Below are 57,671 nucleotides of genomic sequence, written 5' to 3'. Positions count from 1 at the left end.
CGGGCTCGTGCACGGTGCGGTCACCGCCGAGAACGTCATGGTGCACCCGGAACAACACGGGATCGTGCTGGCCGGCTGGTCGTTCGCCGTCGAGTCGGGCCAGCGGCTCCTCGCGACCAGCCGCACCATCACCTATCCGCCGGAAGTGCTCCAGGGCGAGCCGGTGACGGCCGCGACGGATGTCCACATGGCACACACGCTGATGCTCGATCTCTTGGCCCGAAACGAACATCGGCAGCAAGCCTTCGCCGACGGATGCCGGCAGGAACACCCGACGCGGCGGCCCGATGCCGCCGACCTGCTGGGCGAGTACGACGACCTGCTCGAAGAACTCTACGGCGCACGGGTTTTCCGCCCGTTCGCTCTGCCAAAAGGAGAATGACCATGGGACACGGCAAGTGGGACGACAACGCCTACGCGGCAGCGAAGACCTTCCGTGCTGCCAAGGGAATCGCGGACTTCGGCTACACCGCCTCGATCAAGTCGGCACCGGCGTCGAGCTGGAAGGCGGCGCCGAGCCTCGACCCGCTCAACGTCGAGTACCGCGAGTGCCGCGACTCGCCCGACCACGCCGACTCGACACCGATCGCGGTGCTGTTCGACGTGACCGGCTCGATGGGCAGCGTGCCGCGGATCATGCAGGGCAAGCTCGGCAAGCTGCACGGCCTGTTGCAGCGCAAGGGATATCTCGCCGACCCGCAGCTGATGTTCGGCGGGATCGGTGACGCGGACAGCGACCGCGTGCCGCTGCAGGTCGGCCAGTTCGAGTCGGACAACCGCATGGACGAGCAGCTGCGCGACATCTTCCTCGAAGGCAACGGCGGCGGGCAGAAGAGCGAGTCCTACGAGCTGGCCGCGTACTTCGTGGCACGGCACGTGGTCACCGACGCGTGGCAGAAGCGCGGCAGGAAGGGCTACCTGTTCATCATCGGAGACGAGCTGAACAAGCCGCGGCTGGAGGCCAAGCACATCCGCCGGATCATCGGCGACGACGTCAAGCAGGACATCGACCCGGTGTCGGTGTACCGCGAGCTCGCCCGCAAGTGGAACGTGTACTTCATCCTGCCCAACCAGTCGTCGTACTACAACGACGACGCCATCGGTGAGCACTGGCGGACGATCCTCGGGCAGAACTTCCTCAAGCTGGACGACCCCGGCGCGGTCTGCGAGCTGATCGCCGCGACGATCGGCATGGAGGAACGCGTCGTGGACCTCGACCAGGCCCTGGTGGACCTCGCCGAGATCGGCTCGGTCGCCGAGAGCAAGGCCGTCGGCAAGGCGCTGGTCGCGGTCGGCAGCGCAACGCGGTCGATCACCGCCGCCCCGCTGGGCATCGACGGCCCCGACGACGTGGCGCTGAGCTGATGAACGACCACGTGATCGTCGTCGGGCTCGGGTTCGGCGACGAGGGCAAGGGAGCGGTCGTCGACGCGCTGTGCGCCGACGGGTCGGTGTCGGCCGTCGTGCGGTTCAACGGGGGTGCGCAGGCCGCGCACAACGTGATCGCCGACGGACGGCACCACACCTTCAGCCAGTTCGGGTCCGGCACGCTCGCGGGCGTGCCGACCCGGCTTTCCCGGTTCGTGCTCGTCGAACCGATCGCCCTCGCGACCGAGTCGCGCGAGCTGGAGGCGCTCGGCGTCGTGAACCCGCTCTCGCTGATGTCGATCGACACGCGGGCGCTGCTCACCACGCCGTTCCACATCGCCGCGAACCGGGCGAGGGAGAACGCCAGGGGCCGGGACCGGCACGGCTCGTGCGGCAAGGGGATCGGCGAGACCGCCTGGTACGGGCTGCTCGGGGGTGCGGCCAGGGGAGAGGTCGTGGAGGGGCAGGAGGTCATCGGGGAGCCGGGTCCGGCTCCGACCGTCGGCGACTGCCTCGACCCCGCCACGTTGCGGCGCAGGCTGGACGCGCTCGCCCGCTTCTACGAGCCGCTGATCGGCGCCGGCATCAGCGTGGACGAGCTGGTCATGCTCTACCGCTCGTTCGCCGACGCCGTCCGGATCACGACCGGCGACAGGCCCGCAGGACGGCTCGTCTTCGAAGGCGCACAAGGCGTTCTTCTCGACGAGAACCACGGCTTCCACCCGCACACGACCTGGTCCACCACCACGCCACGCAACGCGCGTGAGCTGCTCGACGGACGCCCGGCCCGCGTCATCGGCGTGACCAGGACCTACCAGACGAGGCACGGCGCGGGCCCGCTGCCGACCGAGGACCAGACCGTCCTGGACCGGTTCCCCGAGGCGCACAACGGCACCGGGGAGTTCCAGGGCGCGTGGCGGGCCGGCCACCTGGACGCGGAACTGTTGCGCTACTCCGTCGATTGCTGTGGGGGTATCGACGGCCTGGCCGTGACACACCTGGACGCCCGTGGCCTGAAGGTGGCCACGGGGTCGAGCCTGGACGACCTGCCCGATCCCGTGGCCTACCTGGAGGAGCTGCTCGATGTCGACGTGCTCGTCACCGGCGCGGGGCCGGCCAGGGCGGACTACGTGGTGCGGGACAATCCACGACATGATCGAGTCGACGTTGGTGTCGGTGGACGTGATCGTGCTCCGGTTTGATCCGGACGCACGTGCGGTGCTCGTGGGGGTGGCGTCGCGCGCGCAGGAGCCGTTCGCGGGCGAGCTGGCACTGCCCGGCGTGCTGCTGGGCAGGGGTGAGCGGCTGCGTGACGCGACCACGAGGGCCGTCACCGGGAAGCTGGGCCTCGCCGGGGAGTCCGTGACGGCGACCGGTCAGCTCGCCACGTTCGACGAGCCGTCCCGTGACCCGCGCGGCCCGACGCTGTCGATCGCGTTGTGGGCCACGGTGACCAGGCCGACCGGGGACGTGGCGGTCTGGAGCCCGTTCGACGCCGTGCCCGCACTGGCATTCGACCACGACCGGATCGTCGCCGACTGCCGGCCGTTGCTGGCGGACAAGCTCTGGCGGGACGTGCCGTTCACCGCGGGCCTGCTCGGGCCCGAGTTCACCACGGCGCAGGCGCTCGACGTGACCGAGTCCCTGACCGGCGACCGGCCCTACCCCGCCAACCTGGGGCGCACGATGGACCGCGTGCCGGGCCTCGAACGCACCAGCCAGCACGCGTCGGCGCTGCCCAAGGGAGGCCGTCCGCCGCTGGTGTGGAGGTTCACCGCAGGGGGAGTTCCGGCTTGAACAGCCAGCGGTTGAGCAGGTCCCGGTGCCCTGCCAGCGCGAGGAAGTCCTCGGTCGTCACCGCGCCGTGCCGGTTGCGGGCACACCACTCGCGCAGCAACGCGAAGAACGAGTCGTCGCCCATCTCGCGCCGCAGTGCGTGCAGCGTCAACGCTCCGCGCTGGTAGACCCGGTCGTCGAACCAGTCGGCCCGCGGCGGTCGTCCGATCACGAGGTTCTGCGGCAACCGTCGCAGCAGATCCCGTGCGCTGGCGGCACAAGCGTCGGCGGAGCGGCCACCGGACGCCTCGGACCACAGCCATTCCGAGTAGCAGGCGAAGCCCTCGTTCAGCCAGATGTGCTCCCACGCGGCGATGCCGACCGAGTTGCCGAACCACTGGTGCGCCAGCTCGTGTGCCACCAGCCGTTCCGAACCCCGGCGCCCGTCCACGTGGTTGGACCCGAACGTCGAAAGCCCTTGGGCCTCAACGGGAACGTCCAGCGCGTCATCGGTCACCACGACCGAGTACCTGGCGAACGGGTACGGCCCGAACAGCGACGAGAACAGCTCGATCATGGCGTCCTGGCGGCCGAAGTCGTGCGCGACGAGCCTGCGCAGCCGGGCCGGCGCCCACACGTTCGGCAGGGCCTCGACGTACTGTCCGATCTGGACGGTCGCGAGGTAGGTCGCCATCGGCGCGGCCATCGAGTACGTCCAGCGCGTGGTGCTGCCGGAGATCTTGCCGTCCACCAGCATCCCGTTGCACACCACCGTGTACGGCGAGGGCGCGGTGACCTCCAGGTGGTAGGACGCCTTCGACCAGGGCTCGTCCAGGCACGGGAACCACGACGGCGCCCCGATCGGCTGCGAGGCCACGATCGAGCCGTCGGTGAGCTCGTCCCAGCCGAGGTCGCCCCACTCCGGCGTCGAGACAGGCACGGGCGTGCCCGAGTACCGGACCTCGACCGTGAAGGCACCGCGCACGGCCGCACGGATGTTCAGCACCCCGCCCGCGTGCCCGTAGCGCGCCGGCTTGCCGTTCACGAGCACCTTCGAGATCCGCAGTGGACCGAAGGACAGCGAGAACGACGACAGCGAGGTGCAGGAAGCCTGCAGCACCGCGCGCCCGGACAGGCGCGCGGAGTGCGGCTTGTAGTCAAGCTCTAGTGCGTAATGGTGTACGGAGAAGCTCATGTCCACGCGGAGATCGGGTTGCCCAGCCAACGGGTTCCCGACGGTACATCCTCTCCGCGCATGACCAGCGAGGCGGGTCCGATGGTCGTGTGAGCGCCCACGGACGCGCCGGGCAGCACGATGCCGTGCGGGCCCAAAGTGGACCCCGCGCCCAGTTCGACGCGGTCCATGCGCAGGATCCGGTCGTGGAACAGGTGCGTCTGCACGACACAGCCCCGGTTCACCGACGCGCCGGCGCCCAGCTTCACCAGGTCCGCCTCGGGCAGCCAGTACGACTCGCACCACACGCCACGGCCGACCGACGCGCCCAGCGAGCGCAGCCACAGGTTCATCAGCGGCGTACCGCCGGAGAACCCGATCAGCCACGGCACCGCGAGCACCTCGACGAACGTGTCCGCCAGCTCGTTGCGCCACACGAACGCCGACCACAGCGGGTACTCGCGCACCTTGAACCGGCCCACGAGCGTCCACTTGGCGACGACGGCGACCAGGCAGGCGGCGACGCCCGCGCCCAGCAGCACGGCGCCGGACCACCAGAGCCCGAACTCCTTCAGCGCGAACAGCACGAGCACGACGAGGGCGACGTTCAGCATGACCGGGACGAAGCGGCACAGCTCGACCAGCGCCCGCGCCCACATGAGGTGCTTCGGCGGGTTGAACGTGCGCGACTGGTCCGACACCTCGGCGGCACGCGGCAGCTTCATCGGCGGCATGCCCAGGTACGACGAGCCGGCCTTGGCCCGCTTCGGGGCCGCCGACAGCACGCCGACGAGTCCGCCCTTCGGCACGTTGCGGCCGGGCGCCGTCATGCCCGAGTTGCCCAGGAACGCCCGCTTGCCCACACGGGCCGTGGCGATGCGCAGCCAGCCGCCGCCGAGCTCGTACGTGGCGACCATCGTGTCGTCGGCCAGGAACGCACCGTCGCCCACCCTGGTCATCTTCGGCAGCGCGACCACGGTCGACGCCTCGACGTTGCGGCCGACCTTCATGCCGAGCAGCCGCAGCCACACCGGCGTGAACAGCGACGCGTACAGCGGGAACAGGGCCGTGCGCGCGTTGTTCATCAACCGCTCGGTCGTCCACGCCGCCCACGCGACGCGGCTGTGCACGGGGTAATAGCCCTCGCGCATGCCGATGCCCAGCAGGCGCACGGCGACCAGCACGATCAGCGCGTACGAGCCGAACCAGATCGCGGAGGCGACCGGCACGTCCCACAGCGCCGACGTCAGGGTCACCGGGCGGCGCAGCACGTAGAGCAGGGCCGGAGCGGCCGCCAGCAGCGGCAGCGCGGCCAGCAGGCCGGACGAGACGCCGTACATCAGGTTCCAGAAGCGCGACCGCGTCGGACGACGTGACGGGAACGAGCGCGACGCCTTGCCCTCACGGGTGGCGGGCACGCCTGACCAGCGCTGACCGGTCGGCACCGACCGGACGACCCCCGAACCGGGCGCCACCTCGGCCTTCTTGCCGATCCGCGCACCGGGGAACAGCGTGCTGCGGGCACCAACGGTCGCGCCGGCACCGATCCGGATGCGGCCGATGCGCAGCCTGTCGCCGTCCAGCCACCAGCCGGACAGGTCGACCTCGGGTTCGACGGCGGCGCCGCGCCCGACCTTCAGCATGCCCGTGACCGGCGGCAACGAGTGCAGATCGACCCCTGGGCCGATCTTCGCGCCCAACGCCCGCGCGTAGTGCGTGACCCAGGAGCCGGAGAGCTCGGTGGCGCGCGACATCTGCGCCAGCATCTCGGCGGCCCACAGTCGCAGGTGGACGGAACCGCCACGCGGGTACTCGCCGGGCTTCACGCCGCGCAGCAGCAACCGGGCGCCACCGGCGGAGATCGCGAGGCGGCCGGCGGGGCTCAGGAACACCGCGGCCCCTGCGGCGACCCACCACCACGACACCGACGTCCAGCCCAGCACGTTCGACAACGCCGTCAGCGCCACGACCCAGCGCGCACCGGCGATGGTGAGCAACGGGATCATCAGCAGCGTCTGCACGACACCGGTCCAGCGCGGCGTCGGCGCGACCTCGTGCACCTCGGCCGTCTGGCCGTACGACTCCAGGCGCCGGGCCAGCTTGTACAGCGTCGGGTTCTGGTAGATGTCCTGCACGGACGTGCTCGGGTACCGCGTGCGGACCAGCGAGACGAGCTGGGCGGCACCCAGCGAGCTACCGCCGGACGAGAAGAAGTTCGCGCCCTCGGAGGCGGGCCCGGAGCCGAGCACGGCGGCCCACTGCTCCGCGAGCCAGCCCTCGAGACCGGAGAACACCACACCCGCGGTGTCCATCGACTCCAGCGGCCACGGCAGCGCGGCGCGGTCGACCTTGCCGGACGTGCGCGTCGGCAGCGTCTCGACGACGGCGATCAACGGCACGAGAGCCGCGGGGAGTTCGCCTCGAAGCTGCTCGATGGCCGCTTCCTGGTCGAACTCGCCGTCGAGGACCACGTAGCCGACGAGGATCTGGTTGCCGCCACGGGTCGTGCGCACGGCGGCAGCGGCACCGGCGATACCCGGCAGTGCGGCCAGCGCCGCGTCCACCTCGCCGAGCTCGATCCGGCGGCCGCCGAGCTTGATCTGCTCGTCCGCGCGGCCGAGGAAGACGAGGCCCTCCGGCTCGGCGCGGACCATGTCACCGCTGCGGTACGCGCGGTCCCAGCCCATCGAGGGCAGCGGCGCGTACTTCTCCGCGTCCTTGGCCTCGTCGAGGTAGCGCGCCAGGCCGACGCCGCCGATCACCAGTTCGCCGGACTCGCCCATGGGCACGACCTCGCCCTGGGCGTCCACGACGACGAGCTCCCAGCCGTCGAGCGGCAGGCCGATGCGCACGGGACCCGTGCCGTCCATCCGCGCGGCGCAGGCGACGACCGTGGCCTCCGTCGGCCCGTAGGTGTTCCAGACCTCGCGGCCGTCCACGGCGAGCCGTTCGGCCAGCTCGGGCGGGCAGGCCTCGCCGCCGAAGATCAGCAGCCGCACGTCGTCCAGCGCCTCGACGGGCCACAGCGCGGCCAGCGTCGGAACGGTGGAGACGACCGTGATCTCCTGCTCCACCAGCCACGGACCCAGGTCCATGCCGGTGCGCACCAGCGACCGCGGCGCGGGCACCAGACAGGCGCCGTAGCGCCACGCGAGCCACATCTCCTCGCAGGAGGCGTCGAACGCGACGGAGAGCCCGGCCAGCACGCGGTCGTCCGGCCCGATCGGCTCGTCCTGCAGGAACAGGCGCGCCTCCGCGTCCACGAACGCGGCGGCGTTGCGATGTGTGACGGCGACGCCTTTGGGCTTGCCGGTCGAACCGGACGTGAAGATGATCCACGCGTCGTTGTCCAGACCGGGTTCGCCGGGCACGCCGAGCGTGGCGCCGTGCGGCACAAGGGATCGGCCCTCGCCGAGCACGGCACCCACTTGTGCCTCACCGAAAACGAGCTCGGCGCGTTCGTCGGGGTCCTCGAAGTCGACGGGCACGTAGGCCGCGCCGGCCGCGAGGGTCGCCAGGATCGAGACGTAGAGGTCGACGGTGCCGGACGGCACGCGAATGCCCACCCGGTCGCCGACCCCGACGCCCTCGGCGTTGAGCTTTTCGGACAGTTCCTGAACTTCGGTGATCAGTGCGCGGTAACTCAGCGCGGTGGTGCCGTCGTCGACGGCCAGCGCGTTCGGGTGCTTCTCGGCACTCGCGCGCAGGATGTCCAGGAGGGTGCGCGGTGTGGGCGCCTCGCCTGCGGTGAACATCGATGGGAGGACAACGGGTTCTGCCGCGATCGTCACTTCAGCGTCACTTCTCACCCTCTCGGCAACTGGTAGCTGAGCAACTTTACAGTGTTGTAACCAATCACCTCTCGCCCAAGTACCCGCCCTCACAGGTGACCTCAGTCACCGCAACACTTTCGAGTGACTTCTTTGCGTTGTGGCGCGCCAGGTTCCACTCCCGCCAGTCCTGCTCGACGGTGCGATTCTTCATCCACCGCAAGGCACACGAGCGTTCGTGCGCGGGCAACCGGACCAGTGCCGGCACCGCGTCCTCTGACAGCTGCGACAGGTAGTACGTGTCGATCTTCTGCGTGGCCTCGAACCGCGACACGTTGTAGTCGGCGACCACCCGTTCGGGGTTCATCGCCACCACCGCGAGGAAGAAGGCCGCGCCGGTACCCACGATCGCCTTCGGCAACCAGTTGGCGCGCAACGAGATCCCGCTCGCGATCACCATCAGGTACACCACCGCCAGCCACACCTCGCACGACGCGACGAGCAGCCGCAGCACCGTCCACCCGTACGCCTGCTGGTAGAACCACATGCGGCTCAAGGCACTCGCCACGATGACCAGCGTCAGAACAGCGAGCGAACCGAGCAACACCCGCAACCACAACTGTTCCCGCGCCGTCTTCTTCACGGCGAACCGCGCGACACCGGCAATTACGCCGAGCGTGAGAATGGTGACCCACAGCAGCTGCCAGAACCCGGACCGCGCGTACTCGGCGAACGTCACGCCCGCCGTCTTCATCACGTAGGCCTCGCCACCGAACAGAACCGCGAGCTGCGTCCCCACGAACCCGGTGAACAGCACCACGAGCACCCCGACGGGCAACCCGTAGTCCTTGAGCCGCAACGACCCCGGCTTGCCCTCGGCGTCCTCGTCCATCTGCGGAGGCGCCGCCACCAGGTAGCAGGCGCCAAGAGCACCAAGCGCCGCAACAACTCCGTAGAACGTCTTCTGCACGTAGACGCCGATGTCGAGATCCGGGATCAGACCTTCCAGGAAGTCGTTGAACGCCTTGTCCGCCCCGGCCAGCAACGACCCGAAGACCACCAGCAACACCAGCGCCACACCAACGGACACGAACGGCCGGATCCCGATCGGCCCCCGCCGGCGGAACCCCTTGGCCACCCAGGGAATGGACCGCAGTGCACCCAGCCCCACGCCCACGGCCCCGAACACGAGCCCCTTGACCGTCTTGCCCCCGGCCATGGCGATCGAACCGCACAACATCGACGCCATCAGGCTCAGCGGGAACACCCACTCCGCGGCCCGCAGGAAGCCCATCGCGAGGAACGCCAGCGCGCCGGCCAGCCACAGAGCCCGTTCGACGGTGGGCTTGCCCGCGTAGAACAGCACGCCGCCGACGCCTGCCAGGCCGGCCAGGAACCAGCCGATGCCGTTGTTCGGGACGGCCAGGAACGCTCCGGCCAGGCCCGCGATCAGGCCTGCGACCAGGGCTTTGTTGGAGGCGCCCGTGGTGGGTGGGCGCCACGGCGGGAGGCCCAGGAACGCTCCGGCCAGGCCCGCGATCAGGCCTGCGACCAGGGCTTTGTTGGAGGCGCCCGTGGTGGGTGGGCGCCACCAGGGGAGGAACGGGAGGCCCGGGGTGGTCATGGCGGCCGCTGCGGCGGGGTAGCGGGGCGGGCCCTGCCACGGGGACGGTGGGGGGAGGGTGGCGGTGGCCACCTGCGCTGACTGGGTGGGCGGCGTGGGCTGGGCAGCCTCATCGGGCTTCTCACCCACCGGCCGCGCCGCGTTGCCGGAACTCTTGCTCACCGGCTGCGGTGCTTCAGCTGGGCTCTCGCTCAACGGCCGCGGTGCCTCGGCAGGGCTCCCACCCAACGGCCGCGGTGCCTCAGCTGGGCTCTCGTTCGCCGGCTGATCTTGTCGGACCTCGTGAGTAGGTTGAGTTGTGGGGGTTCCCGAATCAGGGGTACCCCTGCGCGAGCCTGCGTTGGCGTCTTGAGCAGCCAAGTCGCCGACCTTCTCGGCACCCGCCGAGCCCTCGGTGCCCGCCGGAACTCCCGCGTCAGCCGCGCTCGCGGCATCGGCCGAGTCCTCAGCCCCAGCGGCCCCCTCACCCCCGGCGACAGGCCGATACCCCACCTTCCGGAACTGCCGGTACTTCCGCCGAGCGGCGGCCTTCTCCCCAGGCGTCTCAGACGAGTCAGCCGGTGGCGTCGAGTCAGTCATTTCTCTCTCCCAAGCCCGGAAACGGGCGTGCTTCACCGTCACACCGCCCGGCGGTGCGAACAAGAGTCAGGCAAAAGCCAAGGTCAACGAGGCAAGGTCACCCGGATGCACGACCCGGGGTCCACCACGGCGATCGTCCCGCCGTGCAGGTCCACCACCCACCGGGCGATGGCGAGCCCGAGCCCGGTCCCGCCACCGCCCGCCCTCTCCCCTCGGGTGAACCTCTCGAAGATCCGCGACCGTTCGGCCGGGGCGATCCCCGGCCCTTCGTCCCGAACCTCCAGCACCACGGCGGTAGCCGTACAACTGCCCGAAACGGACACCAACCCCCCGGTGGGTCCGTGCCGGGCGGCGTTGTCCACCAGGTTCACCAACACCTGGTGCAACCGCTCCCCATCAGCGAAAACAGTCAGATCCCCGGCGACGTCGATCGAGAACGAGGCGGCAGGAGCCGCCACCGCCGCCTCGGCCACCACGTCGGCCACCAGCGACGACACCGACAACGTCTCCCGCTTCAGCGACAGCACCCCGGCGTCGATCTTCGACAGGTCCAGCAGCTCGGTGACCAGCCGTCCCAGCCGCTCGGTCTGCGCCAACGCGGTGCGCATGGTCGCGGCGTCGGCGGAGGCCACCCCGTCGACCACGTTCTCCAGCACGGCCTGCAAGGCGGAGATCGGCGTCCGCAGTTCGTGCGACACGTTCGCGATCAACTCCCGCCGCTGCTGGTCGGCGGCGGCCAGATCGGCGGCCATCACCGTGAAAGCCTCCGCCAGCTGACCGACCTCGTCGGACGAAGTGGCCCGGACAGACCGCGAGTAGTCCCCGGAAGCCATGGAACGAGCCGCAGAAGTCATCTCCCGCAACGGCGAGGTCATGCCGTGAGCCAGGAGCTGCGAGGTCAACAGCCCCAGAACCAAAGCGATCAACGTGGTCCGCGGCGGCAACCACCCGGTCACGTAACGGAAGTAGGCGAACGACACGCACCCGGACACCACGATCACGATCCCGAGCTTGAGCTTGATCGACCGCACCGAGTCCAACGGACGCGGCAGCATGTCCAGCAGCTCCAGGGCCCGCTTCACGAAGACACCCGCCGGCTAGGCACCTCCAGCGCGTACCCCACCCCGTGCACGGTCCGGATCAGGTCGGCGCCGAGCTTGCGCCGCAACGCCTTCACGTGCGAGTCGACCGTGCGCGACGACGCCCCCTCGTGCCACCCGCAAGCCTCGGCCAGCAGCCGTTCGCGGGCCTGCACGGCGGACGGCCGCTCGGCCAGGAACACCAGCAGGTCGTACTCGGTGGGCGTCAGGTGGGCCTCGACGCCGGCACGGGACACCCGCCGCGAGGCCAGGTCGATCAGCAGATCCCCGAGCTCCAGCGACTGCGACGACACCGCCCGGGACACGCGGCGCAGCAGCACGTGCACACGCGCCGCCAGTTCGCGCATCGAGAACGGCTTCGTCAGGTAGTCGTCGGCCCCCACGGCGAGCCCGACCAGCAGATCGGTCTCGTCCCCTCGCGCGGTCAGCATCAGCACCGGCACCGACCGCGCCGCCTGGATCCGCCGGCACACCTCGAGCCCGTCGAACCCCGGCAGCATCACGTCCAGAACGACCAGGTCAGGCGTGAAAGCGGCAGCCTGAGCCACCCCGGAGGGCCCGTCGTGGGCCACCGCCACCACGAAGCCCTCCGCCCGCAGCCGCGCGGCCACGGACTCGGCGATCGTGATGTCGTCCTCCACGACGAGCACCCTTCGCTGACCTGTCATGCCGGCGACTTTATGGGTATGTCGTGGAGGACGCCGGGACAAGTTGTGAAGATCGTGTGCAGACCCGCGAGGTAGGTTCGCTCCATGAACGTCCTCGAAGCGGTCCTGGAGAGGATCACGTACGCCAACGAGGACAACGGCTACACCGTCGCCAAGGTCGACACCGGCCGAGGTGACCTGGTCACGGTCGTCGGAGCGCTGCTGGGCGCCCAGCCGGGCGAGTCGATCCGCATGCGCGGCACCTGGGGCTCGCACCCGCAGTACGGCAAGCAGTTCCTCGTCGACGACTACACGACGATCCTGCCCGCGACGATCCAGGGCATCCGCCGCTACCTCGGCTCCGGCCTGATCAAGGGCATCGGCCCCGTGCTCGCGGACAAGATCGTCACCCACTTCGGCGTCGACGCCCTGGACGTCATCGAGAACGAGCCGCACAGACTCATCGAGGTCCCGAAGCTCGGTCCGAAGCGCACCAAGCTCATCGCGGACGCGTGGGAGGAGCAGAAGGCCATCAAGGAGGTCATGGTCTTCCTGCAGGGCGTCGGCGTCTCCACGAGCCTCGCCGTCCGCGTCTACAAGCAGTACGGCGACAAGTCCATCGACGTCGTCAGGGACGAGCCATATCGGCTGGCCAGCGATGTCTGGGGCATCGGCTTCAAGACCGCCGACGTCATCGCGAAGGCCGTCGGCATCCCGCACGACAGCCCGCAGCGCGTCAAGGCCGGCCTGCAGTTCACGCTCTCCGAGGCCACCACCAACGGCAACTGCTACCTGCCGGAACAGGAGCTCATCGGCGACGCGATCAAGATCCTCCAGGTCGACACCGGCCTGGTCATCGACTGCCTCGCCGAACTGGTCGAGGAGGAGGGCGTCGTCAGGGAGGAGCTCCCGGACGACGAGATCGCCGTCTACCTGATCCCGTTCCACCGAGCGGAGATCTCGATGGCCGCGCAGCTCAAACGCCTGCTGCACGCGGACCACGACCGCATGCCGAGCTTCGCCGCGGTCAACTGGGACAAGGCCCTCGCCTGGCTGGGCACCGAACTCGAAGAACACCAGTCAGCCGCGGTGAAGCTCGCCCTCACGCAGAAGGTCGCCGTGCTGACCGGCGGTCCCGGCTGCGGCAAGAGCTTCACGGTCCGCTCGATCGTCCGGCTTGCCAAGGCGAAGGGCGCCAAGATCGTCCTCGCCGCCCCGACCGGACGTGCCGCGAAGCGCCTCACCGAGCTGACCGGCCACGAGGCTCGCACCGTCCACCGCCTGCTCGAGCTCAAGCCCGGCGGCGACGCGGCGTACGACCGCGACCACCCGCTCGACGCCGACCTCGTGGTCGTGGACGAGGCCTCGATGCTGGACCTGTTGCTGGCCAACAAACTCGTGAAGGCCGTCCCGCCCGGCGCGCATCTGCTGCTCGTGGGCGACGTCGACCAGCTGCCGTCCGTCGGCGCGGGCGAGGTGCTCAGGGACGTGCTGGCGCAGGGGAGCCCGATCCCGAACGTCCGCCTGACGCACATCTTCCGCCAGGCCCAGGAGTCCGGCGTCGTCACGAACGCCCACCGCATCAACAGCGGCGACTACCCGATCGTTCAGGGCATGCCGGACTTCTTCCTGTTCAGCACCGACGAGGCCGAGGAAGCCGCCGCGCTGACCGTCGACGTCGTGGCGAACCGCATCCCGCGCAAGTTCCGCCTCGACCCGCGCAAGGACATCCAGGTCCTCGCCCCGATGCACCGCGGCCCGGCCGGCGCCGGCGCGCTCAACACCGTGCTCCAGGAGGCTCTGACGCCGTCGAAGGACGGCCTGCCCGAGAAGCGCTTCGGCGGCAGGGTGTTCAAGCTCGGCGACAAGGTCACCCAGATCCGCAACAACTACGACAAGGGCAAGAACGGCGTCTTCAACGGCACGCTCGGCGTCGTCATCGCGCTGGACCCGGTCGAGCAGAAGCTGACCATCCGCACCGACGAGGACGAGGAAGTCGACTACGAGTTCTCCGAGCTGGACGAGCTCAGCCACGCCTACGCCATGACCATCCACCGCTCACAGGGCAGCGAGTACCCGTGCGTGGTCATCCCGATCACGACCAGCGCGTGGATGATGCTGCAGCGCAACCTGCTCTACACCGCCGTCACGCGCGCGAAGAAGCTGGTCGTCCTGGTCGGCTCCAAACGCGCCATCGGCCAAGCCGTCCGCACCGTCGGCGCAGGCCGCCGCCACACCGCCCTGGCCCACCGCCTCCGCACCGTCTGACCGCACGCGGGGACCTTTCGTACCGACATGCGGTACGAAAGGTCCCCGCGTGCGTCAAATCGACGTGAGGTAGTCGGTGATCAGCCGCGACCACGGCATCGCGGACTCCAGCGCGATCGCGTGCCCGCACGCGATGTCCGCGTACTTCGATCCGGGGATGAGGTCCGAGACCTCCTTGCCCAGCTCCCGCGACAGCAGCTGGTCCCCGGACGCGCCGATCACCAGCGTCGGCTGCGTGACCTGCGGCAACAGGTCGGTCAGGTCGATCTTCAGGATCAGGTCGACGTGCGCGGGGGAGCCCGTCGGCACGCTCGCGCCGATCAGTTCGGCGAAGCCCTCCGCCTGCGCTGGCGTGAGCCGGGCCAGATACTCCCTGCTGCACATCACCGAGAGGATGAACCTCGACAGCACCGAGCGGGACCCGTCGAGCAACGACTTCCACTCGTCGATCTTGGCCTTGGTCGCGGCGTCGATCTTCGTGAACGGCGTGCTCAGCACCAGCCCGCGCACCCGCTCCGGATGCCGGACGGCCGCCGTGACGGCGACCGCGCAGCCCATCGAGTAGCCGGACACGAAGAACGACTCGTGCCCGGCCTTGACCGCGACGTCCACCAGATCGTCGGCGAGCCTGTCCAGGTCGAGCGCCCCCGATGCCTTCGGTGAGCCGCCCGAGCCCGGCAGGTCCGGCGCGATGACGGTGAAGTACTGGGTCAGGGTTCCGAGGATCGGTCCGTAGTTGGCCTGGATGCTGCCGCCCGCGCCGTGCACGAGCAGGAGAGCCGGGCCGGTGCCCTTGACGACGGTGGACAGGCCGGTCATGGGGAACCCCCGAGTTTTGTCAGTCCATGCTGCGGACGATGGTCGGCTCGAGCCCCTCGTCGTCGTCCGCAGCGGAACCGCGCCAGGGGAAGTCGAGCAGCGAGATCTCAGCGACACCGTCGTTGTACAGATGATCCATGGCTTGAACTCCCTTTTCTTCCTGGTGGCTGGTTGTCCGCGAACCTCGCTGTCCGTCGAGTCGGTTTCGGCCTTGTCAGCACGATAACCGCTGCGATGCTGGGTGAAATCCTATTGATTTTCGTCACAAAGCGCCAAATGGGCGCTTTCCCCGTCCCAAGAACCGGACGGTAATCATCCGGTCGGTCGAACGGAGTGGCGGTGATCAGCGGAACGGTCGATCATCGTTGATCATGAGGACCGCCGTCGCCCTGTTCGCCTGCCTGGCCCTGCTGCTGAGTCCCGCGCCGGCGCCCGCGGAAGGTCCACAAGCGACATACGTGCTGCGTGTACCGGCGCCCAAGGGTGATTCTGCCCAACGGTTGTTGCGCCTCGGTTACGACGTGTTGGAGCAACGTGACGGCGACGACCTGTTCGTCGTCGGCGACCCGCTGACCGCCGGCAAGCTCCGCGCGGACGGTTTCCCGTCCACCGTCGAGACGGCGATGCCCCCGTCCGAGCGGGCGCCGCGTTCACTCGATGAGGCGACTTATTACGGCGGCTATCGCACCATCACCGCGCAGTTCGCCCACTTGAACGAAGTCGCTCAAACCCATCCCGATCTCGCGACGGTCGTCGACTACGGCGACTCCTGGCGCAAGACCCAGGGCAGCGGCGGACACGACCTGAAAGCCATCTGCATAACGCGGAAGAACCCCGGCGACTGCGCATTGTCGCCCACCGCGCCAAAGCCGCGCCTGTTCGTGATGGGCCAGCTCCACGCCCGCGAGATCACGACCGGCGACATGGCGTGGCGGTTCATCGACGACCTCGTCGGCTCCCCGGACCTGACCGCGATGCTCGCCGAACTGGAGGTCTGGGTCGTCCCGATCGCCAACCCGGACGGCGTCGAGATCGTCGAGTCCGGCGGCGACTCGCCCGTGCTGCAGCGCAAGAACGCCAACGGCACCTGCACCTCGGGCTCCCGCGGCGTCGACCTCAACCGCAACGCCGGCTCGCACTGGGGCGAGGTCGGCTCGTCCACGAACAAGTGCAGCGAGACCTACCGAGGCACGCGCGCCGACTCCGAGGTGGAGGTCCAGGCGCTGGAGTCGTTGTGGCGCAAGCTCTACCGCGACACCCGCGCGCCAGGCGACACCGCGGCCGCCTCCGCCGACACCACCGGCGCCGTGATCTCCATGCACAGCTACGGCAACTACGTGCTCTTCCCGTGGGGCTGGAGCACGCTGAAGACCGGCAACGACACCGCTCTGCGCAAGATGGCGAACGACATGGCCGCGCTGTCCGGCTTCACCGCGGGCCAGCCCGGCGAGGTGCTCTACAACGCGTCCGGCGCCACCGACGACTGGGTGTACGACGACCTGGGCGTGCCGAGCTTCGTCTGGGAGATCGGCGCGAGCTCCGGCCGCTGCGGTGGCTTCCTGCCGCCGTTCTCGTGCCAGCAGGACGCGCATTGGCCGAAAGTGCGTCCCATGCTCGTTTCGGCCATGAATGCGGCGAAACGCCCGTACTGAACGTGAACGGAGCAGGGGAGATCCCTTAGGTCGCTTCAACCCGCGCGTACTACTGAAGATGGATGCGGGCTGACACCACAGCCGGACATGGTGTGGGCATGGGGATTCGATTAGCAGCAACAGTCACAGCAGCGAGCCTGCTGGCCCTGACCACCGCGGGCGTCGCCTCGGCGGACGCGCAGAGCACGGACCGCGAGGTCATCCAGCAGGCCCTGGACCAGATCACGCAGAGCGGGGCGGCCCTGGGCGTGCAGGCCAGGGTCACGGACGGGCGGCAGCGGTTCACCGCCGCCTCCGGCACGGCCGAGCTGAACACCACCAGGCCGGTGCCGGAGAACGGCAGGTTCCGCGTCGGCAGCATCACCAAGACGTTCGTGTCGACGGTGACGCTGCAACTCGCCGGTGAGGGCAAGATCGACCTGGACGCGCCGGTCGTCCGCTACCTGCCCGGCCTGATCGACAGCCGCATCACCGTTCGCCAGGTCCTGCAGCACACCAGCGGACTCTTCAACTACACCAACGCGCTGCCGCTCAGCCCGGACGAGTTCGAGAAGATCCGCTACAAGAGCTGGACGCCGCAGGAACTGCTCGCGCTCTCCACGTCGAAGCCGCTGGACTTCGAGCCCGGCACCCGGTGGAGCTACTCCAACACCAACTACGTCGTCGTCGGCCTGCTGGTCGAGAAGATCACCGGCAAGCCGTACGAGAAGGCCGTCGAGCAGCGGATCCTGAAGCCGTTGCACCTCAAGGACACCGAGGTGCCCGGCGACAAGGCCGGCATCAGCGGCCCGCACGCGCGCGCCTACTGGACCGTCGCCGGCCGGCCGGCCGAGATCACCCGCCTGAACCCGTCGGTCGCCTGGGCAGCCGGCGAGATGATCTCCACGACCCGCGACCTCGACACGTTCGTCACGGCGTTGTCGAGCGGCAGGCTGCTCAAGCCCGCGCAGCAGCAGGAGATCGGCAAGACGACGGCCGTGAGCCCCGAGTACGGTCTCGGCCTGCAGGTCGAGACCCTGCCGTGCGGCACGAAGGTGTGGGGCCACAGCGGTGGCATCCCCGGTTACTCGTCGCAGATGCTGACGACGCCGGACACCAAGAAGCGCTTCGAGTTCAACGCCACCAGCGGTCCCACCGAGGGCAACCCCGGTGACGCGTTCAACAAGATCCTCACCGAGGTCTTCTGCTGATCATGAGACTGGTAGCCGCACTCACCGCGGCCACCCTGTTCGCCACGGCCGGTGTCGCCTCCGCGGCGCCGGTCCGGCAGGGGGCCGTGCAGCAGATCATCGACGAGCTCACGAGGTCCGGTGGCGCACTGGGCATCCAGGCGCGGATCAACGGGCACGACACCGTCCGGTCCGGCGTCGCCGAGCTGGGCTCTCGCAAACCCGTGCCGCACAACGGAACCTTCCGCATCGGCAGCGTCACGAAGCCGTTCGTGTCGACCGTGGTGCTGCAACTCGTGGGGGAGGGGAAACTCGACCTGGACGCGCCGGTGTCGCGTCACCTGCCCGGCCTGGTCGACGACCGCATCACCGTGCGGCAGCTGTTGCAGCACACCAGCGGCCTCTACAACTACACGGACGCCCTGCCGCTGGACCCCGCCGGGTTCCCGTCGATCCGCTTCAAGAGCTGGACGCCGCAGGAACTTCTTGCGTTCTCGACGTCCAAGCCGCTCGACTTCGAGCCCGGCACGAAGTGGAACTACTCCAACACCAACTACGTCGTCGCCGGACTGCTGGTCGAGAAGGTCACCGGCAGGCCGTTCCAGCAGGCGGTCGAGCAGCGGATCCTCAAGCCCTTGCGGCTCAAGGACACCGTGCTGCCCAGGAACTCGGTGGAGGTGCCCGGACCGCACGCGCACGGTTACTACCCCGATGCCTCCGGCAAGGCCGTGGACGTCACGCGGCTCAACCCGTCGTGGGGCTGGGCGGCGGGGGAGATGATCTCGACGACCCGCGACCTGGACACGTTCCTGACGGCCCTGCTGGCCGGAAAGCTGCTCAAACCCGTGCAGCAGAAGGAGCTGACGAAGACGTCGGCGGTGAGCCCCGACTACGGCCTGGGCCTCGCGGTCGCGTCGTTGCCCTGCGGCACGAAGGTCTACGGCCACGACGGCCAGATCCACGGCTACGGGACGATGATGGTCGGCACGCCGAACGGCAAACGCCTTGAGCTGTCGCTCACCGAGGCAGCCGATGGCGCGAGCCCTGGCGACGGTTACAGCAGGCTGCTGGACCAGGTGTTCTGCTGACTTTTCTGGCAAAACAAAAGGGGAGCTGGGTTGACCCAGCTCCCCTCCCGGCGTTAGAAGAACTAGTTGAGACCGCTCTTCATCGCTTTGACGAGCTCACCGTTCGAGGTGTCTCCGGACATCTCCCAGAAGAAGGCGCCACCGAGACCCTGGGTCTTCGCGTAACCCATCTTGCCGGTGATGGTGGACGGGGTGTCGTAGCTCCACCACTGGTCACCACACTTGGCGTAGGCCGTACCCGCGACCGTGCCCGTTGCGGGGCACTGCGTCTTGAGCACGTTGTAGTTCTGGTTGCCCGGCTCGATGCCCGGCGCGGGGCCGGTCGCCGTGCCACCAGGGGCGTCCTGCGTCACGCCGGACCAGCCGCGGCCGTAGAAGCCGATGCCGAGCAGGAGCTTGCTGGACGGAACGCCCTTGCCCTTCAGCTTCTGGATCGCCGCGTCCGAGTAGAAGCCCGGCGTCGGGATGCCGTTGTAGGACGTCAGCGGGGAGTGCGGAGCCGTGGGGCCCTGCGCCGCCCAGGAACCGAAGTAGTCGTACGTCATGACGTTGTACCAGTCGACGAACGCCGCAGCGCCCTTGTAGTCAGCGGCGTCGATCTTGCCGCCGTTGGTGCCGTCAGCGGTGATAGCCGAGGTGACCAGGTAGTTCGGGCCGAACTTCCTGCGCAGCTCCTCCATCAGGACGCGGTAGGAGTCGAAGCCGCTCGTGTCGCAGGTGAGACCACAGGCGTTCGGGTACTCCCAGTCGATGTCGATGCCGTCGAACAGGCTCGCCCAGCGCGGGTCCTCGAGCAGGCTGTAGCACGAGTTCGCGAAGTCGACGGGCTTCTTCGCCGCGTCGGCGAAGCCGCCGGACCAGGTCCAGCCACCGAAGGAGTACAGGATCTTGATGTGCGGGTACTTCTTCTTCAGCTTCATCAGCTGGTTGAAGGCACCGCGCACCGGCGCGTCCCACACGTCAGCCACACCGTCGACCGACTCGGCCGCCGTGTACGACTTCTCGATCGCCGGGAACGTCTCACCGATCACGCACTTGCCGCCAACGACGTTGCCGAACGAGTAGTTGATGTGCGTGATGTTGGCGGCCGTGCCGGAGATGTCGATGTTCTTCGGCAGGTAGTTGCGAGCGGGGTACGTGCCCCACTCGGTGAAGTAGCCGAGGTTGATCTTGCCACCGGGCTGAGGACCACCGGTCGTGGTCGTCGTGGTGGTGGTCGAGGTGGTGGTCGTCGTCGTGGTCGACGTCGTCGTGGTGGTCGTCGGGTTGGTCCCGCCGGCGTCACACGAGCCACCGTTGAGCTTGCAGTTGGTCGGCGCACCGAACGTGCCGGAGTAGGAGCCGTTGAAGCCGAAGCTCGCCGACCCGCCGACACCGATGCTGCCGTTCCAGGTGTTCTTGACCGTGACGGTCTGGCCGCTCGTCGTGTACGAGCCGTCCCACAGCGAGGTGACCTTGTGGTTGGCGGGGAGCGTGAACTCGACGGTCCACGACGTCAGGGCCGCCGCGCTGTTGTTCTTGATCGTGTACTTGCCCTCGAAGCCAGTTCCCCAGTCAGAACCCTTGGAGAACGTGGCGGAAACGCCACCGGCACCGCTAGCAGCGGGCACGACGACGATTCCGAGGACCATCGCGGCGACAGCCGCGAAGAGAGCAGCTAGATGCCATCGGAACTTGGACATCGGTCTCCTCAGTCGCAGGGGGTACCGGAACGATGTGGTTTAGACCACTCGAAGGTCAAGGTCTAGACCTCTGCCGTCACTCGAATGGAGCAGTCCGAAAACGGTTTAGGTGCCCTGGTTGTCCCGTCTCTGTCTAGTTGGTTAACTATTGGAGGGGTTCCGAGACGAACTCCCTTCGGGTCGAGTTTCGGCTGGGCGATCGCACAAAGTGGACGGTCGGCCCTAACTTCGTTCCATGCCAAAGCGTTTCTCCACGGCGCGGGGGCGGGAGTTCGGCGACGCGGTACGAACTGCCCTGTCTGCCACGCGCATGACCGCGCGCGAGATCTGCGAGAAGATCGACTGGGACCCGGGCAAGCTCTCGGATCTCTTGAACGGCAAGGGCGGCTGCTCAGAGGTCGATGTCGCGATCCTGCTCAGCTTCTGCCGAATCGTTCCAGAAGAACGTGACCACCTGATGTACCTCTTCCAGCAGACAGACCTCAGGGTCTGGTGGCAGCACTTCGCTGACCAGCAGCCCTTCCGGATGCGTACCTTCCTGGAACACCTGTGGAAGGCCAAGGAGTTCGTGGTCTGGCAGCCGCTGCTGATTCCCGGCCTGCTCCAGTTGCCCGACTACGTGAGGGCGATCTGCCGGGAAGCCGTCAACCTCCCGCAAGACGAGGTCGAAGATCGTGTCAGCGGACGCACTGCGATGCAGGAAGTCTTCCGGCAGAGGCTCAACTGCACGTTCTACCTCCACGAGCAGGTGCTGTGGTCCCAGGTGGGCGGCGCGGACGTGATGCGCGCGCAACTGCACCATCTCCTGCAGATGTCCGTGCGTCCGTACATCCACATCCGGATCGTGCCGTTCTCCGTCGGCGCTCATGCGGGGATGTCGGGGAGCTTCGACCTGCTGCGGTTCGACAGGATCGAGCCCGTGATCTTCCTGGAGGCTGAGAACTCGAACCTGGTCGTCGAGCGCAAGGACTCGATCAGAGACTACGAGGACATTCTCAAAGCACTCAACCGCGTCGCGCTGGACGAGGAAGACTCCCGCAAGCTGATCGCCAAGCTCGCGGCCTAGGAGTCGGTCCAGAAGAGGCTCGATGCAGCTCTCGTCAAGCTCACGCAGGGGTCCCCCTCCAGGGGTCCCCTGATTCAATTATCCCAGCCAGGTCTGACAATTTCCGGCCTCGTGCCCGCTTGCGGGCCTGCTCTCCACAATCGGTGCGAAGTTCGCACCTTCGGGTCAAACCAACTGGTCCGCCGAGCGTCACCCCCGCCCGTTCCCAACGATGAGGACGTGAACCTCACCGTTCCTGAACAGGCAAAACGCACACCGAGCCTGGACTCGGTCCAGGCTGCCGTCACCGACCTGCGCGCAGGCCGCCCCGTGATCGTCGTGGACGACGAGGACCGCGAGAACGAGGGCGACCTGATCATGGCCGCCGAACACGCCACCCAGCAGGCACTGGCGTTCTACGTGCGCCACACGAGCGGCCTGATCTGCGCGCCGGTGTCCCCCGAGGTCGCCGACCGGATGCGCCTGCCGTTGATGGTCCAGGACAACGAGGACCCCGAAGGCACCGCCTACACGGTCTCCATCGACGCCTCGAACGGCATCACGTCCGGCATCTCCGCCGCCGACCGCGCCCGCACCCTGCGCGTCCTCGCCGATCCCGCGAGCACCCCGCAGGACGTGCGCCGGCCCGGCCACGTGTTTCCGTTGCGCGCCAGGGCAGGTGGTCTCACCGAACGGCGCGGGCACACCGAGGCCGCCGTGGAACTGATGCGGTTCGCCGGGTTCGCGCCGGTCGCCGTGATCAGCGAGATCTGCGACGAGGACGGAGAGCCGGCGCGGTTGCCGCAGCTCAGGGCGTTCGCGGACCAGCATTCGCTGAAGCTGGTGTCCATCGAGCAGCTCGCCGCATTCGTGCAGGAGAGCGTGGTCGCGCTGTGACGCTCTACGCGACCGTTTTCGACCTCGACGACACCCTCGTCGACAGCTCCGCGACGTGGCAGCAGGTCATCGGCACCGTCGCGGCCCGCCACGACTACCGCTGGACCCACGCCGACTGGGCGGCGATCCAGGGCACCAGCACGTGGAGTGCCTACCTCGCCGAACGGTGTCAGGGCCTCACGCCGGAACGCGCTGCGTCGGAGTGCGTGGACGGCATGGTGGACGCGATCGCGCGCGGCACGTTCGGGCTGCTGCCCGGTGCGGCGGAGCTCGTTGCGCTGGCCGCGGAACTCGGGCCGGTCGGGCTGGTGTCGGCGTCGCCGCGCAGGTACGTCAGGGCCGCCGCGTCGGCGTCCGGGTTGCGCAGGCACGTCGAGGCCATCGTGACGGGCGACGACGTCACGAACGGCAAGCCCGCGCCCGACCCGTACCTGCTCGCCGCGCGCAAGCTCGGCCTCGATCCCGTGAACGTCCTCGCGGTCGAGGACTCGGGGTCGGGCATCCGCTCCGCGCACGCGGCGGGGATGACCGTGCTCGCGATTCCCAACGCCACCACGGCCCGCGATGCCGAGGTGTTGAAGCTGGCGGCGTGCACGGTGACCGATGCCCGTGTGGCGGCCAAGGAAATCTGTCAACTGTGGGTAAACGTTTACGCGCTCAGCCGATAGCGCGTTCCGCACCCCAGGCCGCGATGTCCTCGCGGCTCTGCAGCCCCAGCTTGTCCCGCAGGCGCTGCAGCCGCGAGGCCACCGTCCGCACCGACACGTTCAGCCGGTTCGCGATCTGCTGGTTCGTCAGTCCCATGGCGAGCAACGCGATCACGCGCCGTTCGTGGTCGTCGAGCGAACCGAACGCGGCCTCCGTGCGGTCCAGCCACACCTCGTCCTGGATGAACGCCTCGGTCTCCGCAGCGGTCAACGGCGTGGACGCGGTCTCCGCGCGCGCGACGGACAGCATCAGCCGTGCGGTGCGCATGGCTCCAGCGACCTTCTCCGCCCAGAACGGGTTCGGCACCACGCCGACAGACCTGCGCATCGCCCGTCCGGTCGCTTCCAGCCGTAGCGCGCGCTCGGCCTGGCCTCGCGTCAACGCGACCACGGCGAGGCCTTCGAGTGCGTCAGGGGCGGTCAGCGGGTTGATGCCGTCCATCCGCAACGCCTCCTGGAAGGCGTGCGTGGCCTCGTCCAGGTCGCCCTGCACCAACGCGACCGCACCCCGTGTGTTCAGCGCGGAGGCAATGCGCGCGGGCATGCCCGACGCGCGCGAGATCGGCAACGCCTTCATGACGTTCTTCTCGGCGCGTTCGTGCTTGCCCAGCGACAACGCCGTGCGCGCGAGGTCCACCAAGCACGCCGCACGGGCGAGGGGCTCGCCCAGCAGTTCCGCGACCCGCAGGCATTCGGTGCTGTTCTCGTTCGACGCCTCCCACTCGCCGGAGGACTGCTGCACCGCCGCCAGCGTGCTGCGGCAGCTCATCGCGAGTGCCGTCGAGTTGTGCGGTGCCAGCCGTGACGCCTCGCCGGAGAGTTCGGCGGCCTCGTCGTGATCACCCTGCTCGGCGGCGAACCTGGCGGCGTGGTTCAGGGCGACGCACCGGTAGTCGTCCCTTGTGGACGGTCGCCGCAGCGCGTCCCGCAGCAGCACGCGCGCCTGGCCGAGCCGTCCGCGCCGGGCTGCGCAGTCCGCCAGTGCCGAGGTGAGGAGCAGCAGCCGTTCGTCGGAGCGGTCAGCCGCCCACTCGACGGTGCCGAGCAGGCTGTCGACGTGGTTGTCGAGCTTGTGCTGCACGTCCGCCGGCATCGACAGCGGCGCGGTGATCAGCACGTCCGACAGGTCGGTGAACCACCTGGCCAGCGCCTCGTAGGCGACGTCCAGCTCGCCTGCCGCCAGCAGCTTCTCCCTGGCGTGCAGGCGAATCGTCTCCAGCTGCCGGAACCGCGTCGTGCCGGGCACCGCCGTCACCAGCGACTTGGCCTGCAGCCGGGACAGCACGTCCAGCACCGGTTCCGCGGAGCGTTCCGACGAGCAGACCTCCGTGGCCGCGGCCAGGTCGAAACCGCCGTCGAACACCGAGAGCCGCCGCAACGCGAACTGCTCGTCCGGCTGCAGCAGCTGGTAGCTCCAGTCGATGGCCTCGCGCAACGAGCTTTGGCGCGACGGCGACTTGCGGCAGCCCAGCGTCAGCAGTTCCAGCGGCTCGTCCATCCGGTCGCAGATGTCCGTGACCGGCAACAACTGCACCCAGCGCGCGGCCAGTTCGATCGCCAGCGGCATGCCTTCCAACCGCGCGCACAACAGCGCGACCGCAGCCGTGTTGTCGAGGGTCAGCCGGAAGTCGGGCTTGCGCTCGCGGGCCCTGTCCACGAACAGCTTCACGGCTTCCGATCGCGGCGCCGCCATCGTGACCAGGTCCCGATCCGTTGAGGGAACGGGCAATCCCTCGACGTGGAAGCTGACCTCACCGGTGATCCACAGGGCCTCGCGCGAGGTCGCGAGCACCCGCACGCCGGGGCAGCGGCTCAGCAGCACGTCGGTGAGCTCGGCGCACGTGTCGAGGAGGTGTTCGCAGTTGTCGAGGACCACGACCACCTTCATGTTGACCAGCGTCTCGACCACGGTGTCGCGCAACGGTTCGTCGGTCACCGCGGTCACTCCGAGCGCGTCAGCGAGGGCGGGCATGACGTCTCGGGAAGCGGTGATCTCGCCCAGCGCGACGAGGAGGACCCGGTCTGTCCGCCCGCGCCGCAGCCGTCCCGCGGCCTCCAGCGCGAGCCTCGTCTTGCCCGCACCCGCACTGCCGACGAGCGTAACGAGACGATGCCTGCGCAGGAGCTGGTCGAGCTTCGAAAGCTCTTGCTGGCGGCCGATGAACGTGTCGCGCGCGGCGGGCAGGTTCGAGAGCACGCGCACGTTCTGCCTGGTGGCAGGCGTTGTCGTGGAAACGGTGACACGGCGGCGATACGCCCTTTGGCGGCACGCGTTGGAGCAGTAGGACCTGCGTTGCTCGGAGGTGGCGGGAGGCATCGTGCCGTCGCATAGAGCGCAACGTCCGTTGCTGGTCATGAGTCCCTCTCCTCAAGCCGTAACGGCAGGGTGTTCCTGTCTCGGTCCGGCGTTCGCGCAGCTCGTGGGTGGTGGCGCGTTATGTGCAGGCCGTTACGCCTCTGCGTGCGCGAGACGGTTCGCAACCTGCTCGTTATGCCTGCCTTCCCGTGGTCCTCGTTCGGAAGCAAACTGGTGACTGGTCCGGTCTGACAGGGAGTGCGGATGACGTTGACGACGAGCACCTCGTGGGCGAGTGCAGGCCTGCAGTTGGTGGACAAGCCGCGCACGATCACCGTTGGCATCGCTGACGACGAGGTGCTGATCCGCACGGGAGTCCGCGGTGTGCTGGAACGTTCCGGCAACGTCGTGGTCGTCGGCGAGGCCGGTGACGGCGGTGCGGCTCTCGAGCTCGCACGGCGCCAACGCCCGCAGGTGCTGCTGATGGACGCCTCCATGCCCGGCATGGAAGGCCTCGCGGCCGTGCGGATGGTGCGCAGGCACGTGCCCGGCACGCAGGTGATCATGCTGTGCACCCCGCAGACCGAGGAGATGCTCTTCCCCGCGTTGCGCGCCGGTGCGGCGGGATTCCTGTTCAGGAACGGCGAACCCGACGCGCTGGTGAACGCCGTGCGTGCCGTCGCCGCGGGGGAGGCGATCCTCTCGCCGTCCGCGACGCGTGCGTTGATCGACCACTTCACCGGCGTCGACTCCGAACGCCGCGACGCCGCGCGCAGCCGCATCGGCCTGCTCACGCGACGCGAGCAGGAAGTGCTGGTGTACCTGGCGCAGGGCATGGCGAACGCACGCATCGCTCGGCTCATGTACCTCTCGGAAGGGGCTATCAAGGCCCACGTCAGCCGACTGCTGACGAAACTTCGGTGCGACAACCGCGTACAGGCCGCTCTCATCGCACGCGACGCCGCCCTTCCATGCTGAAACCGACCACTGCTGCCACGGCGCGACGATCAGCCTAGCCACGGATTTTCGCGCCGCGAAGCAGGTCACCCGGTTGGCCCCGTCCAGAATGATGTCGCTTTCCCGCCAGCGTCTCGCTTGGAATGGCGTCATGCTCGTGGACATGCGGCTGGACACGTTCTCGGAATGCTTGCCTTTTCAAGCACCTCTGTGCCCCGACAACCTGTTCGGCCACCTCATCGCCACCGCCGTGCCCGGCGTGGAGGAGTGGCGGGACGGTGTCTACCGCCGAACCTTGCGACTTCCTTGCGGTTTCGGCATTGCGGCTTTGCGGCCGTTCCCCGACCACGTGGCTTGCACGCTGGAACTGTCCGATTCTCGCGATTTGGCAAGTGCTCTAGACCTTTGCCGGTTTCTGCTGGACCTCGACGCCGACCCATTCGCGATCGACGCCGCGCTGTCCGCGGACCCCCTATTGGCCCCGCTGGTTTCGGCCGCGCCCGGCCGCCGTGTGCCGCGCACGGTGGACGGCGCGGAGTTCGCCATTCGCGCCGTGCTGGGCCAACAGGTGTCGACGAAGGCCGCGCGCACGCACGCCGCACGCCTCGTCGCGGCTCACGGAACGCCGGTGGGCGACCTGTTCCTGTTCCCGCTGTCGTTCGACGTCGGCGAGTTGGCCATGCCCGAGTCCCGCCGCCGCACGATGGCCGCGTTGCTGGACGCCCTGGAGTCCGGTTTGGACCTGTCTCCCGGCGCGGACCGAACCGTTGCGCGCGAACGGCTTTCGGCGCTGCCCGGCTTCGGCCCCTGGACCGTCGAGTCGATCCTGATGCGCTCTTTGGGGGATCCGGACGCGTTCCTGCCGACCGATCTGGGAATCCGTTCGGCCGCAGAGGCTCTGGGCCTGCCGTCGACGCCGGCGGCTCTGGTCAGGCGTGCGGAGGCGTGGCGACCGTGGCGGGCGTACGCGGTGCAGCACCTGTGGGCGACCGGTGATCACGAGGTGAACCGAATCCCGGCCTGACCTGCACACTCGAGTACATCGCGGTCGAGCCGTCCCGCACGAACCCGGGCAACGCCGGCGGATCCTGCGCAAACCCTTGCAGGTCCTCGAAAACCTCCAGCGCCGTCGCCGGCCGCCCGCCGGGGTCCTTGGCCAGCAACCGTTGCACCACCGGGTCGAGATCGCCGGGCAGCCGCGGCGGCGGTTCCTTGACGTGCTTGTCGAACACCGCGTACGCCGTCGGCCCGGTGAAGAGTTGTTCGCCCGTCAGCATCTCGTGCAGCACGCACCCCAGCGCGTACAAATCGCTGCGGGGCTCGGCGATCCCGCGCTGGATCTGCTCGGGCGCCATGTACGAGGGCGTGCCGAGGATCTGGCCGGCTCGGCTGAACGGCGCAACGTCGCTCTCCCGCAACAGCGCGAGCCCGAAGTCGAGCACCTTCACCGCGCCGTCCGGGCACAGCATCAGGTTGGTGGGCTTGAGATCGCGGTGGCAGATGCCGCGTTCGTGCGCGGCGGCCAGTACCGCGGCGGTCTGCGCGGCGATGTTCGCGGCCCACGCCTGGGGCAGCGGCCCGAACTCGCCGACCAGGTCGGCGACCGTGACGCCGTCGACGAACTGCATGACCTGGAACAGGCGCTGCTCGTGCGTCCCGAAGTCGTACAGGACGGGCACTCCGGGGTGCTCGAGCCTAGCGACGATCCTCGCTTCGCGCGCGAACCGTTGCGCCACCTCGTCATCGCTGCCGGGCAGGCGCAGCAGCTTGACCGCGACCCGTCGATCCAGGCGCAGGTCCCGCCCCTTGTGCACGGCACCCATGCCACCCCGCCCCAGCGGCAGGTCGTCGATCTCATAGCGGTCGGCGATCAGCACCCGGGAAGCCTAACTGCCGTCGCCTGTTCGCCCACCCCGCGCTTCCTCGTACGCGAGGGAACGGTAACAGCGTTTCAGGACATCTCGATCGGGTGAATCCGCCGGGATCACGCCGGTCCGACCTGTCCGCTCAGGAGTCCATTGTATCCCAAACGAACCAGTCCCGCGGCCTCCTCCAGACCTGCTTCCAGGGCCTTGAGCTGCGCGAACGCTTGCCCGTACCGCCGTTGCTCGGTCAGCGGCAGCGACGGCACCTGCGTCCTGCGCACGTCGAGCCGGGTCGAGCCGGTCGGGGTCCTGGCGAACGCGGCGCGAAGCACGCCCTCGAGGAAGTCGGGGTCGACCTTGCGCGGATCGATCTCGTACGTCGCGCCCGTCGGCGACGTGACGACGTGCTTGCCGGGCGCCGCGCGCACGAGTTCACCGATCGTCGTCATCGGGGGAGCGGCCTGTTCTCGCAGTTCGGGCAACGGCGCGAGGCCGAATGTCGGCTGCGCGGCGAGGTAGGCGGACACGTCGGTGCCGCTGCGGCGCGACGGACTGAGGTCGACGTCGTCGTCCAGTAGGTCGATGACCCGCGTGTTCGGGTCTAGCGGACCGGGCGCCTCCAGCAGCGCGATGTGCTCGGGCGCGCGGCCGATCGGGTTCCGCAGCAGCCACAGGTCGCGGCCCGGCTGCACGGTCATCACCGCGCGCAAAGCCCCGGCCCGCAGCAGGTTTCCGCGGATCCGCTTGCCCGGCCTGCGCGACGCGGCGGCTGACGGCAGCAGCACCGCGACCAGCCCGCCCGGCTTGGCCAGCGACAGGCAGTGCTGCAGCCATGCCAGCTCGGGCTCGCCGCGCGGTGGCAGGCCGTAGGTCCAGCGGGCGTCGCCCACCAGTTCCTCGTGCCCCCACGTCCGGTCGTGCCACGGCGGATCGCACACCACCGCGTCGGCCTTCTCCTGGACCCCGTTGTGCCGCAACGAGTCGCCGGTGAAGATCTGCGCGTGCGGCATCCGGCGCCGCGCGATGACCGCGGACACCGGATCGAGCTCCTGCCCGATCTTGTTCCGCGCCTTGGACGCCTTCAGCAGACTCCCCGTGCCGCACGCGGGATCGATCACCGTGTCGCCGTCGGTCGTGGCCAGCACGACCTCGATGACCTCGGGCGGAGTGGGGTTCAGCAGCCGCGAGTGGGCTTCGAGGTAGCGCTCGTGCAGGAACTCGAACGTCTGCGCGTCGGCCTCCACCGCGGCCAGCGCCTCACCGAGCTTCAGGTCGTCCGCGGTCCGCAGCTGCGTCCACAACCGCTCGGCCGGCGAGACCCGGAACTGCTTCCCGTTTCGCCGAAGCCATGACTCCACGTCGCGCAACAGGTACAACGGACTGGAGGCCGTCCCGCCGACCGGCGACGGGAAGTCCTCGAACCGCCGCCGCCAGTTCGACACCGCCGCCCGCCCCACATCAGCGAGGCGCGCGATGTCACCGGCGTTGACCGTCTCATCCATGTTCACAACCGTATTGCTTGTGAACTCACTTCACAACTGGTCTACTGGAGACATGACACACGAGCTGCGCATCGCCGTGGCGACCGATCCTGGGCTCGTTCGCGAGCACAACGAGGACTCGGTCTACGTCCGCGCGGACCTGCAGGCCGTGGCGGACGGCATGGGCGGCCACGAGCACGGCGAAGTGGCCAGCGCACTCGCGGTGAACGTCCTGGCGAGCTGGGAGGGCGACCTCGGCCCGGCGGTCGCCGAGATCGCGCGCAGACTCGACGCCGAGACACCCCAGGGCGCCGGCACCACCCTCACCGCCATGCGCTGGGAGGGCCTCGCCTTTGAGTTGGCGCACATCGGCGACTCCCGCGCATACCTGCTGAGGGAAGGCGAGCTCCGCCAGATCTCCCACGACCACACCATGGTGCAGGCCCTGGTGGACGCGGGCCGCATGACGCCGGAGGAGGCGCTCGTCCACCCGCGCCGCGCCTACGTGCTGCGCGCCCTGCAGTCCGGCAACTCGCACGACCCCGACCTGACCTGGCATCAGGCCAAGGTGGAGGATCGCTACCTGCTCTGCAGCGACGGCCTCACGGACTACACCGACCTCGACGACGTCCACGAGATCCTGCTGTCCACAGAGGACGGGACAGAGGCGGCCTGGCAGCTGATCGCGCTCGCGAACGGCAACGGCGGCCCGGACAACATCACCTGCGTGATCGTCGACGTGGTCCGCAAGAAGTGGTGGCAGCGCTAGCGAATCCCGCTACGGTCGCGCTGTGACGAGTGGTCGGGATCTGGGAACCGCGGCCGCGCGCCGCCTGGTCGAGCTCAACTGCTGTGAGATAGCGCCGGGACTGACCGATGCGGAGTTCGCGCGCATCGAGGCCGAGCACGGGTTCGAGTTCGCTGACGACCACCGCGCTTTCCTCGCCGCGGGGTTGCCGGTGAACACTCCCTACATCTCGGAAGCAGGTGTCTTCCACACGTGGGAGCAGCCGTGGCCCGAGTGGCGCGACGGCGATCCGGACGATCTCCACCAGCAACTCGGCTGGCCGGTCAGAGGCTTGTTGCGGGAGGTCGAGGCCGGACAGCACTGGAACCCGGCCTGGGGCGAGCGGCCGGACGACGGTGAGACGGCGATGGCGGTGGCGCGCTGGGAAGTGGACGAGGCGCCCAGGTTGGTCCCGGTCTACGGGCACCGGTTTCTTCCCGCGGGGCGAGGCACGTTCGGGAATCCGGTGCTGTCCGTCTATGGAACGGACATCATTCGCTACGGCGTCGACCTGACCGACTACGTCAACCAGGAGTTCGAGAAACCCCGGCCCGGGCACCCGAACGGCTTTCCCGCGAAGGCCACCGTGCCGTTCTGGCGCGACTACCTGTAGTCGCAATGGAAACGGCCCCCGGCGCATCGCGCCGGGGGCCGCAGCTCTGAAAGGGTGTTACAGGTTGGCCGGCATGCCCGACTCGTCGGCCGCCGCCGTCGAGGAACCGCTCAGCAGGTCCTTGACGATCTTGTTGGCTTCCTTCACCGCCGGCGTGATCATCTTGATCTTCACCTTGCCGTTGGTGAGCTTGCCGCCGACGTCGAACGTCTTGTCCTCGCCCGGCAGCGGGAGCGCCTGGCAGCCGGTGAACTGCTTGCGCGGGGTCGCACCGGTCTGGAAGTAGAACGTGATCGGGTCGTCGACGCAGTCCGTGTTGTACGGGAACAGGCCGTGCGAGCCCTCGTTGTCGACGCTGATCATCTTGGCGTTCGGCAGCGCCTTCGCCGTGGCGAGGCCACCCTCGTACGCGGTGGCGGCGTCGAGCTCGGACTGTGCGACCAGCAGACGCGGGAACGTCTTCTTGTCCGGCTTCGGCATCGCGTTCTTCGTCGGCCAGTAGGCGCACAGCGGCGTCGCCATGAACGGCGCGATGAACGGCGCGTTCACGGTCAGGTCGGCCAGCCAGTAGTTCCAGTAGTGCAGGTTCTGGTTCCACTGACCGTCCTGGCAGCGGATCGCCTCGAACGTCGCGTCCCAGGTCTCGACCTCGGCGGCGGCGGTCGTGGACTTCACCGCGACGCGGTCCTTCTTGGCGATCGCGGCGAGAGCGTTGGCCTTGGCCTTCGCGATGAACGCCTTGTTCTCGTCGGACAGGCCCGGCGTCGTCAGCATCTTCGCGACGAGCTGCTCGACCTTCTCCGCGTCGGTGCCGGTGGCCGGGGTGCCGATCACGGCGGACACCGCGGCGGCGGCGGTCGGGTACTGGGTGGTGTCGTACATGGCCGGGATCACGAACCACGCGACGAACAGCTGACCCAGGAACTCACGGGTGCCGCCGGCCTTCTCCCAGTTGCGGCGGATCTCCATCGGGTCGGTGCCCTGACCGTACTCGGCGTCGTTGCGCGCCATGTACGGCAGCAGCGCCTCCTGGAACTGGCGGTCGCGGGTGCGCGGCTGCAGGTCCCAGGTGTTCTCCAGCGTCGACTGCGAGGCGTCGACGGCCGAGTCGAGCAGGAAGCGGTGCGCCTTGCTCGGGAACGTGGCGGCGTACCAGGTGCCGAGCCACGTGCCGTAGGAGTAGCCGATGTAGCTCATCTTCTTCTCGCCGAGCACGACGCGGATGAAGTCCATGTCGTATGCGGTCTGCTCGGTGGTGATGAACTGCGTCAGCGGGTTCTCGAGGCAGCCGTCGACCTTCGCCTTGTTCAGCACGTTGACGTCGGTGCTGTTCGGGACGGTGTAGCTGCAGGTGAGCGGCGTGGAGAGGCCGACACCGCGCGGGTCGAAGCCGATGAAGTCGTACTGGCCGGCGAGGACCGGGGCGCGCAGCGCCATCGCCGCACCCCACGGCAGGCCGGAGCCGCCGGGGCCACCGGGGTTGACCAGCGCGATGCCCTGACGGCTGGTGCCCTTGAACGCGGTCTCGGTCTTGGAGACGCGGATGCCGATCGTGTTGCCGTCGGCCGGGTTGTGCCAGTCGCGCGGGACCTGGATGGTCGCGCAGGCGAGGCCCTTGACGGTCTTGAACTTCGCGACGGTCTCCGGTGCGACGCCGGGGAAGGTGCACTCCTCCCAGGTGACCTTCTGCGTCGCGAGCGCGCCCGAGAGCTTCTGCGTGTCCGGGTCCTGCTTGGCCGCTGCGCCCGCGGCCGGCGTGAGCACGATGCTCGTCGCGATCAGTGCCCCTGTCACCGCGGCGATGCCGCCTCTGAAGTACTTCCTCACGGTGGATCCCTTCCTGCCCCCGCACGGCCGGGTGAGGCCGCGCTTGCAACAGAGGAGAAGGGGAAACCCACGCGTTTAACACTCCTGGGTGATGGCAGAAAGTCGCCATGTCTGGAAACCGTCACCAATCGTGTTCGCTGAGTGATGAAGATCAGCGTCTCGATTACCTCGGGTGACTAAAGCCAACCCCGTCGTGACGCCTGCACGCCGAGCTGGAACCGGGTCTGCGCACCCAGCAACTGCTGCAACCGGCTCACCCTGCGGTGCACCGTGCGTTCGCTGACGCCGAGCTCGCGTGCGATCGACTCGTCCGTCAGGCCAGCGCTGAGCAGCGCCATCAACCTCCGGGTGGCGGTGGTCGGCTCTTCCTGGGTGTCCTCCTGTCCGCCTGGGGTGATGGACACCGACATCCGCCAGAACGCCTCGAACAACTCGATCAACGCGCTCAGTAGCACGGACGGGTGAATGAGAAGGGCTACGACGTTCCCGCCCTTGACCGTCGGCACCGCGATCAACGCCCGGTCCGAGTCGGCGATCACGAGCTTGAGCGGCACCCCGGGGAACGTCCGCGCCTGCTCGCCCACCGCGATGCTCTCCTGCACCGACGCGAACCCGCGTTCGGTCTGCAGCAACGCCGACTCGTACACGACCCGGTAGCCGATGCCGCGGGCCAGTGCCGGAGGCTGTGCGGGACTCGCCTCCGGCTGCGGGCTCAGGTACGAACCGGGATCGAGCGCCCTGATCTCCGACTTGGCCTGGCTCTGCATCTCCTCGAACGCGCTGATCACCTCGTCCGCCTCCGTGAGGACCTCGACGAAGTCGACCTCCTTGGCGCCGTGCTCGGCGTAGGCGGCGGCCAGGACCTCGGCGGTCTCCCTGGCCCTGACGGCCGCGGCCTCGTGACTCGACGCGATCGCGGCCAGCGCGGACCGCGGCGGGCGCACGTCGTTGTTCCTGATCAGCCCGAGTCGTTCGAGCTCCTCGCGCGCCGCATCGGGTGCCGCGTCGTCGTCTCCGCGCAGCATCGCCAGGTACAGCTTCTCGGCCTCCGGCGACAGCCCCTCGTGCACACGACTCCCCTCAGTGGTTCTGAACCGAAGGTACCTGGTCAGACAGGAGGAACACGGGTTAGGCGAACCGGCGCATCGCCCCGAGGAACATCGCGTCGAACGCCCGGTCGGACAGCACCCTGCGCGCGAACAGGATCGGCCGCGCCCCGAACCCCGCCGCGTACCTCGTGCGCGGCCTGCGGGCCTGCGCCGCCTTCACGATGACGTCCGCGATGACCTTCGGCTCACTGCCGCGGTCCATCTGGGAGAAGAACCCGGCCAGCTGCTTGACCTGCCCCGCGTAGGCGCCGCCGCCGGACGTCTTCTTGAGGTTCTCGACCGCGATCCCGCCCCACTCGGTCTTGATCCCGCCGGGCTGGATCACCACGACGTCGATCCCGAACGGCTTCAGCTCGAGCCGCAGCGAGTCGCTCAACCCCTCCACCGCGAACTTCGTCGAGTGGTACCAGGCACCGAGCGGCTCGTAGATCCGCCCGCCGATCGACGAGACGTTGACGATCCGCCCGCGCCCGGCCTCCCGCATGTGCGGCGACACCAGCTGCACCAGCCGCGCGAGCCCGAACACGTTGACCTCGAACTGGTACCGCGCCTCGTCCAGCGGCACGTCCTCGACCGCGCCGTACGACCCGTAGCCGGCGTTGTTCACCAGCACGTCGATCCGGCCGGCCTCGGCGATGATCTTCTTGACGCCGTCGATCATCGACCCGTCGTTGGTCACGTCCATCTCCAGCACTCGGATGCCCTGCGCGGCGAGCCCCTCCATCCGCTGCACCCTCCGTGCCGCCGCGTACACCGTGTAACCGGCTTTGTGCAGCTCAACAGCGGTGGACTCGCCGATGCCCGACGACGCTCCCGTGACCAGTGCGACCTTCATGACGCTCTCCTGACTAACCGGTTGGCTGGACTAACTAACTGTTTGGTTGCTAGAACTAGGCAACCACGTCCGGGGCGGTCTGTCAACTAACTGGTTAGTTGATATGACCAACCGGTTGGTTAGGATGGAGGAGTGGTGAGGGACAAGGAAGCGACCAAGGCCAAGTTGCTGGACGCGGCGCTGGAGGAGTTCTCGCAGTACGGGATCGCCGGGGCGCGGGTCGACCGCATCGCGGCGAAGGCCGGCTGCAACAAGGCGATGATCTACGCCTACTTCGGCAGCAAGGAGGGCCTGTTCGACGAGCTGCTGAAGATCCAGATCGACCGCATGATCCAGGAGGTCCCGATCACGCCGGAGGACCTGCCCGGTTACGCGGGCCGGCTGTTCGACTCCTACCGGGAACGGCCCCAGTTGCTCAGGCTCGCGGCGTACCACCGCCTGGAGAACGGCTTCAGCGACCTGCCGAAGGCCGAGGTCGAGTCCCACCGGCACAAGATCGAGGCCATCGCGCGGGCGCAGATGGAGGGCAGGATCACGGCGGCGTTCAACGCCACGGACCTGCTCGACCTGGTCGTGCACATGTCGATCCTGCCGTTCAGCACCCCGAACGCGACCCGTGAACTGGTCGAACGCTCCGTGCGGCGGCTGATCGCCGAGTAGTCCAGGACGGCAACGACGTCCCGATGCCGCCGGACCGCCGGTTGTGGTGTCCTTTGTAGACGAGCTGGACGAACACCTGTGACAGCAAGGAAACCTGGTCTGGATCGTCCAGCAGCCGTGCGACCCGCCGGAAGGCGTCACGGTCATCGCGCTGGGCGAGCCGGTCCCTGACGGTTCCGCGCGTGCTGGAGCCGGAGCTCTGCGACGAGCTCACGAGGTACTACGAGCGGACCGGCGGCACTGACAGCGGTTTCATGCGCACAGACCAGAGGTACACGGCACTGGTGTGCTTGCTGCACGAGGTCACCGAAGTCACCCGAGGCCGCCGGTTCTGCACGCTGCCGTTCCTGCTCGATGAGGATCAGGGCCGGCGCAGCAGGTAGGTGTCCATGATCCAGCCCTTGCGCTCGCGGGCCGCGGACCGCACCGAACGGATCTCCGCCGCCACGTCCCCGACCCGACCCGACACCAGGATCTCGTCCGGCATCCCGAGGTAGGCGCCCCAGTAGATCCACGTGTCCGGGTCCACGCCCTCGAACGAGTACGACGCGTCCAGCATCACGGCCACGTCGTCCACGTCGGCGGGCCATCCCGCGGCGAGCCGGCGGCCGGTCGTGATCTGCACCGGCTTGCCAACCTGGTTCAGCGACACCCGGTGGCCCGCCGTCAGCGCTGCCACCGACGTCACGCCGGGGATCACCTCGACCTCGAACGACTCGCCGCGGGCCAGCAGATCGTCGAGGATCGCCAGCGTCGAGTCGTACAGGGACGGGTCGCCCCACACCAGGAACGCCCCGACCTCGTCGTCGCCCAACTCGGAGAGCAGCCCCAGCACGACGTCGGCGCGGTCGCGGCGCCAGGCGTCGATCGTCGCGGCGTAGTCGGCGGGGTTCCGGTCGCGGTCGGGATCGCGGCCCTCGACCCAGCGGTACGGCCTGGTGACGTGCTCGGCCAGGATCGACGCGCGCAGGTCGACGAGCTCCTGCTTCACGGAACCCTTGTCCAGCACGAAGTACACGTCGACCGTCTGCAGCGCCTTCACGGCCTGCACCGTCAGGTGGTCGGGGTTGCCAGCGCCGATACCGATGACCAGGATCTTTCGCACCGCAACACCCTAGACGGGGCGTTCGTCGACGAGCCGCACGGTCTTGCCCGTGCGGGGGTTCGCCTCCAACGCCGGGACCCACTCCACCGCCAGCGGTGCGACCACACCACGCCCGACCTGCAGCTCGAACCGCGGGCTGATCACGTGCACCTCGTCACGCAGCGCGGAGATGTCCTGCGGCTCCCCGGCGATCCTCAGCACCAGCTGGTCCCGCGCGTCCACCCGCCGAATTACGACCTGCACGCCGTTGTGCACCACACCGGCACGGTCCACAGCAGCCCGCAGGTGGTCGAGGTGCAACGTCACGGGGCCGACCCGCGCGCCCTCGTCGGCACGGCCGAGCAGGCGGAAGATGCCGTCCTCGGCGTCCACCCACTCGGCGAGGTCGCCGACCGGGTAGCGGATCATCGGCTGGAGGCGCCGGGTGAGATCGGTCTGCAGCAACCGGCCGGGGCGGCCGGGATCGGTGATGAGCCTGCCGGTCTCGGCGTCGACGATCTCCAGCACCGAGCTGTCCACAAAGGAGCGGAACACGCGCGGGTCGTCCGAGCCGAGCACCGCCGTGCCGATGATCCCGCCGTCCACGCTGCCGTAGACGAACGACCGGAACTCGGCGCCAGGAAAGGCCTGTGACAGCAACGCGCGCTGGTCGTCGTACAGGGCCTCGCCGCTGAACAGGATCAGCCGCACCAAGGGCAGTGAACCGACCGAAGCCACGACGTGGGAGGCCAGCCGGCACAGGGTGGTCGGGAAGCCCGCCACGACGGTGGCGTCGAAGTCCTGCATCGTGGTCAGCGTGAACTCGACCGGTGCGCTGCCGGTGATCGGCAGCTGCACGAGGTCGATCGGCGACCGCTGCAGGGAGTTCAGCGCGAAGATGAAGCTGGAGTACAGCTCACCGGCCGCGAAGAGGTTCGCGATGCGGTCCCCGTGCCGCAATCCTGCCGCGGGAAGGGTATCCGCGTACGCGCGGCACATCGCGTCCCACTCGTCGTTGGTGTAGAAGGAGACGCGTGGTGCCTTAGTGGTGCCGCCGGTCTTGAAGATCAGGCCGTCGGTGTGCACGCGGGTCAGCACCTGGTTGTCGCGGATGGTGTTCGCGGCCCAGAACGCGGCCTGGTCGATCACCGGCAGCCCGGACAACGGCGTCGAGGAGTCGTAGCCGTCGTACAGTTCCTTGTAGAACGGGGAGTGCGTGCGGGCGTAGCAGATCAGATCCAACGCGGACATCGGTCACACACTCCTGCTGCTGCGCCGGTCGACGACCGCGATCAACTTGCCGCTGCTCTTCGTCCGCAGGAAGCCCGCCAGCGGGACGTTCTCCACCCGCACCCTCAGCAACGAGTCCTGCTCGACCGCCTCGGCGACCTCGGCGTACTTCGACAGCAACGCGATCTGGGTGGCGGCGGGCTCGGGCGCGCGATCGCGTTCCATCCGCACGACCAGTTCCTCGCCGCCGGCGTCCTCGTTCAGCTCGATCTGCAACGCGCCGGCGTAGCTGTACTCTTCCTCCAGGATCGTGAAGAACCGGCGGTAGTTCAACGTCTGCGCGGCGGCCCTGAACACGTCTCCGGTGCGCCCCAGCAGTTCGAACCGCGGCGTCTGGCGGCCGCACGGGCAGTCGCCGGGGACCCAGCGGCCCAGGTCGCCGATCTCGTAGCGCTCCAGCCGCTGGCCACGGCGGGTGTGCGTGGTGAAGACGAGCCTGCCGGGCTCGCCGGACGGGACGTGCCGGTCGGACTCGGGATCGAGGATCTCCAGCGTGTGCAGGCCGGTGAACAGGTGGTGCACCTTGCCGGTCGAGGCCTGGCACTGGTAGCCGACCGGGCCCGCGTCGACCGTCGCGTAGGCCGCCGAACGGATCACCTCGACGCCGAACTCGTCCCGCAGTCGCGCGATGGCCTGCGCGCCGAAGTGCTCGCCCGCGTAGAAGATCTTGCGGATCCCGCCGTACTCCTTGAGCTGCTCACCGTGCTCGGCGAAGAGCCGCTGCACGAACGACGGCGCGGTCAGCAGCGTGTCGACGCGGTTGTCCACAATGGCCTGCGCGATCGCGTCGAGCTGGCCCCACTCGCCGCCCATCGGGAACTGCACGGCGTTCATCCGCTCCAGCGCGGAGAAGAAGCTGACGAAGCTCGCGTACATGTGCCCGTTGAAGAACAGGTTCATGATCCGGTCCTGGCGCGGGTCGAGCCCGGTGGCGAGCAACGCCTCGGCGCCGACCCACATCTGCTCGTCCCAGTCCGCCCAGGTGTACGCGGACAGCTTGGGCGCGCCGGAGCTGCCGCCGCTGCGGAAGTACACGTCGGCCGGACGGTCCTGCAGCGTCTCGAAGTCCGACTTCAAGGTCACGGGGACCGCGGGAACCGGCAGCTGGCGGGACTCGGCCAGGTCGTCGAGCGAGGCGTCCGCGGCGAACCTCTCGTCGAGCTGCACGGACACCCGGTTGCTGTAGCGCTGCAACGCGTAGACGCCGTCGTGCGGCTCACCGCTGTAGCCGCCGAGCATCGAGCCCGGCGTCGTGATCCGCTGCACGCCGACCGACACGAACGAACGCGCCAGGGCAGCGGTGTCGGGCCGGTCCGCCGCGAGCCCGACGGTCTGCAGGTAGCGCCGCATCGGCCGCAGCACGGAGGTGATCTGCTTGCGCGGCAACGGCTTCACCCACACCGTCCGGTACAGGGGCGAGGTGCGCAGCGCGGAACGGACGTCCGCCAGCACGCGCCAGTGCTCGCCGGTGTGGACCTTCGTGAGCCGGAGGTGCTCTTCGAGCTGAGTGACGACGACGGTGTTCGTGATCTCCGCCCACTCGGCCTGCGACGGCTCACGGGTCGGCGGGCCGGTCAGCTCCAGCACGGACGCGAACCGCTCGGCGAACGCGAAGACCTGCGCGGGGTCCTCGGTGTCGAGGTAGATCACCTGCGGGCTGGAGCACGCCTGCTGCTCGAGCTGGCAGACGTCCGCCGCCAGCGCGTGCAGGGTGTCCACATCGGACCACGATTCGCGGGTCAGGTAGGCGAACGACAGCTTCGGACCCCAGTCGATCACCCGCGTGCCGGGCCGGACCAGCTCGGTGACGCCGTTGATCGCCTCTTCGCCGCCCCACACCGCGACGGCGTCGGCGGCGCCGAGCACGCGCGACATCCAGTCGGTGCGCGAGGAGGAGAAGTGCAGCACGACGAGCCGTGCGGCGATCTGGCCGGTCTGGTCGTGCGCGGCCAGCGAGGCGAGTACCTCGGCGGTGAACCCCGAGTCGTCCGAGGCGACCTTGATGACGTTGAGGTTGCCGGAGAGCAGGCCCTCGACGGCGCTCAGCACGCCCGCCACCGGCGCGTTGCCCGCCGTCACGTGGGCGAGCAGGCCGAGCGGCACCCAGGCCTCGTAGACGGGCGTGCGGAAGTCGAAGCGGACCATCCGCGCCGGGTCGAGGTTGCCGAGCTCGCGCTTGAGCTTGCGTTCCAGAGAAGGTCGGCTCAGCGCGTTCCGCAGCGCTTCCAGCGTCTCGTCGATCTCCACCTCGTCGAGGCCCCACGAGACCAGCGACGCGCGGTGCTGTTCCAGGTCCAGCTTCTCGGCGGCCGCGAGCACGACGAGCGGGTTCAGGCGTGGTCCGGTGATGACCTGCTGGGTGAGGTCGTCCAGCGTGTCGAGCCGCAACGCGACAGCGTCGTCGTCGACCCACACGCCCTGCCAGAGGTGCCTCATGCCTTGCCCTTCAAGAGTTCTGCTGCGGCGATCGCGCAGGATCGGTTGCGGGAGACGCCGGCGCGGCCGAGGATCTCGAACCACGGGGTCTCGTTGCCGCAACCGCACTCCTCAGGAGCGTGCAGTGCGGCCAGGTCACCCATCAGCACGCTCTGCGCGGGCGCCGAGGTGATGTACGGGGACACGAACTGGATGTAGCCGGACTCGCCGTACGGCAACGGTTCCAGCGTCCGGACGTCCCGGACGATCGCACGTGACCAGGTCGGCACGTGCAGGTTGTGGTGCGCGCACTCGACGTACGGCACCGAGTGCTCGACGGAGCCGTAGCTGTCGCGGATCCGCGCGTCCTGGATGCCGAGCATGTCCGTGACCTTCGCGCGCAGCTCGGACTTGGAGATCTGCTTGTCCGCGTTGCCCTTCCAGCCACCGCCGAACCAGACCATCGAGCGTTCGTCGAGCCGCAACGGTTCCACGCCCATGGCGCGCATGCGGTCGATGGTGAAGCTCAGGAACGCCGGGAACCCGAAGATCCGCACCGGCCGGCCGCTGTCCGCGAACCGTTGCAGCGCGCGGATGCTGCCGAACGCGTCGAACTCGTGCCCGGTGCCGGTGTGCGCGAGCCCGTAGTCGACGGACTCCACAGGTGCGAAGTCGGTCATGAACTGCCCGGTGAACGAGCTGCCCAGCTTCACGTTCGGCGTCGGCTGATTGAGGTTGATCAGGTAGTGCACCGGTTCGTCGTCGATGAACCCGTTGTGGTCGTAGATCCGCGCGACCATCCGCTGGCCCGCCCGGAGAGTCCAGGCGTCCCAGAACATCTGCGACTTCTGCCCGGTCGTGCCGGACGACGTGGCGTGCACGACGACCTCGTCGCGCGGCACCGAGAGCACCTCGTGCATCTTGAAGAAGTTGGCGTGCACGAACGGCTGCTCGGTGATGTCCTTGATCGGCTTGCCGTCCCACAGGCTGCGGAAGAACTCGTTGCGCTGCGCGTGCCAGCGGTTCGACTCGTTCATGGCTTCCAGGAACAGGTCCGTGTCGCTGTGGTCGTACGGCGCCGCGATGTCGCACAGCGCCTGGACGGCACCGAGCGAGGGATCCGGCACCGTTGCCGGTCCGAGGTGCGGGTTCATGCTCGAAAGACTCCGTTGGTGTTGAGGAACTTCTGCGTCCACAGCTCGATGTACTGCTCGGTGAAGGGCCGGAACGCCTCGTCGATCGCGAGCCCGCGGAAGTCCGGCGGCTGCGGTGTGTGCACCATGACCACGTAGTCGTGGTAGACGTCGCCGTCCTTGCGCATCGCGGGGTACAGCGCCACCGGCAGGAAACCGAAGGCCAGCAACGCACTCAGCTCGTCGAACTCGTGCAGCGGCACCAGCGTCTCGACGTGCGGCGCACCGAGGCCGGCCAGCGTGTCGATCACGCCACCGAGGTGCGGGAGCAGCGCTTGGGGGCTCGGCGTGGCGCCGAAGATCGTGCAGTAGCCGTCGTGACGGTTGAGGTGTCCGTAGATCTCGTACTCGCCGCGTTCGTCGGCCAGCAGCACGTTCGGTTTGTGCAACGGGTAGAACCGCCGTGCCGGGTCGTTGATCGTGCGCTCGAAGTGCCGCTGCACGAACTGCGGTGCCTCGACGACCTCCAGCCGTGACTGCTCGGCGGCGGTGACGCCGTTGTCCTCGACGAACTCCGGCAGCGTGGGCATCTGCGTGGCCCTGACGAGCTTTTCGAGGCTCTTGGGCACCTTGTGCACCTCGGCCCGCTGCTCCAGCACGCCGTCGCGGTGCCTGGCCAGCAACGTCATCGTCTCGCGCTTGGCGTGCTTGAAGAGGTTCGGCACGAGCCCGAGCGGACGGAACCCGTTGCGCAGACACACTCTCTGTGGCGCGAGGTGGATCGTGCGTGCGGTGCCGTAGACCGAGTCGACCTCACCGCTCGCGAGCATGCGGTCGGTGATCTGCCCGACGGCGTGGTGCGCGATGCCGCCGCCCTGTGCGGCAGGGTCCACGACCAGCCCGGCGATCTTGCCGAGACGGTCCGCGCTCTCGACGTGCCCGGTGATCGAGGCGACGACCTGGCCGTCGCGCCGCCACACGAGCCACGTGGTGTGCGCGGCCTCGATCTCGGCCGCCATGACGTCGGGGTCGGTGCCCATCGCGATGGGGTAGTTCGCGCCGTGAGCCCGCCGGTAGAGCCTGAGCAGATCGTCGACGTCGTCGAGTCGAGCCGGCTCGAACTCGGGTGCCACTCCTGGTGCCTCCTCTTAATAACCGGAATTCAGGCTACTGGCTGGTACAGCCGCCATTCAGGTGACGGAAGCGCGGGAGCTGCGGAATTGATTCCTGGGGGCGAGCGGGATCACAACGAGAATCAAATCCTCCTTAATTCACGTGGTTCTTATGGGCTAATATTCGCAGGTAGGCGATGTGATGGAGATCGCGTACCGGATTTTCGCCTGTTGGTCACATGTCAACACGACGTGCTCTCGTGGCGCTATTCCGGCGCCAAACGCAAAGTAGTCGCCGTTTCAACGAAACGGCGACTACTCGGAAAATGAGCAACTAGTGGGCGAGCACGTGCAGGATCCTCACCGGCTTCTTCGGCAGGCCGTCGAGCAGACCGTCCGGCTGCGGCACGATCCCGGCCTTCACGATCCGGTCGAGCGTGTCCATGCCATAGGTGACGTGGCCCATCACGGTGTAGTTCGGCGCGATGTTGGCGAACGAGTGCACGATGAAGAACTCGCTGCCGTTCGTGCCCGGCCCCTGGTTCCCGTACGCGATCGTGCCGCGCGGATAGGTCTCCTTGCCGGTCACCTCGTCGGCGAACCGGTAACCGGGCCCGCCCTCCTCGGCGCGGTAGATGTCGCCGCACTGCAGCACGCCCAGGCGCGAGGTGTCCGTCAGCCGCCAGCACTGCGACATCGTGTAGAACCAGCTCCGCGCCAGGTGGGCGAAGTTCTCCACGCCGCACGGGGCGTTGGCGCGGTCGAGGTCCGCGATGACCACGCCGTAGTTCGTCACGATGGTGACCTTGACTGTGCCGCGGGCGGGTACGACGGCCTTGGGCGGCTGGACCGGGCGGGCGGCGGGGTTCTCCGGCGTCGGGATGAACTCGCAGCGCGCCGTGGGCGTGGCCGGTGCGGCGGATGCGACCGGGGCGAGGACGACCATCATCAGGACAGCGAGCAGTAGCCTCATGCGGACTGACCGTAGTCGCCGTATAACCCCTTGTCAGCCCACCTATGTTGGGTCGCATGGGGGACGGACCTGAACACCACCGCGAGCATCGTGGCAAAGCCGTGAGCCCGCATTTCGAGGACTGGCGGCAGCGCAGCCAGGCCGGGTGGCAGCGAGTGCTGCCCGAACTGCGCAGGCAGGGGTGGGACGTGGACACGGGCTGCCTGGCCGCGCCCGTCGAACTGGAGGGGCACCTGCCCAGCGGCGAGAGCTTCTACCTGCGGTGCCGGTGGAGCACCTGCAGTCTCGAGATCGACGACGCGGAGGTCGGAGAGGTCGAGCTCGGCGGCGAGTTCACCGCGAGCTACATCCTCCCCGACGACGCGGTGGCGGTCCTGCACGACTTCCACCAGGAGTGGCTCACACGCTGACGGCCTCGCGCTCCTGCACCGGCGCCTTCCGCCGAGGCTTGCGCTCCAACCACCACTGCGACAGCAGCAGTGGCACAGTCCACCCGGCCCACGTCGATATCCCGGCGATCGTGTGCGGCAGCTCCGACTCCGGCACGCGGTCGGCGAACACGAGAAACGCGGCCACGCCCCAGATCCGGTTCGTGATGATCGAGACGGTCAGGGCGAAGCTGCGGATCATCCACTTGCGGTGGTCGCGGAACTGGCGCTGCCGGGCCGCGCGCCACGCCAGCCACGTGAACGTCAGCCACATCACCGCCAGCAGCACGTTGCTGACCTGAGCCACCGGACCGAACGGCGTCATGTAGCCGACGACCAGGCCGGACAGTCCGGCGGGCAGTACGCCGGCGAACACGTACACACGGCCGACTCGGCGGTGCCACGTGGGGAAACGGGCGCGGAACCACGGCCAGATCTGCACCACGCACGTGAGGATCGCGATCGACGCGCAGACGACGTGCATCACGAGCAGGGGGTAGTGCGGTCCCCAGTCCGACTGCACGCGTGCCTGCAGACGATCACCTGTGAGGTACGGCGGCAGCGAGAACGCCACGAACGCCACCACCACGAACGCCAACGGTCCCACCCAGGGCTTGCGCAACCACGTCATGGCGCCACGATGGCGACCGCCGCTGACCGATCGCGCACCGCTCGCTGACGTGCCCTTCTGACACCTCGCTGACATCTGACGGGGTGTAGCTGTCAGATCGCTGTGAGCGCCGATGAGCAGTGTCAGCGCCATGAAGTCGACAGCCCTGATCGCCGCCGCGGCGTTCACGCTCCTCATGGCGCCGGACGCGCAGGCGGCGTCCTGCAGCGGGCGCGGATGCAACGACAAGGACCCGGTCTCCGCCGGATGCAGCAGTGGTTCCACCACCGCTGACACCGCACCGATGTACACGGGCGGCACGGCTGAGTTGCGCTGGTCGCCCGGTTGCAGGACGAACTGGGTGCGGGTCTCGAACTACTCGGGCGGCGACTCGGCTCTGCGCATCACGGTGTGGTCCGGCAGCGACCACGTCGGCTTCGTCGCGGCGGGAACGCCCGGCAACCACTGGGGAAACATGGTCCACGCGCCCGGCTGCGCCCGCGGCGGGGTGCTCTACGCCGACTCGAACGGCGTGCACCGCACCGCCCGTCTCGCGTCGAGCGCTTGCTGAGGGGGCGCGCCGTGACCGGCTACATCACCGACTGACCTTCCACATGGGAAAGATCGAGGGAGAAGCATGTTCATCAGGATCGCCAGCACCGTGGGCACCGCGGCGCTCGTCATGGGTGCGTTGCTCGGGATCGCGTCGCCGGCGAACGCCGAGACGAACCCGAACTGCGGCCAGGTGACGCAGATCGGCAGCACCGCGTACATCAAGTCGGGCGGCACGACGATCGCGTCGGTGAAGCAGTTCAAGGGTTGCAACAAGAACTGGGCCTACACCTACGTGTGGGAGGGCTTCCGCAACTCGCACAGCGGCAACTGGTGGGCCTGCTCCGGTGTCTCCACGAGCTCCGGCCTCGCCGACTTCAAGTGCGGCGGAAACCACCAGAAGGAGGCCTGGTCCTCCGGTGCCAACACGCTGACCCAGTGCACCAAGGGCTACGGCGAGCTCAGCTGGTCCGGCGGTGAGGGTGCCGCGGCGACGGACCAGCGCTGCTGATCATGCGCAGAACCTTCTTAGGCCGATCTTAAGTGCCCTGTCACATCGTAATCCAAGGTCCATCGAATGTTCGGGTGAACGAGGGGAAGTCATGAACGTCAAGAGGATCATCTCAGGGGTCGCGGGCCTCGCGATCGGGTTGGGCGTGCTGGTGCTCGGTGGCCCGCAGGCCAGTGCGGCCACCAACTTCGAGCTGCCGTTCCCGTGTGGACAGACGTGGTCGGGACAGACCAGGACCAACCACAGCCCGCAGCTGGCGCTCGACCTGAACCGCAGCGCGGACGAGGGTGACGCGGTCGTGGCGTCCGCGTCCGGCACGGTCAGCAAGGTCCGCAACGAGGGCAGCACGAGCTACGGTCGCTGGATCGAGATCGACCACGGCAGCGGCTGGACCACGCGCTACGCCCACCTCTCCGCGCAGCGGGTGTCGGTCGGCCAGAACGTCTCGCAGGGCCAGACCATCGGCAACGTCGGCAACACCGGCGGCTCGACCGGTGCGCACCTGCACTTCGAGCAGCTGCTGAACGGCACGCCGCAGAAGATCAAGCTGTCCGGGACGACGATTCTCTACTACGGCACCAAGAACTACAAGTCGAACAACAAGTGCGGCGGCGGTGGCACCACCAACCCGTACACCCCCGAAGAGGCCTGCGGCGACGGCTACAAGGTCATCGACGGCGCGAACGTCACGGGCGCCCGCGTCTCCCTGCTGTACAACGCCTCCAACGGTTACAACTGCGTGGTCGCGATCAAGACCACCAAGATCGGCACCGCGTCGGACGTCGGCGCGTTCCTCGAGGTCCAGGGAGATGCCCGCACGACCGACCGCGACGAGTACGGCTACTACGCCGGTCCCGTCAAGAAGAAGGCTCCCGGCAAGTGCGTCAAGTGGGGCGGCATGGTCGGTTCTTCCACCTACACCAGCGGTTTCGAGCACTGCGGCTGATTCTCTCCGGGCTCCTCATGGCAGAAGGGCTCACGGTGTTGAGAAGATTGACCTTCGTGGCCGGCCCCGCGAGCCGTCGGCGTGGTCACTACGACCACGTGCACGTCTCGATGCAGAACCCCTACGGCGACTGACCGGCTAGCTGATCAGGCTGTCCAACAGGTTGTCCCGACGCAGACCGGGTGTGCCGAGCAGTTCGGCCGCCCGGTCCGCGTGCTTTTCCAGCCCTGCCTTGGCGAGCACCAGCCGCGCGACGCCCTCGCCGTAACGGTCCCCGCGAGCACTCGTGATCTCCAGGCAGCGCTCGGCGTCCTTTGTGGCCGGTCCGGGCCTCCCCGCGGCCAGCAGCACCTCCGCGCGGCACAGCAACGCCTGCCACTCGTCGTTGTGCTCGCCCGTCACCCTGCACAGCTCGATGCACTCGCTCAACGCGGCCTCGGCCTCGTCCAGCTGCCCGAGCTTGAACAACGCCTGACCCTGCGAGGCCAGCGCATAGGCCGTGCCGGCCTCGTCCGCATGCTCACGGGCGTGCGCGAGACTCTGAGACGCCGCCTCGAGCGCCTGCTCGTACCGTCCGGCCACCTGGTGCACCTGGGCCAGCGCCGACAGCGGAACCCGTTGCGCGCCAGCCGGTCCGTACTCCTCGGTGAGCTTGATCGCCTGGGCGAGGGTCGCCTCGGCCTGCTCCAGCTCGCCCAGCTCGCGCTGGATCGTGCCGATCCCGGTGAGCGCGCGGCCCTGCCCGAACGGGTCGTCGGCGCGTGCCTGCAACACCTCTTCCAGCTGCGCGCGGGCGGTCTCGAACGAGCCGATCCTGCGGTTCGCGGCCGAGCGCACCAGAAGCGCCGTCTGCAGCGCGGCCGACGTGCCGACCGTGCGGGCCGCCTGGTCCGCGATCTGCCCCAGCTCGATCAGCTCCGCGACCCTGTCCTGTTTGAACAGGTGCGGGTAGAGCATGTGCGCGATCGCCAGCCCGTGCTCGGCCAGCACCGCCGAGGTCACCGTGGAACGCGCTGCCGCCAGCAGGTTCTCGGCCTCGTCCGTCAGCCACCGCAACGGTTCGTCGACGCCCTCGGCGGCGGAGTACGTCAGCGCCCCGTACGCGTGCGGCCGCAGCTTCTGCAAGGCCGCGGCGAGCGTCGAGCGGTAGTACGTGAGCGCACGGGCGAGCGCGTCCTGCTTCTCGTCGTTCTCGTGCTCGGCGCCGAACAACCGCAGCAGGTCGTGCACCCGGTAGCGATCCGGCCCGCACGGCTCCACGAGCTTCGCGTCCACCAACGGGTCCAGCGCGCGGTCCACGTCGTCCTGGCCGAGCAACGCCCGCACGGCCGCCTCGCCGACGGCAGGCACGTTGAGACAGCACAACAGGACGAACGCCCTGGTGGAGACGGCGTTGAGGCCCTCGAAGCCCATCTGGAAGCTCGACCTGACACCGAGGTCGTCGAAGTGCAGCTCGTCCAGCCGGTGTCGCTGGTCCGCGAGCCGCCTCGCCAGCGCCTCCGTCGTCCAGTCCGGCCGTGACCGCAGGCGCGCGGCCGCGATCGTGAGCGCCAGCGGCAGGTAGTCGCAGGCACGGACGACCTGCTTCGCCGCGGGGCCGTCGTCGCCCAGCAACCGCAACGCGTCGGCCTCGGGCAACGGGTCGAGGCGCACGTGCCGGGCGCTCAGCGTGGCGAGCATCCGGCGGCTGGTGATCAGCACCGCGGAACCCGGTTCGCCGGGCAGCAGCGGGCCGACCTGGGCCGCGTCCACCGCGTTGTCGAGCAGCACCAGCACCTTCCGCCTGGCCAGCGTCGACCGGTACAGCGCCGCGGCCTCGGAGGTGTCCGTCGGGACGGCCAGCGGGGGTGTGCCCAGGGCGCGCAGGAACCGCCTGATCACCTCGGCGGGGGAGAGCGGCGCACGACCCGGCGTGGCGCCGTGCAGGTCCACGTACAGCTGTCCGTCCGGGAAACGTTCCGCCATCGCGTGCGCGGCAGCCGTGGCGAGCGCGCTCTTGCCCTGCCCGCCAGGCCCGTGCACGGCGATCACCGCGTCGGCGGCACCCGTGATCAGCTCGATCTCCGCCCGGCGGCCCACGAACGGGTCGGGTCTGGCGGGAAGTTCGCGCGGCACGGCGGGGATGTCGCCCTGCAGGATCGCGGCGTGCAGGTCCTTGAGCTCCTGGCCGGGATCGAGGCCGAGCTCCTCCGCCAGCCGCCGCCTGCCCTCGTCGTACGTCCTGAGCGCGTCCGCCTGCCGCCCGCTGCGGTGCAGGGCCACCATCAGGGCGCCGCGCAGCCGTTCCCTGGTCGGGTGCTCCGCGACGTACCCGGTCAGCTCGCCGATGATCTCGTGGTGCCGGCCGTCCTTGATCGCCTTGTCGGCCCTGCGCTCGGTCGCCCCGAGGCGTTCCTCCTCCAGCTGGTTCGCGAGCTGCGTGTTCGTGGTCAGCTCGGCCAGCGCGGGCCCGCGCCAGTGCGCCAGCGCCTCGTCCGGGTCCTGCGCGTCGCGGAAGAGCTGGAGGTCGAGCGAGCGGTCGGGGATGTCGAGCCGATAGCCCTGCCGCGACCACTCCAGCGACACGCCCGGAAGGTCTTTCAGTGCTCTTCTGAGCTGGGAGACGTGCACCTGAACGGCTTTGCGCGCGCTCGCGGGCGGGTCGCCGTCCCACAGGATCGACATCAGGTGATCCACGCTGACGGTCTGACCGGAGTGCAGGAGCAACAGCACCAGGACCTGTTGCGGCTGGCCTGCGGGAATGCGGACGTCCCGCCCCTCGTGCGTGACGAGCAGCGGCCCAAGCACCCCGAACCGAACGCCGTCCACGGCCTCACGATAGTCCGTTGATCGTCGCTCTCACCTCATCCGCGACGCCTGTACGAGCAACGGTCAACGACGAAGGTCTTGTCCGACCCGTTTACCGACCAACGGGTCGGAAATATCAGTGGTACAAGGTGTGCGAATCACCGTCGAGCAGGTAAAAGTCGTGCGAAAATCGATCGGGGAGCACCAGCGGGCGCGGATCCGCGACACCCGAGATCAACGCCGTCGCAGTGACGGAAAACAGAACGGGGATTTGCGGTAGCGTCCGTATTGGTGGGTCACCTCATTGGAGTAACGACGGTGCCGCGATCATCCCAAGTCGGGCATCATCACCTGGCTCGACCAAAGTCGTAGAACGAGGGGTCTCGTGTGACCATCTTCCGTACCGGCCACACCGGGGCGTGGTGGATGTACCTGGTGGCGGGTCACCTGCTGCTGGGCGTCTACTACCTGATTCCGGTGAGTCCCGCGGGGACAACGGGTCAAACGGTACGGGTGGTGCTCTACTGCACGATCAGCGCGTCGGCCGCGATCGCGACATTCGCGGGTGTCAAGCACAACCGCCCCCAATGGCGGCGGCCGTGGGTGTTCCTCGCACTCAGCCAGGTCGTTTACGCGATCGCCGACCTGACGTTCTACGCATCTCACTACATCTTCGAGTACACGGTTTACCCGTCCTACGCGGACATCTTCTACCTGGGTCATTACCCGTTGATGGTCGCCGGTGTGATCCTGCTGATCCGCCGCCGGACTCCCGGTCTCGACCTGCCGAGCCTGCTCGACGCCGCGGTGCTCGCGGTCGTCGCCGGCATGGCGTCCTGGCTCTACGTGATCGGCCCGCAGGCGCGCCTCACCTCACCGGTCCTGGTGAAGATGGCGTCGCTCGGCTACCCGATGATGGACCTGGCGCTGTTCGTGGTGGCGCTGCGGCTGATCTTCGGGGCAGGACCGAGGCCGCGCGCGTTCGTCCTGCTGACGTGCAACCTGCTGGGCATCCTGACGGCGGACACGATCTACGTGCTGCAGCGCCTCGACGGCAGCTACCACGCGGGCAACTTCCTCGACGCCATCTGGCTGTCGGCGAACCTGTGCATGGGCGCGGCGGCGCTGCACCCGACGATGGCGCGGCTCGTCGACCGCGCGCACGTCAAGGACGTCGGCCTGAGCCGCGGCCGGATCATCGCGCTGTGCTCCGCTGCCCTCGCCGCGCCGGTGCTGATGCTGGTGCACGACGTCGGCCAGTCGTCGCAGGACGTGCTGGTGATCGCCGCGGGCAGCGCGCTGCTGTCGCTGCTGATCATCGCCAGGCTCGCGGGCCTCGTCGCGGACCAGCGCAAGCTCGCGATCACCGACAGCCTCACCGGCCTGCACACACGCCGGTTCTTCGAAGCCCAGCTGCCGTTGGAGATCTCCCGCGCCCGGCGCAACGACGGGTCGGTCGCGGTGTTCATCATCGACGTCGACCGCTTCAAGTCCATCAACGACAACTACGGCCACCCTGCGGGCGACGACGTGCTGATGGAGGTCGCGGCACGGCTGCGCGCGGCGTCCCGATCCGGTGAAGTCCTCGCTCGTTACGGTGGCGAGGAGTTCGCCCTGCTCGTCCCGGAGGCCGGTCCCGGCCGGTTGTCGGTGATCGCGAACCGGCTGCGCGAACGCGTCGCGGAGAAGCCCATCCCGGTCAACGCGGGCAACGACGACATCCCGTTGTCCGTGACGGTGTCGGTCGGCTCGGCGAGCTTCCCGACCCATGGGGACGGTCCCGACGACATCGTGGTGATCGCGGACCGCGCGTTGTACGCGGCGAAAGCGGCGGGGCGCAACAGGATCGCGGTCGGCCCCGAGCCGTTGCCCGCGGTCGACCCGGACACCGACGGCGCGATGGCGGAGTTCCTCTGCCAGGTCGCGGACCGGGTGGACGGCTGGCTGCACCGCTACGACCACAGCCGTTCGGTGTCGCGCTGGGCCGGTGTGGCCGCGGGGGAGTTCGGACTGGACGCGCCGACGACCAGGGTCGCGCAGCTCGCCGGCCGCCTGCACGACATCGGCAAGGTCATCATCCCCGAGGTCGTGCTGACCAAACCAGGCGCACTGTCCGAAGAGGAATGGCGGCTGCTGCGCCAGCACCCCGACTTCGGCTACCGGCTCGCGCGGATGGTGCCGGGGTTCGCGGGCGTGGCGCACGTGATCCGGCAGCAGCACGAACGCTACGACGGCGCCGGGTACCCGGACGGGCTGCGCGGCGCGGACATCCGTGCGGAGGCGAGGATCCTGTCCGTGTGCGTGGCGTGGGCCGCGATGCGGTCGAACCGTCCACATCAGACCGCGCTGGACGAGAACCGTGCGAGGCGGGAACTCTGGGCAGGCCGGGGCGAACAGTTCGATCCGGACGTAGTGGACATGTTCCTGGACCTGCACACCCAGGGCAGCATCGGAATGTTGCGTCCGTCCGGATTGTCCGTTCAGGAGGCGGGTTTTCCGGCCGAGTTCAGGCCTTGATCATCTGACAATGGCATGCTTCGCGCCATGAGCACGGAGTTCGCCATCCCCGCCGAGGTCCCGAGCCCGGAGCGACAGGCCCCACCCGGCGGGCCACTGGGCAGGTGGTTGCTCGCGGACCGCGTGGCGCCGTCCGGTCCGGAGACCCACGAGTCGCACGCCAAGCCGCACCCGTGGTGGAAGGTCATGACGCTCACCGGCGTCGACTACTTCTCCACCCTGTCGTACCTGCCCGGCATCGCCGCTCTGGCCGCCGGTGCGTTGTCCCCGCTGGCGACGCTGCTCATCGTGGCGCTGACGCTGCTCGGCATGCTGCCGATGTACCGGCGGGTGGCGCGGGAGAGCCCGAACGGCCAGGGGTCCGTGGCGATGCTGGAGGACCTGCTGCCGTTCTGGCGCGGCAAGATCTTCGTGCTGGTGCTGCTGGGGTTCGTGGCGACGTCGTGGATCATCACGATCACGCTGTCCGCGGCCGACGCCTCGGTGCACGCGCTGGAGAACCCGTACGTGCCGGAGTCGCTGCACGGCGCCGAGCTCTGGCTGACGATCGTGCTGCTGCTGATCCTCGGCGGCGTGTTCCTGATGGGCTTCAGCGAGGCCGTGGGCGTCGCGATCCCGTTGGTGGCGGTGTTCCTCGCCCTGAACGCCGTGGTGGCCGTGGTGGGCCTCGTGGACGTCTTCGCGACGCCGGACGCTCTTGATCGCTGGATCTCCGCTCTGGGCGCGCACGGGGACGGGGTCTTCGGCGTGATCGGGCCGGCGATCCTGGCGTTCCCGCTGCTGGTGCTCGGCCTGTCCGGCTTCGAGACCGGCGTGAGCATGATGCCGCTGGTCGCCGCCGACGGGAAGACGCCGGAGGAACGCCTCGAGAGCCGGGTGCGCAACACCCGCAAGCTGCTGACGACCGCCGCGCTGATCATGTCGGTGTACCTGGTCGCGACGTCGTTCATCACCACCGTGCTGGTGCCGCAGGAGAAGTTCGCGGCCGGCGGGCCCGCGAACGGCCGTGCGCTGGCCTATCTCGCGCACGAGCTGCTCGGCGAGGCGTTCGGCACGGTCTACGACATCAGCAGCATCCTGATCCTGTGGTTCGCCGGTGCGTCGGCGATGGCCGGTCTGATCAACATCGTGCCGCGTTATCTGCCGTCCTACGGCATGGCACCGGAATGGGGCCGCGCCGTCCGTCCCGTCGTGATCGTCTACACGGTCATCTGCATCATCATCACGATCATCTTCAAGGCCGACGTGAACGCGCAGGCCGGCGCCTACGCGACCGGGATCCTGGCGATGATGGTGTCCGGCTCGTTCGCGGTGACGGTGTCCGCGTGGCGCAAGAGGCAGCGGGGCGCGGGCATCGGCTTCACCGTGCTGACGCTGGTGCTGCTGTACGCGCTGGTGGAGAACGTGATCGAGAAGCCGGACGGCATCACCATCTCGTTCGGCTTCATCATCGGCATCGTGGTGATCTCGCTGGTGTCGCGGATCTCCCGCACGACGGAGCTGCGCGTCGACAAGATCCAGTTCGACGAGGATGCGCGGAGGTTCGTCACCGACACCATCGAGAACGACGGGCGCATCACGCTGATCGCGAACCGCCGCCAGGCCGGTGACAAGGCGGAGTACGACGAGAAGGAGTCCGAGCAGCGCGGCATCAACCCGGTGCCGGGCAGCGCGGACGTCATCTTCCTGGAGATCGACATCGTCGACCCGTCGGCGTTCAGCAACGTGCTGTGCGTGACCGGCGTCGAGGTCGACGGTCACCGCGTCCTGCGGGCCTCCGCCCCCGCCGCGCCGAACGCGATCGCGGCGATCCTGCTGGCGTTGCGCGACTCGACCGGGGTGATCCCGCACGCGCACTTCGAGTGGTCGGAGGGGAACCCGCTGGGGCACCTCTTCCGCTACCTGATCCTCGGCCGCGGTGATACGCCTCCGGTCGTACGCGAGATCATCCGCTCGGCCGAGTCCGATCCGACTCAGCGGCCACGCGTGCACGTCGGATAGCTGGAAGACTCCCCCTGTACGTCCGACTACAGGGGGAAGGACGCTATATGCACCGCAAGTTGTTGGTATCTCTCACAGTTGTGGGGATGGTGGCGGCGGGGGTCGCTCCTGCTGCCGCCGATTCCGCTTTCCGGCCAGTGCGTTCGTGTGCGGATCTGGTGCGGTCGTTCAACGTGCCGGATGCCCGCACACGGGTCGCATCGGCTGAGGTTGTCAGTGGCGCCAAGGAGTTCTGCGACGTCCGCGGCACGATCGAACCGAACATCGGCTTCCAGCTGAAGCTGCCGACCCGCGGCTTCCAGGGCCGTTATCTCCAGTACGGCTGTGGCGGATTCTGTGGAATCATCGGCGATCCGGCCTTTCCGACCGGCTGCGGTCCCGCTTTCGGTGACGCCGCGGTGGCGGCCACCGACGACGGACACCAGGTCTCGCTGGAGAACCCGTTCGACACGACCTGGGCCGTCAACGACAAGAAGGCCCGCGACGACTACTTCTACCGCGCGCCCCACGCGTTGTCGAAGGTGTCCAAGCACCTCATCTCGGTGTTCTACGGCAAGGCACCGGTGAGGTCGTACTTCAGCGGCTGTTCCAACGGCGGCCGCGAGGGCCTGCTGCTGGCGCAGCGCTACCCGCGTGACTTCGACGGCATCATCGCGGCCGCGCCGGGTGCCTACTACACCGCGCTGATCGGCTACCAGGCGTGGATCGCGCGCAACACCATCCCGAACGACAAGCTCTTCGTGCTGCACGACGCGGTGATGGCGGCCTGCGACGGGCTGGACGGCCTGGTGGACGGGCAGATCGACGATCCGAGGCTCTGCGAGTTCGATCCGGGAACGCTGTCCGGTCAGCTGACCGACGACGAGATCGCCCGTGTCCGCCGCCTCTACGCCGGCCCGTCCGACCAGGGCGTGCGGCTCTACCCCGGCGGGCAGCCGTACGGCTCGGAGATCTCGTGGACGTTCTGGCTCAACCCGTCGCCCGGCCTGGGCAGGGGAGTCGCCGCCGAGCTCGCGGACAACGGCCTGAAGCACCTCGCCTACCCGATCGGCAAGCCGCACTCGTCGCTGGAGTCGTTCGAGTTCACCACCCGTGAGTTCCGGCGCCTGGTGCCGGAGACCGTGAAGGCGAACTCCCTGTCGCTGGACCTGCGCGCGTTCCAGCGCGCCGGCGGCAAGCTGATCATCTGGCACGGCGCGGGGGACCAGGGCATCCCGTTCGAGGGCACGCTCGACTACTGGCAGCGCCTGACCGGCGGCAAGAACCCCTCCTGGGCAAGGCTTTTCGTGGTGCCGTCGATGTGGCACTGCGACGGCGGCGACACCCTGACGACCTTCGACCCGTTCCGCGCGCTCGTGTCGTGGGTCGAGGGAGGCCAGGCGCCGTCGCGGATCATCGCCGAGGGCCGTGACCAGGACGGCAACGTCGTGCGCACCCGTCCGGTGTTCCCGTACCCGTTGCGCGCCAGGTACGACGGCTCGGGTTCGGTGGACGACGCGGCGAACTTCGTTGCGGCACCTGGTTTCGGCTTCCACGACCGGATCCGCTGGGCCGGTGAGGACCTCTACCGGTCCGGGCCCGTCGCGCCCTAGCGGAACTTCTGGATGGCGGCGGTGATGGCCTTGTCCATGCTGTTGCCCTCCATGATGACGTGCCCGGCGTCGTTCAGGATGACCAGTTCGGCGTCGGGCCACCTCTTCGCGACCTCCCACGCGGTGTACAGCGGTCCGCCGAAGTCGTTGCGGCCGTGGATGAGCACACCGGGGATGCCCTTGAGCCTGTCCAGGTTGTCGAAGATGTGGTTCGGCTCCAGGAACGCCTCGTTGCCCCAGTAGTGGGTCACGGTCCGCGCGAGGCGGTAGCGCGTGACGGGGTCGGCGTACCTCGTGCCCTCGAAGTCGTTGTCGCCGCCCGTGATCGTGGACAGGTCCCACTTGCTCCAGTCCCAGGCCGCCTTCTCCCTGACCGCCGGGTCCGGCGAGTTGAGGAGCCTGTTGTAGGCCAGGGCCAGGTTGCCGTCGCGGTCCTCCTCGGGCACGCCGTCGCGGAACGCGTCGAAGTGGTCCGGGTAGAACAGACCGAGACCGCGGGTGATCCACGCGTGCTCTTCGGGACGTGAGGTGGTCACCGCCGGGATGATGATCTCGCTCACCCGGCCGGGATGCTGGATGGCGTAGGCGAGGATGAGGGTCGACCCCCAGGAACCACCGGCCAGCAGCCACCTGTCGATACCGAGGTGGTCGCGGAGCTTCTCGGCGTCGTCGATCAGGTGCTGGGTGGTGTTGTGCTCCATGCCGGTCGCCGGGTCCGCGACGGACGGGGTGCTCCTGCCGCAGCCGCGCTGGTCCCAGAGGACCAGGTTCCAGTGGTCCGGGTCGAAGTCCTCGCGCCAGCGGGGATGGGAACCGGATCCGGGGCCGCCGTGGAAGACGCACGCGGGTTTGCCGTCGGGGTTTCCACTGGCCTCCCAGTGGATCAGCTGGCCGTCACCGACGTCGAGCATGCCCTGGGCGTAGGGCTCAACCTGTGGGTACACGGTGGGCGAGGGTAGTGCGGACACGCCGACACGCCCACTGCCTTTTTAGGGCTGCGGACGTGGGTTGGCGTACTGGTCCTGGTGGGGCGTCAGGACTTCTGCTTGGCGGCGATCTGGTCCAGCACCTCGGTCTGCGACACGATGATCTTCCCGGCCAGTGCCTTCGAGCCGATGTGCTCGCCCTTGGCCTGGGCGTTCTTCGCCATGTCCACGCCACTGCGGAGGTGGCGGGAGAGCGTGGCGAGGAAGAGGTCGTCGTACTGCTTGCCGGTGGCGGCCTTCAGCGCGTCGACGTCCTTGGCGGTCATCATGCCCGCCATCTTGTGCGTGGCGTTGGCGTCGTTACCGGGCACCGCGATGTTCCAGCTGCGCAGGTAGGTGGCCATCTGCTCGATCTCGCCGGCCTCGGCGTTGGCGATCTTGTCCGCCACGTTGATCACGAACTCGTCCTTGGACTTCGTGATCGCGACCTTGGCGATCTCGATCGTCTGGTGGTGGTGCGGGATCATCTGCAACGAGAACGTCGCGTCCGCCTCGTTGGCCGCCGGTTCACTCGGGCTGTTGCCGCCGACCGACGAACAGCCCGTCAGCGCAACCAGCCCTAGCACGATGATGAGCAGACGCGCTCGCATGAAGCCTCCCGTCTCGCGGTTCCCTGACGAGGGATACGGGTGGCCGAAGTGTCCGGTTCAGAGAAAGTTTCGCAACCTAAGTGGTTCGGTGCAGTTCGAGTGCCGTCAGCACGCCCTGGACCACATCGGGATGGCCCAGCGGGAGCGGTGCCGGTGTGTCGTTCGTGTGGTGGATGACGTGCGCGAACGGCACGTCCACCGCGACCTCCGGATCGACCAGCAGGACCGAGCGGACGAGGTCCGAGTGGGCCGCGACGAGCTCGATGACGTCCGCCGCGATCGGTCCGCTGGAGACCACGTCGAGCACGGTCGTGGTGTCGTCCCTGTGCCTGGTCAGCACGGTGTCCAC

At 68.6% G+C, this 57,671-nt stretch carries 48 protein-coding genes (2 of these 48 running past the window's edge); 24 read left to right on the top strand and 24 right to left on the bottom strand.

Features of this window, described 5'->3' with window-relative positions; translation table 11 throughout:
- The 4 genes in view from ACSHWB_RS08275 to ACSHWB_RS08260 are tightly spaced (at most 2 nt apart) and all read left to right on the top strand, a layout consistent with a single transcriptional unit that may run on beyond the window.
- Positions 1-382 carry the 3' end of an adenylate cyclase gene (locus ACSHWB_RS08275; RefSeq protein WP_439661493.1) on the top strand. It extends 623 nt beyond the left edge of the window, so only the last 382 of its 1,005 coding nucleotides appear in the window; its start codon lies beyond the left edge, outside the window; it ends in the stop codon at positions 380-382.
- A 2-nt stretch (positions 383-384) separates the two neighbouring features.
- Positions 385-1,365 carry a hypothetical protein gene (locus ACSHWB_RS08270; RefSeq protein WP_439661492.1) on the top strand — a complete coding sequence of 327 codons (981 nt, stop codon included), beginning with the start codon at positions 385-387 and terminating at the stop codon, positions 1,363-1,365.
- On the top strand, positions 1,365-2,570 hold the full coding sequence (locus ACSHWB_RS08265; protein ID WP_439661491.1) for an adenylosuccinate synthetase: 1,206 nt from the start codon (positions 1,365-1,367) through the stop codon (positions 2,568-2,570). The genes ACSHWB_RS08270 and ACSHWB_RS08265 overlap by 1 nt, the downstream gene beginning before the upstream one ends.
- A complete protein-coding gene (locus ACSHWB_RS08260) occupies positions 2,521-3,165 on the top strand; it encodes an NUDIX hydrolase (RefSeq protein ID WP_439661490.1) in 645 nt (214 codons plus the stop codon). The genes ACSHWB_RS08265 and ACSHWB_RS08260 overlap by 50 nt, the downstream gene beginning before the upstream one ends.
- Here the strand turns inward: ACSHWB_RS08260 and ACSHWB_RS08255 are convergent.
- The 5 genes from ACSHWB_RS08255 to ACSHWB_RS08235 all read right to left on the bottom strand — a co-directional run bounded on the left by ACSHWB_RS08255 (position 3,140) and on the right by ACSHWB_RS08235 (position 12,059).
- Entirely contained in the window at positions 3,140-4,339 is a 1,200-nt protein-coding gene (locus ACSHWB_RS08255; RefSeq protein ID WP_439661489.1) for a M1 family metallopeptidase, read from the bottom strand. The two genes, ACSHWB_RS08260 and ACSHWB_RS08255, sit on opposite strands and share 26 nt — an antisense overlap.
- Positions 4,336-8,073, bottom strand: a complete 3,738-nt coding sequence (locus tag ACSHWB_RS08250) for a Pls/PosA family non-ribosomal peptide synthetase (RefSeq protein WP_439661488.1) — start codon at positions 8,071-8,073, stop codon at positions 4,336-4,338. Before ACSHWB_RS08250 ends, ACSHWB_RS08255 begins: the two co-directional genes overlap by 4 nt.
- Before the next feature lie 100 nt (positions 8,074-8,173).
- Positions 8,174-9,874 (bottom strand): DUF4153 domain-containing protein, encoded by a 1,701-nt coding sequence (locus ACSHWB_RS08245; RefSeq protein ID WP_439661487.1) that lies wholly within the window; start codon positions 9,872-9,874, stop codon positions 8,174-8,176.
- A 500-nt stretch (positions 9,875-10,374) separates the two neighbouring features.
- On the bottom strand, positions 10,375-11,346 hold the full coding sequence (locus ACSHWB_RS08240) for a HAMP domain-containing sensor histidine kinase (RefSeq protein WP_439664545.1): 972 nt from the start codon (positions 11,344-11,346) through the stop codon (positions 10,375-10,377).
- A gap of 23 nt (positions 11,347-11,369) precedes the next feature.
- On the bottom strand, positions 11,370-12,059 hold the full coding sequence (locus tag ACSHWB_RS08235; RefSeq protein WP_439661486.1) for a response regulator transcription factor: 690 nt from the start codon (positions 12,057-12,059) through the stop codon (positions 11,370-11,372).
- A gap of 84 nt (positions 12,060-12,143) precedes the next feature.
- On the opposite strand from ACSHWB_RS08235, the gene recD2 reads away from it, so the two are divergent.
- A complete protein-coding gene (recD2, locus tag ACSHWB_RS08230) occupies positions 12,144-14,306 on the top strand; it encodes an SF1B family DNA helicase RecD2 (protein WP_439661485.1) in 2,163 nt (720 codons plus the stop codon).
- Between the two features lie 54 nt (positions 14,307-14,360).
- Here the strand turns inward: recD2 and ACSHWB_RS08225 are convergent, their stop codons facing one another.
- A complete protein-coding gene (locus ACSHWB_RS08225; protein ID WP_439661484.1) occupies positions 14,361-15,125 on the bottom strand; it encodes an alpha/beta fold hydrolase in 765 nt (254 codons plus the stop codon).
- Between the two features lie 371 nt (positions 15,126-15,496).
- Here ACSHWB_RS08225 and ACSHWB_RS08220 point away from each other — a divergent pair, with 371 nt between their 5' ends.
- The 3 genes from ACSHWB_RS08220 to ACSHWB_RS08210 all read left to right on the top strand — a co-directional run bounded on the left by ACSHWB_RS08220 (position 15,497) and on the right by ACSHWB_RS08210 (position 19,034).
- Complete coding sequence (locus tag ACSHWB_RS08220; RefSeq protein WP_439661483.1) at positions 15,497-16,777, top strand: M14 family zinc carboxypeptidase; 1,281 nt, start codon at positions 15,497-15,499, stop codon at positions 16,775-16,777.
- Positions 16,778-16,875: 98 nt separating this feature from the next.
- Positions 16,876-17,967 (top strand): serine hydrolase domain-containing protein, encoded by a 1,092-nt coding sequence (locus tag ACSHWB_RS08215; protein ID WP_439661482.1) that lies wholly within the window; start codon positions 16,876-16,878, stop codon positions 17,965-17,967.
- Positions 17,968-17,969: 2 nt separating this feature from the next.
- A complete protein-coding gene (locus ACSHWB_RS08210) occupies positions 17,970-19,034 on the top strand; it encodes a serine hydrolase domain-containing protein (protein ID WP_439661481.1) in 1,065 nt (354 codons plus the stop codon).
- A gap of 62 nt (positions 19,035-19,096) precedes the next feature.
- On the opposite strand, the gene ACSHWB_RS08205 is transcribed toward ACSHWB_RS08210, so the two are convergent.
- Complete coding sequence (locus ACSHWB_RS08205; RefSeq protein WP_439661480.1) at positions 19,097-20,716, bottom strand: glycosyl hydrolase family 18 protein; 1,620 nt, start codon at positions 20,714-20,716, stop codon at positions 19,097-19,099.
- A gap of 235 nt (positions 20,717-20,951) precedes the next feature.
- Between ACSHWB_RS08205 and ACSHWB_RS08200 the strand changes: the two genes are divergently transcribed.
- The 3 genes from ACSHWB_RS08200 (at position 20,952) to ACSHWB_RS08190 (ending at position 23,326) form a co-directional block, all read left to right on the top strand.
- The gene (locus tag ACSHWB_RS08200; protein ID WP_439661479.1) at positions 20,952-21,782 is read left to right on the top strand and encodes a helix-turn-helix domain-containing protein; all 831 of its coding nucleotides are present in this window, start codon (positions 20,952-20,954) and stop codon (positions 21,780-21,782) included.
- A 219-nt stretch (positions 21,783-22,001) separates the two neighbouring features.
- Positions 22,002-22,658 (top strand): 3,4-dihydroxy-2-butanone-4-phosphate synthase, encoded by a 657-nt coding sequence (gene ribB, locus ACSHWB_RS08195; protein WP_439661478.1) that lies wholly within the window; start codon positions 22,002-22,004, stop codon positions 22,656-22,658.
- Entirely contained in the window at positions 22,655-23,326 is a 672-nt protein-coding gene (locus ACSHWB_RS08190; RefSeq protein WP_439661477.1) for an HAD family hydrolase, read from the top strand. The genes ribB and ACSHWB_RS08190 overlap by 4 nt, the downstream gene beginning before the upstream one ends.
- Here ACSHWB_RS08190 and ACSHWB_RS08185 read toward each other — a convergent pair.
- Positions 23,316-25,721 (bottom strand): ATP-binding protein, encoded by a 2,406-nt coding sequence (locus ACSHWB_RS08185; RefSeq protein WP_439661476.1) that lies wholly within the window; start codon positions 25,719-25,721, stop codon positions 23,316-23,318. The two genes, ACSHWB_RS08190 and ACSHWB_RS08185, sit on opposite strands and share 11 nt — an antisense overlap.
- 204 nt (positions 25,722-25,925) lie before the next feature.
- Here ACSHWB_RS08185 and ACSHWB_RS08180 point away from each other — a divergent pair, with 204 nt between their 5' ends.
- Positions 25,926-26,639 (top strand): response regulator, encoded by a 714-nt coding sequence (locus ACSHWB_RS08180; RefSeq protein WP_439661475.1) that lies wholly within the window; start codon positions 25,926-25,928, stop codon positions 26,637-26,639.
- Positions 26,640-26,769: 130 nt separating this feature from the next.
- Positions 26,770-27,642 (top strand): DNA-3-methyladenine glycosylase family protein, encoded by an 873-nt coding sequence (locus ACSHWB_RS08175; protein ID WP_439661474.1) that lies wholly within the window; start codon positions 26,770-26,772, stop codon positions 27,640-27,642.
- Here the strand turns inward: ACSHWB_RS08175 and ACSHWB_RS08170 are convergent.
- Both ACSHWB_RS08170 and ACSHWB_RS08165 read right to left on the bottom strand, forming a co-directional pair.
- A complete protein-coding gene (locus ACSHWB_RS08170; protein WP_439661473.1) occupies positions 27,548-28,495 on the bottom strand; it encodes a serine/threonine-protein kinase in 948 nt (315 codons plus the stop codon). The two genes, ACSHWB_RS08175 and ACSHWB_RS08170, sit on opposite strands and share 95 nt — an antisense overlap.
- A 107-nt stretch (positions 28,496-28,602) precedes the next feature.
- Entirely contained in the window at positions 28,603-29,985 is a 1,383-nt protein-coding gene (locus tag ACSHWB_RS08165) for an N-6 DNA methylase (RefSeq protein WP_439661472.1), read from the bottom strand.
- A 52-nt stretch (positions 29,986-30,037) separates the two neighbouring features.
- On the opposite strand from ACSHWB_RS08165, the gene ACSHWB_RS08160 reads away from it, so the two are divergent.
- Positions 30,038-30,733: a PP2C family protein-serine/threonine phosphatase gene (locus ACSHWB_RS08160; RefSeq protein WP_439661471.1), complete on the top strand. Its 696-nt coding sequence runs from the start codon at positions 30,038-30,040 to the stop codon at positions 30,731-30,733.
- Between the two features lie 22 nt (positions 30,734-30,755).
- The gene (locus ACSHWB_RS08155; protein WP_439661470.1) at positions 30,756-31,364 is read left to right on the top strand and encodes a hypothetical protein; all 609 of its coding nucleotides are present in this window, start codon (positions 30,756-30,758) and stop codon (positions 31,362-31,364) included.
- 57 nt (positions 31,365-31,421) lie between these two features.
- Here the strand turns inward: ACSHWB_RS08155 and ACSHWB_RS08150 are convergent, their stop codons facing one another.
- From ACSHWB_RS08150 to ACSHWB_RS08140, 3 genes are all read right to left on the bottom strand, one after another.
- Entirely contained in the window at positions 31,422-33,191 is a 1,770-nt protein-coding gene (locus ACSHWB_RS08150; protein ID WP_439661469.1) for an alpha/beta hydrolase, read from the bottom strand.
- Positions 33,192-33,367: 176 nt separating this feature from the next.
- Positions 33,368-34,261 (bottom strand): helix-turn-helix transcriptional regulator, encoded by an 894-nt coding sequence (locus ACSHWB_RS08145; RefSeq protein ID WP_439661468.1) that lies wholly within the window; start codon positions 34,259-34,261, stop codon positions 33,368-33,370.
- A 58-nt stretch (positions 34,262-34,319) separates the two neighbouring features.
- Positions 34,320-35,135, bottom strand: coding sequence for an oxidoreductase (locus ACSHWB_RS08140; protein ID WP_439661467.1), 816 nt, complete (start codon positions 35,133-35,135; stop codon positions 34,320-34,322).
- A 135-nt stretch (positions 35,136-35,270) separates the two neighbouring features.
- On the opposite strand from ACSHWB_RS08140, the gene ACSHWB_RS08135 reads away from it, so the two are divergent.
- Positions 35,271-35,795, top strand: a complete 525-nt coding sequence (locus ACSHWB_RS08135; RefSeq protein ID WP_439661466.1) for a TetR family transcriptional regulator — start codon at positions 35,271-35,273, stop codon at positions 35,793-35,795.
- Between the two features lie 182 nt (positions 35,796-35,977).
- Positions 35,978-36,178, top strand: coding sequence for a hypothetical protein (locus ACSHWB_RS08130; protein ID WP_439661465.1), 201 nt, complete (start codon positions 35,978-35,980; stop codon positions 36,176-36,178).
- On the opposite strand, the gene cobF is transcribed toward ACSHWB_RS08130, so the two are convergent.
- The 6 genes from cobF to ACSHWB_RS08100 all read right to left on the bottom strand — a co-directional run bounded on the left by cobF (position 36,157) and on the right by ACSHWB_RS08100 (position 43,802).
- A complete protein-coding gene (gene cobF, locus ACSHWB_RS08125) occupies positions 36,157-36,900 on the bottom strand; it encodes a precorrin-6A synthase (deacetylating) (RefSeq protein ID WP_439661464.1) in 744 nt (247 codons plus the stop codon). The genes ACSHWB_RS08130 and cobF overlap by 22 nt on opposite strands.
- A 9-nt stretch (positions 36,901-36,909) precedes the next feature.
- Entirely contained in the window at positions 36,910-38,130 is a 1,221-nt protein-coding gene (locus ACSHWB_RS08120) for a phenylacetate--CoA ligase family protein (protein WP_439661463.1), read from the bottom strand.
- Between the two features lie 3 nt (positions 38,131-38,133).
- Positions 38,134-40,605, bottom strand: coding sequence for an acyl-CoA reductase (locus ACSHWB_RS08115; protein WP_439661462.1), 2,472 nt, complete (start codon positions 40,603-40,605; stop codon positions 38,134-38,136).
- Entirely contained in the window at positions 40,602-41,738 is a 1,137-nt protein-coding gene (locus ACSHWB_RS08110; protein ID WP_439661461.1) for a LuxE/PaaK family acyltransferase, read from the bottom strand. The genes ACSHWB_RS08115 and ACSHWB_RS08110 overlap by 4 nt, the downstream gene beginning before the upstream one ends.
- Positions 41,735-42,850: a GNAT family N-acetyltransferase gene (locus tag ACSHWB_RS08105; RefSeq protein WP_439661460.1), complete on the bottom strand. Its 1,116-nt coding sequence runs from the start codon at positions 42,848-42,850 to the stop codon at positions 41,735-41,737. The genes ACSHWB_RS08110 and ACSHWB_RS08105 overlap by 4 nt, the downstream gene beginning before the upstream one ends.
- A 313-nt stretch (positions 42,851-43,163) precedes the next feature.
- Entirely contained in the window at positions 43,164-43,802 is a 639-nt protein-coding gene (locus ACSHWB_RS08100) for a peptidylprolyl isomerase (RefSeq protein WP_439661459.1), read from the bottom strand.
- 56 nt (positions 43,803-43,858) lie between these two features.
- On the opposite strand from ACSHWB_RS08100, the gene ACSHWB_RS08095 reads away from it, so the two are divergent.
- The gene (locus ACSHWB_RS08095) at positions 43,859-44,212 is read left to right on the top strand and encodes a hypothetical protein (protein ID WP_439661458.1); all 354 of its coding nucleotides are present in this window, start codon (positions 43,859-43,861) and stop codon (positions 44,210-44,212) included.
- On the opposite strand, the gene ACSHWB_RS08090 is transcribed toward ACSHWB_RS08095, so the two are convergent.
- Positions 44,202-44,861 (bottom strand): DUF2306 domain-containing protein, encoded by a 660-nt coding sequence (locus ACSHWB_RS08090; protein WP_439661457.1) that lies wholly within the window; start codon positions 44,859-44,861, stop codon positions 44,202-44,204. The genes ACSHWB_RS08095 and ACSHWB_RS08090 overlap by 11 nt on opposite strands.
- A gap of 130 nt (positions 44,862-44,991) precedes the next feature.
- Here ACSHWB_RS08090 and ACSHWB_RS08085 point away from each other — a divergent pair, with 130 nt between their 5' ends.
- The 3 genes from ACSHWB_RS08085 to ACSHWB_RS08075 all read left to right on the top strand — a co-directional run bounded on the left by ACSHWB_RS08085 (position 44,992) and on the right by ACSHWB_RS08075 (position 46,849).
- On the top strand, positions 44,992-45,411 hold the full coding sequence (locus ACSHWB_RS08085) for a DUF2690 domain-containing protein (protein ID WP_439661456.1): 420 nt from the start codon (positions 44,992-44,994) through the stop codon (positions 45,409-45,411).
- Between the two features lie 66 nt (positions 45,412-45,477).
- A complete protein-coding gene (locus tag ACSHWB_RS08080; protein WP_439661455.1) occupies positions 45,478-45,903 on the top strand; it encodes a hypothetical protein in 426 nt (141 codons plus the stop codon).
- 91 nt (positions 45,904-45,994) lie between these two features.
- Entirely contained in the window at positions 45,995-46,849 is an 855-nt protein-coding gene (locus ACSHWB_RS08075; protein ID WP_439661454.1) for a M23 family metallopeptidase, read from the top strand.
- Positions 46,850-46,987: 138 nt separating this feature from the next.
- On the opposite strand, the gene ACSHWB_RS08070 is transcribed toward ACSHWB_RS08075, so the two are convergent.
- Complete coding sequence (locus ACSHWB_RS08070; RefSeq protein WP_439661453.1) at positions 46,988-49,657, bottom strand: BTAD domain-containing putative transcriptional regulator; 2,670 nt, start codon at positions 49,655-49,657, stop codon at positions 46,988-46,990.
- A gap of 366 nt (positions 49,658-50,023) precedes the next feature.
- Between ACSHWB_RS08070 and ACSHWB_RS08065 the strand changes: the two genes are divergently transcribed.
- The 3 genes from ACSHWB_RS08065 to ACSHWB_RS08055 all read left to right on the top strand — a co-directional run bounded on the left by ACSHWB_RS08065 (position 50,024) and on the right by ACSHWB_RS08055 (position 55,746).
- Positions 50,024-52,153 (top strand): bifunctional diguanylate cyclase/phosphohydrolase, encoded by a 2,130-nt coding sequence (locus ACSHWB_RS08065; RefSeq protein ID WP_439661452.1) that lies wholly within the window; start codon positions 50,024-50,026, stop codon positions 52,151-52,153.
- Between the two features lie 27 nt (positions 52,154-52,180).
- On the top strand, positions 52,181-54,154 hold the full coding sequence (locus ACSHWB_RS08060) for an amino acid transporter (protein ID WP_439661451.1): 1,974 nt from the start codon (positions 52,181-52,183) through the stop codon (positions 54,152-54,154).
- A gap of 86 nt (positions 54,155-54,240) precedes the next feature.
- Entirely contained in the window at positions 54,241-55,746 is a 1,506-nt protein-coding gene (locus ACSHWB_RS08055; RefSeq protein ID WP_439661450.1) for a tannase/feruloyl esterase family alpha/beta hydrolase, read from the top strand.
- Here ACSHWB_RS08055 and pip read toward each other — a convergent pair.
- From pip to ACSHWB_RS08040, 3 genes are all read right to left on the bottom strand, one after another.
- Positions 55,743-56,690, bottom strand: coding sequence for a prolyl aminopeptidase (gene pip, locus ACSHWB_RS08050; RefSeq protein ID WP_439661449.1), 948 nt, complete (start codon positions 56,688-56,690; stop codon positions 55,743-55,745). The two genes, ACSHWB_RS08055 and pip, sit on opposite strands and share 4 nt — an antisense overlap.
- A gap of 89 nt (positions 56,691-56,779) precedes the next feature.
- Positions 56,780-57,322: a DUF305 domain-containing protein gene (locus ACSHWB_RS08045; RefSeq protein ID WP_439661448.1), complete on the bottom strand. Its 543-nt coding sequence runs from the start codon at positions 57,320-57,322 to the stop codon at positions 56,780-56,782.
- 76 nt (positions 57,323-57,398) lie between these two features.
- Positions 57,399-57,671: the 3' portion of a hypothetical protein gene (locus tag ACSHWB_RS08040; RefSeq protein WP_439661447.1), read on the bottom strand. Its footprint extends 201 nt past the window's final position; only the last 273 of its 474 coding nucleotides appear in the window; its start codon lies off the right edge, out of view — the gene reads right to left on this strand; its stop codon occupies positions 57,399-57,401.

Source organism: Lentzea sp. HUAS TT2, assembly GCF_051853195.1.
In the GTDB taxonomy this organism is placed as follows: domain Bacteria; phylum Actinomycetota; class Actinomycetes; order Mycobacteriales; family Pseudonocardiaceae; genus Lentzea.
The sequence above is the reverse complement of the archived record's forward strand: the minus strand, read 5'-3'. Positions and strand labels throughout refer to the sequence as shown.

Excerpts from the sequence above, each read along its gene's own strand:
- ACSHWB_RS08120 (WP_439661463.1), bottom strand. The coding sequence starts at position 38,130 with ATGTCCGCGTTGGATCTGATCTGCTACGCCCGCACGCACTCCCCGTTC.
- ACSHWB_RS08255 (WP_439661489.1), bottom strand. The coding sequence starts at position 4,339 with ATGAGCTTCTCCGTACACCATTACGCACTAGAGCTTGACTACAAGCCG.
- ACSHWB_RS08055 (WP_439661450.1), top strand. The coding sequence starts at position 54,241 with ATGGTGGCGGCGGGGGTCGCTCCTGCTGCCGCCGATTCCGCTTTCCGG.
- ACSHWB_RS08060 (WP_439661451.1), top strand. The coding sequence starts at position 52,181 with ATGAGCACGGAGTTCGCCATCCCCGCCGAGGTCCCGAGCCCGGAGCGA.
- ACSHWB_RS08075 (WP_439661454.1), top strand. The coding sequence starts at position 45,995 with ATGAACGTCAAGAGGATCATCTCAGGGGTCGCGGGCCTCGCGATCGGG.
- ACSHWB_RS08175 (WP_439661474.1), top strand. The coding sequence starts at position 26,770 with ATGCTCGTGGACATGCGGCTGGACACGTTCTCGGAATGCTTGCCTTTT.
- ACSHWB_RS08115 (WP_439661462.1), bottom strand. The coding sequence starts at position 40,605 with ATGAGGCACCTCTGGCAGGGCGTGTGGGTCGACGACGACGCTGTCGCG.
- ACSHWB_RS08185 (WP_439661476.1), bottom strand. The coding sequence starts at position 25,721 with ATGACCAGCAACGGACGTTGCGCTCTATGCGACGGCACGATGCCTCCC.
- ACSHWB_RS08260 (WP_439661490.1), top strand. The coding sequence starts at position 2,521 with ATGATCGAGTCGACGTTGGTGTCGGTGGACGTGATCGTGCTCCGGTTT.
- ACSHWB_RS08200 (WP_439661479.1), top strand. The coding sequence starts at position 20,952 with ATGCCAAAGCGTTTCTCCACGGCGCGGGGGCGGGAGTTCGGCGACGCG.
- ACSHWB_RS08225 (WP_439661484.1), bottom strand. The coding sequence starts at position 15,125 with ATGACCGGCCTGTCCACCGTCGTCAAGGGCACCGGCCCGGCTCTCCTG.
- ACSHWB_RS08110 (WP_439661461.1), bottom strand. The coding sequence starts at position 41,738 with ATGAACCCGCACCTCGGACCGGCAACGGTGCCGGATCCCTCGCTCGGT.
- ACSHWB_RS08165 (WP_439661472.1), bottom strand. The coding sequence starts at position 29,985 with ATGGATGAGACGGTCAACGCCGGTGACATCGCGCGCCTCGCTGATGTG.
- ACSHWB_RS08085 (WP_439661456.1), top strand. The coding sequence starts at position 44,992 with ATGAAGTCGACAGCCCTGATCGCCGCCGCGGCGTTCACGCTCCTCATG.
- ACSHWB_RS08180 (WP_439661475.1), top strand. The coding sequence starts at position 25,926 with ATGACGTTGACGACGAGCACCTCGTGGGCGAGTGCAGGCCTGCAGTTG.
- ACSHWB_RS08205 (WP_439661480.1), bottom strand. The coding sequence starts at position 20,716 with ATGTCCAAGTTCCGATGGCATCTAGCTGCTCTCTTCGCGGCTGTCGCC.
- ACSHWB_RS08235 (WP_439661486.1), bottom strand. The coding sequence starts at position 12,059 with ATGACAGGTCAGCGAAGGGTGCTCGTCGTGGAGGACGACATCACGATC.
- ACSHWB_RS08220 (WP_439661483.1), top strand. The coding sequence starts at position 15,497 with ATGAGGACCGCCGTCGCCCTGTTCGCCTGCCTGGCCCTGCTGCTGAGT.
- ACSHWB_RS08270 (WP_439661492.1), top strand. The coding sequence starts at position 385 with ATGGGACACGGCAAGTGGGACGACAACGCCTACGCGGCAGCGAAGACC.
- ACSHWB_RS08080 (WP_439661455.1), top strand. The coding sequence starts at position 45,478 with ATGTTCATCAGGATCGCCAGCACCGTGGGCACCGCGGCGCTCGTCATG.
- ACSHWB_RS08090 (WP_439661457.1), bottom strand. The coding sequence starts at position 44,861 with ATGACGTGGTTGCGCAAGCCCTGGGTGGGACCGTTGGCGTTCGTGGTG.
- ACSHWB_RS08265 (WP_439661491.1), top strand. The coding sequence starts at position 1,365 with ATGAACGACCACGTGATCGTCGTCGGGCTCGGGTTCGGCGACGAGGGC.
- ACSHWB_RS08160 (WP_439661471.1), top strand. The coding sequence starts at position 30,038 with ATGACACACGAGCTGCGCATCGCCGTGGCGACCGATCCTGGGCTCGTT.
- ACSHWB_RS08210 (WP_439661481.1), top strand. The coding sequence starts at position 17,970 with ATGAGACTGGTAGCCGCACTCACCGCGGCCACCCTGTTCGCCACGGCC.
- ACSHWB_RS08215 (WP_439661482.1), top strand. The coding sequence starts at position 16,876 with ATGGGGATTCGATTAGCAGCAACAGTCACAGCAGCGAGCCTGCTGGCC.
- ACSHWB_RS08240 (WP_439664545.1), bottom strand. The coding sequence starts at position 11,346 with ATGCTGCCGCGTCCGTTGGACTCGGTGCGGTCGATCAAGCTCAAGCTC.
- ACSHWB_RS08045 (WP_439661448.1), bottom strand. The coding sequence starts at position 57,322 with ATGCGAGCGCGTCTGCTCATCATCGTGCTAGGGCTGGTTGCGCTGACG.
- ACSHWB_RS08140 (WP_439661467.1), bottom strand. The coding sequence starts at position 35,135 with ATGAAGGTCGCACTGGTCACGGGAGCGTCGTCGGGCATCGGCGAGTCC.
- ACSHWB_RS08100 (WP_439661459.1), bottom strand. The coding sequence starts at position 43,802 with ATGAGGCTACTGCTCGCTGTCCTGATGATGGTCGTCCTCGCCCCGGTC.
- ACSHWB_RS08095 (WP_439661458.1), top strand. The coding sequence starts at position 43,859 with ATGGGGGACGGACCTGAACACCACCGCGAGCATCGTGGCAAAGCCGTG.
- ACSHWB_RS08250 (WP_439661488.1), bottom strand. The coding sequence starts at position 8,073 with ATGTTCACCGCAGGCGAGGCGCCCACACCGCGCACCCTCCTGGACATC.
- recD2 (WP_439661485.1), top strand. The coding sequence starts at position 12,144 with ATGAACGTCCTCGAAGCGGTCCTGGAGAGGATCACGTACGCCAACGAG.